Genomic DNA, 47,236 nt, shown 5'->3' on the forward strand with positions numbered 1-47,236 from the left:
CATCCAGGACGTCACCCCGACCCCGCACAACGGCTGCCGTCCGCCGAAGCGTCGTCGCGTCTGACGCGCAGGCTCACGATGGCTCGGCGGTCGGCTGGGGGTGTGGGGGTTATCCCCCACATGTCGCAGCACGGCTGCCGTCCGCCGAAGCGTCGTCGCGTCTGACCTCGCTTCATTCGGGCTTCTCGGGCGGTACGGCTCTGTAAGGGTCGTATCGCCCGTACCCTTGTAGCAGTACCTCAGGGCATCAAATAGTGGGTGCCCCTGAACTGAAGGATTCACATGCTGATCGCTCAGCGTCCCTCGTTGACCGAAGAGGTCGTCGACGAGTTCCGCTCCCGGTTCGTGATCGAGCCGCTGGAGCCGGGCTTCGGCTACACCCTCGGCAACTCGCTCCGCCGCACCCTCCTGTCGTCGATCCCCGGTGCTGCTGTCACCAGCATCCGCATCGACGGCGTCCTGCACGAGTTCACCACCGTGCCGGGCGTCAAGGAGGACGTCACCGACCTGATCCTCAACATCAAGCAGCTGGTCGTCTCCTCGGAGCACGACGAGCCGGTCGTGATGTACCTGCGCAAGCAGGGCCCGGGTCTGGTCACCGCCGCCGACATCGCGCCCCCGGCCGGTGTCGAGGTGCACAACCCCGACCTGGTCCTCGCCACGCTCAACGGCAAGGGCAAGCTGGAGATGGAGCTGACGGTCGAGCGTGGCCGCGGTTACGTCTCCGCCGTGCAGAACAAGCAGGTGGGCCAGGAGATCGGCCGTATTCCGGTCGACTCCATCTACTCGCCGGTTCTCAAGGTCACCTACAAGGTCGAGGCGACCCGTGTCGAGCAGCGCACCGACTTCGACAAGCTGATCGTCGACGTCGAGACCAAGCAGGCCATGCGTCCCCGTGACGCCATGGCGTCGGCCGGTAAGACCCTGGTCGAGCTGTTCGGTCTCGCCCGTGAGCTGAACATCGACGCCGAGGGCATCGACATGGGTCCGTCCCCGACGGACGCGGCCCTCGCCGCCGATCTGGCGCTGCCGATCGAGGAGCTGGAGCTCACCGTTCGGTCGTACAACTGCCTCAAGCGTGAGGGCATCCACTCCGTGGGTGAGCTGGTCGCGCGCTCCGAGGCGGACCTGCTCGACATTCGTAACTTCGGTGCGAAGTCGATCGACGAGGTCAAGGCGAAGCTGGCGGGCATGGGTCTTGCGCTCAAGGACTCGCCTCCCGGGTTCGACCCGACTGCTGCGGCGGACGCGTTCGGCGCGGACGACGACGCGGACGCCGGGTTCGTCGAGACCGAGCAGTACTAAGAGCTCGGGACCGACTGCCGGTTCCTGGCTGCCGGCCCGCTGTGGCTGGTCGCGCAGTTCCCCGCGCCCCTTAAAGGCGCGGGGTCTCCGACGAGCAAACCCGCTCGCTCGGATACTGACCCCGGTACCTGACACGGCCGGGGCAGACACCTAGGAGAAACACCATGCCGAAGCCCACCAAGGGTGCCCGTCTGGGCGGCAGTGCCGCGCACGAGAAGCTGCTGCTCGCGAACCTCGCGAAGAGCCTCTTCGAGCACGGCCGTATCACCACCACCGAGGCGAAGGCGCGCAAGCTGCGTCCGTACGCCGAGCGTCTGATCACCAAGGGCAAGAAGGGCGACCTTCACAACCGCCGTCAGGTGCTTCAGGTGATCACGGACAAGAGCGTCGTCCACACGCTCTTCACCGAGATCGGCCCGCGCTACGAGAACCGTCCGGGTGGCTACACCCGCATCACCAAGATCGGTAACCGCCGTGGCGACAACGCGCCCATGGCTGTCATCGAGCTGGTCGAGGCGCTGACGGTCGCGCAGCAGGCGACGGGTGAGGCCGAGGCCGCCACCAAGCGTGCCGCCAAGGACGCCGAGGCTGCTCCGGTTGCCGAGGAGACCAAGGTCGACACGACCAAGGCCGACGAGGCTGAGGCTCCCGCCGAGGAGTCGAAGGACGCGTAAGCGTTCCGCCCCTTAAAACAGGGCGTCCGACGGGCCCGTTCCTTTCGAGGAGCGGGCCTGTTCGTGTTGTGGCGGAAAGAGGGCGCAACCCCACAGCGGACTCACAGGTCATGCATACGGCGTCGCCGATCCGGTGCGCCTGATGTCACGGGGGGTTCCATGACCGCTCTCGCCGCCGTGCGGCGTACCGTCTCCGCTCTCGCGCTGGCCGCCCTGGCCGCCGGCGCGCTCGCCGTTCCCGCCCAGGCCCAGGAGGAGCCGCTGCCGGTCTCCGTGACCGGGCCCGACCATGTGAACCTCTCGCTGCACCCCGAGCCAGGGGAGCCGGGTGAGCCGCGCGAGCCGCAGATCGAGCTCGGGCTCAGAGCGCCGGGCGAGCCCGTTCCGGACGAGAACGGGGTGATCTATCCGATCCACCAGGGCGACTACACGGTCACCGTGGACGCGAGCTCCCTGGCCGGGGTCGCCGCCGTGGACTTCTCGCGGCTCGGGGGCTGGCGGGGCTGCTCCGTCGAGGGGCTGGTCGCCACCTGCCACGACTACGAGATCTACGCCGGCGCGGACTACAACGACCTGGGCGGCATCAGACTCGACGTCACCGACGAGAGCGCCGCGGGTGACGTCGGCACCATCGAGGTCACGGCCGCCGGAGAGGGCCTGGCCTTCACCGGGCACACGGTGGACGTGCTGGTCGGCGGCCCCGAGCTGCGGATGAAGCAGCTGGGCGAGCCCGAGGGCTTCCAGGCCGGTGACACCTTCCGGGCGCCGATGAGCTTCCTCAACGTCGGAGGCCTCGGCGGCAAGGGTGTGGTGCTGCGGGTCTCAGGCACCCGGGGCATCTCCCTGCCCAGTACGTTCCGCAACTGCTGGTACGACCCCCGTGACCCGGACGACCTGCGCGGGTGGTCCTCGGCGCTGTGCGTCTTCGACAGCGAGTTCGCCGGTGGGGCGACCTACGGCCTGAGCACGCCCTTCCCGGTCAGGACGGCCGACTTCGCCCTCTACGACGTGCTGTCCTACTCCTTCAGCGCGGTGCCCGCCGACCAGGTGGCGGACCTGCTGGCCCAGGGCGACTACCGGGCCGGGACCGGTCCTGAGCTGGGGCTGGTGCGGCTGCCGGACGCCGATCCGGCCGGTTACGTCCAGTACGCGGAGACGGACTTCCCGACCAAGAACACCTTCGACCTCGACCTGAGCGGGGAGCGGCTGCGGGCCCGCAAGGGCCAGACGGTGTCGGTGGACGTCGGCTTCGCCAACCACGGCCCCGCCTGGCTGGCCCTGATCCGCTCCGGCGGCGAGCCGATCTCGTTCTGGGTGGACCTTCCCCCGGGGACCACGGTCACCTCGGCTCCCGCGGCATGCCGGGCCGCCGACTGGGAGGGCGCCGAGGGCGACTACCTCTGCAACATCGACACCCCGATCCTGGAGGACGCCTCGCGCACCTTCACCTTCGGCCTGCGCGTGGACGAGGTGATCAGGAACGCCACCGGCCGGGCGTTCTTCGCGTACACGATGCCGAATGAGGGCAATCCGGCGAACGACTCCGGCCAGATCGTCCTCAACCCGAGGGGCCGGCACTGAGGGATCCTGCCGAGCGGGCCCGCCCTTGGGGCGGGCCCGTTCCGCGTTCCTGAGAGGATCGGGGGGTGAGTGACGAAGTACAGCCCGGTGACGTCCGTGTCCGCCTCGACCTGTCCTACGACGGGTCCGAGTTCTCCGGATGGGCCAAGCAGGCCGGGGGACGGCGGACCGTGCAGGGCGAGATCGAGGACGCGCTGCGGACCGTGACGCGGTCCAAGGACGTGACGTACGAGCTGACCGTGGCCGGGCGGACGGATGCCGGGGTGCACGCCCGGGGGCAGGTGGCCCATGTCGACCTGCCCGAGGCGCTGTGGGAGGAGCACCGGGAGAAGCTGCTGAAGCGGCTGGCGGGGCGGCTGCCGAAGGACGTGCGGGTGTGGTCCCTGCGGGAGGCGCCGGCCGGGTTCAACGCGCGGTTCTCCGCGATCTGGCGGCGGTACGCCTACCGCGTCACCGACAACCCCGGGGGCGTCGACCCGCTGCTGCGGGGGCACGTCCTGTGGCACGACTGGCCGCTGGACGTGGACGCCATGAACGAGGCGGCGCGGCGGCTGCTGGGGGAGCACGACTTCGCCGCGTACTGCAAGCGGCGGGAGGGTGCGACGACCATCCGCACGCTCCAGGAGCTGAGCCTGGTGCGCGGTGACGACGGGATCATCACCGCGACCGTGCGGGCCGACGCCTTCTGCCACAACATGGTGCGCTCGCTGATCGGGGCGCTGCTGTTCGTGGGGGACGGGCACCGGGGGCCGGAGTGGCCCGGGAAGGTGCTGGCCGCCGGTGTCAGGGACTCGGCCGTCCATGTCGTACGGCCGCACGGGCTGACGTTGGAGGAGGTCGGCTACCCGGCGGACGAGCTGCTGGCGGCGCGGAACAGGGAGGCGCGGAACCGGCGGACGCTGCCGGGAGCGGGCTGCTGCTGAACCCCCGCACCCGGCAGGGTGTCTCGTCAGCCGGTGCCCACGAGGGTTCCCTTGACGAACTTCGTGTTGCCGGTGCCGTTCTGCCAGGGGGACGAGACCCCCTGGAGATGGCCCGAGTTGACCACGACGTAGGCGGAGTAGTCGGCCCGCACGCCGTACTGGGGGCTCGCCACCCCGGTTCCGTCGTCGTCCTTGCCCGTGAGCACCACGAGTCCGTCGGCGATGACCTTGCACTGGGAGCTCGCGACGCCCAGTCCCGCGTAGCCGCCGCCACCGGTGCCGTTGTTCTTGCCGTCCCGGGTGAGCTGGGTGGCCGACAGCATGAGGACTCCGGTGGTGTCCGTCGCGTGGACGTACATGCCGTACCAGCCGTTGCGGTCGGTGGAGCAGGCGACCATCCGGATCACTCCCGGTACGGACTCGAGGTCGAAGCCGTGCAGCTTCGACCACTCCGCCCGGCAGCTGGTGAAGGAGGAGTTGCCCGCGCCCGACATCCACCAGCCGCAGCCGCCGACGCCCAGGACGTACACGTCGTGGAAGACGGAGTCGGTGGAGTTGTTCAGCACGATGCCGTGGGAGCCGGTCCACAGCACGGAGACGCGGTCGTAGTGCAGGCAGAACGGGGCCTGGGGGCCGCCCGTGGCGTTGAAGTTGTACCAGGTGTTGATCCCGATGCCGGTGACGGAGCGGACATGGACGTCCCGGAGCTGGAGGTGCTGGATCTGCCCGGTCGCGCGGATGCCGTCGATCTCCGCTCCGGAGCGGGGCAGGTCGGACCCGTCGATGCTCAGGGCGAAGATGCGCTGCGCGTTGGCCTTGCGGGAGTAGCCCCCCAGCTGCTGGTCCAGGATCTCGACGACCGCGTTTCCCTTGAACGACGGAAGGGGGCGGAGGCCGGACACCGGGTTCTCGGCGCCCGGCTGGGCCTCACCACCGGCGTGCGAGCCCTGGAAGGTCACGTAGGGGCCTATGCGCAGGGGAGCGCTCGTGCGGTACACCCCCGCCGGGAGGACGGTGACGTTGCCGGCCTGGCAGGCGTCGAGTGCCGCCTGGATCGCGGCCGTGTCGTCGGTGGTGCCGTCCCCCTTGGCGCCGTGGTCCTTCACGTTCACCCACCCGGCGTCCGCCGCCACGGCGGCGGCGTCGCCGGTGGAGACCGCGGTGGCGGAGACGGCGACACCGCCCACGGCGAGGGCCGATCTGAGGACGGAACGGCGCGAGTTCGGACTGGTCAAATTGTGCCCCCCTGGGCTGCTCGGTGATCGACAGCCAGTATCCACACCTCAAAAGTGTGATGAGAAGCGCACAACTAATGCTCTGTGCCCGGGACGCACAGGTGGGAAACCTGTTGGTTACACAGGCTTTCGAGAAACATAAAGGCGATAAAGGGACTTATCGGACTTAAGTCTCCGCGTATCCCTTACGGCATTCACATCTCTCGGATAACCTTTCCCATCTAGCCCCTTTGTTCGAAAGGGGCTCTTTGGGGTGGGGAACACGCGGGCCGGAGGCCCGGAGGGTAGGCATGTCATCCATTGACTCTGCCCGCATGTCCGGAGAGACCGGTGCCGGGGGGCGCCGGTCCGCACGGCACGGAGGGAAGCGTGGCGCCGATCAGGCGCCCCTGGGTCTGTTGCCCGCGCCTCCCTCGCATGCGGAGAAGTACTCGTACGTCAAGCGGCGCCTGTGGGTGCTGACGCTCGCGTCGATCGTCAGCTTCGGGTGCCTGACCGTCAGCCAAGTGGCGCTGGCCAAGGCCAGCCCGCTGATGTGGATCTTCGCGCCGCCGCTGTTCTTCACCGTCGTCTACTACCTGGTGTCGCTGCGGGTCAACGGTTTCACGCGCGACTTCGACTTCGAGTACCACCAGGAGCTCATCCGGGGCTGGCGGCCTCAGGTGTACCCCACCGTGGACGTCTTCCTGCCGGTGTGCGGCGAGCCCATCGAGGTGCTGCACAACACCTGGACCCATGTCCGGCAGCTGGCCGACAGGTACCCCGGCAGATGCGTGCCCTTCGTGCTCGACGACGGCGCGAGCCCCGAGCTGGCCGCGATGGCCCGGGACTTCGGCTTCCGCTACGGCACCCGGGAGAACCGCGGCTGGTTCAAGAAGGCGGGCAACCTGCACTTCGGGTTCGGGCAGTCGGACGGCAAGTACATCCTCATCCTCGACGCCGACTTCACGCCGCGCTCCGACCTCCTGGAGGAGCTGCTGCCGTACATGGAGGCCGACGAGCGCATCGGGATCGTGCAGTCCCCGCAGTACTTCCGGGTGCTGGACTCGCAGAACTGGATCGAACGCGGGGCCGGTGCCGTGCAGGAGCTGTTCTACCGGTCCGTGCAGGTGTCCCGGCAGAACAGTGACGGCGCCATCTGCGTCGGCTCCTGCGCCATCTACCGACGGGCCGCGCTGGAGACCAACGGCGGTACGACCCTCATCGAGCACTCCGAGGACGTGCACACCGGCTTCGACCTGCGCGGGCTCGGCTGGGACCTGAAGTACGTGCCGGTCGCGCTGTCCACGGGGGTGTGCCCGGACACCGCGGGCGCGTTCTTCAACCAGCAGTACCGCTGGTGCTCCGGCTCGATGTCGCTGCTCGGCAGCAAGAAGTTCTGGGACGCCCCGATCCGGTTCTCCAGCCGGCTCTGCTACATGTCCGGGTTCTTCTACTACATCCACACGGCGCTGTTCACCTTCTTCGCCCCCCTCGTGCCCATCATGCTGCTGGTCACCAGCCCGGAGATGCTCCAGGTCAAGCACCTGGTCTGGGTGCTGCCCAGCATCGTCTACACCACCCTCGTCTTCCCGATGTGGCACAAGTCGCCGTACCGGCTGGAGGCCTGGTCGGCGCGGATGATGTACGGCTGGGCGCATGTCTTCGCCATCTGGGACATCCTGCGCAAGCAGCGCATGGGCTGGCAGCCCACCGGTTCCAAGGGCGCGAAGAAGAACAAGACCCGCCGGTTCTGGCTGGGAATGTGGATCTGGAGCGGCGGCACCGCCGTGGTCTGGGTCGGTGCGGCCGTGTACCGGCTGTTCACCGGCTACCCCCCGGACTTCGCGCTCGTCCTGTCCTCCGGGCTGTTCTACGCGCTGGTCGTCGCACGAGCGCTCATCCAGCCCAAGGAGCACCACTCGGCGGGTGATCCCGCATGATCCGCAGGACCCTGCTCCCGGTGTGCGTCGCGCTGATGTCCCTGGCGGGGGTCTCCGGCTGCGGTCTGGTCGGCGGTGACGACCCCGCGGCCCAGGCCGCCAAGGAGCCGGACGCCGGCGCCGCCTCGAAGGAACCCGCCGCCGAGCCGCCGTACGACGTGAAACCGCTGCTCCACCCCGACAAGGACTTCTTCGGCGTGGCCCTGAACGGCGCGCCCAGCTCGCTGAAGCCGGTGGACGCCTTCGCGAAGACCGTCGGCAAGAAGCCCAACCTGGTCGGTTCGTACTCGTCGTGGGGCGACGGCTTCAACGCCAAGGGCGCCGAGAACGTCTTCGGCGACGGCGGCCTGATGTACGTGTCGTGGGAGCCGTTCAAGCCGGGTCTCGACAAGATCGCCGACGGCTCGCAGGACGCGTACATCAAGAAGTACGCGAACAGCGTGCGCAAGACGAACGTGCCCGTGGCGATCAGCTTCGGCCACGAGATGAACGGCCAGTGGTACCCGTGGGGCACCAAGGACACCACCCCGGCGACCTTCGTGAAGGCGTGGCGGCACATCCATGACGTCTTCCAGGATGTCGGCGCCACCAACGTCATCTGGGTGTGGAGCCCGAACGTCGTCAACCCCGTCCCCGACGTGAAGCTGAAGCCCTACTGGCCCGGTGACGCCTACGTCGACTGGGTGGGCATCGTCGGCTACTGGACGCAGACCGGCGCGCACACCTTCGACACCCTGTACGGCCCGACGCGCAGCCAGATCGACGCGTTCACCGACAAGCCGGTGCTGATCAGCGAGACCTCCTCGGAACCCGGAGAGCGCCGGCGCGCCGATGTGCGCGCGCTGCTCGCGGGGGTGAAGTCGGACAAGGACGTCATCGGCTTCCTCTGGTTCAACATCCCCAAGAGGGCCGACTGGCGCATCCAGAGCAGCCCCCTCGCGCTGGCCGAGTTCAAGCGCCTGATCGCGGACGACGACTTCGGATTCGAGGTGCCGCGTTCATGACGACGCAGCAACAGCAGGACGGCGGCTGGTCGGAACCCGGCCCGCAGCAGGACTGGCAACAGCAGTACCCGCCGTACACCGAACAGCAGCAGACCTACGACGGTCAGCAGTTCCACGGGCAGCAGCAGGGGTACGGACAGCAGCAGGCCTACGGCGACCCGCAGGCGTACGGCCATCAGCAGCCGCACATCCCGCAGCAGCCGACCGCGGCCGAGCAGCAGTACTACGCGCGGCCCTACACCGGCGGCTCCGACGCCGAGTACTACGTGCCGCAGTACACCGTCGTCGAACCCGAGCCGGAGCCCGAGCCCGAGTACGTGCTGCCCGAGGTGCCGGTCTCGGCCTGGTCGGTCGACAATAGCCGCTCGGCGTGGATCAGCCGCGGTGTCCTGGTCCTGATCCTGCTGGTGCAGGCCGGACTGTCCTTCCGGCTCGACGGCAGCGCCTTCCCGCAGGAGGCGAAGTTCCTGCTGTCCGACGGCGAGCTGTCGGGCCTGGTCTCCCAGCTCGGCCTCGACGGGGCGCGGGCGCTGAGCCTGGCCTGGGCGCTGGGGGCCACGGCACTGCTGTTCGGCGCCACCCGGCTGCTGTTCAACTCACGCGCCGGTCTCGCGGCCGCCGCCATGTACTCCGTGCTGGAGTCGACGGCCTTCACCGGCCGCTACGCCTCCCTGCACTCCCTGTCGCTGTTGCTGCTGGCCGCCACGCTGTGGCTGCTGGCCCGGACCCGCCAGTCCAGTCCCGCGGCCGTGCTGGTGGCGGCGCCCTTCGCGGCACTCGCCCCGTTCGCGGCCTATTCGGCGGCCCTGTACCTGCCGTCGCTGACCGTGCTCGCCGTGCTCACCGCCTACCGCTTTCGGGGCGCGGGCGCCTTCGTGCGCGGCGCGCTGTTCGCGGTGGCCACCGGAGCCCTGTGCTTCGTGGGCGTCCAGGTGGCGGGCTCGCCGAGCGGCTGGAACGTTCAAGGCACCGACAGCGCCGTGCATCTGCTCAAGGAGAGCGCCCAGTGGGGCGGGGTCGTCCTGCTCGTGGCGGTGATCGGTGCCGTCGGGTTCGTCCGACGGGCCCGGATGGGCGAGATGCCGTGGGCCGAGGGCTCCGCCCCCGGTGCGATCCGGCGCTTCCTGCTCGGTCTGACGATGTGCGCCACCGCTCTGCTCGCCCCCCTCTACCAGGCCTGGCTGGGCAACGGCAGCTCGCTGTACATCCATGTCGGCTTCGGACTGCTCTTCGCGGTGCCGATGGCCGGACTCGGCGTCTCGCGCATGATGGGCGCCCACTTCCGGTACCCGCAGATCGGCATCATGATCTACGTCGCCGCGCTGGTCATCGGGATGGCACAGACCGGGGGGCTGTACCGGCCGCCGGACTCGGCCGCCATGATCGGCGCCCTGCGCGAGGTCGTGGACACCAAGGGCTCGTACCTGACGGACGACCCGGAGATCTCCGCCTACTACCTGCGGGCGCACACCAAGCCCGCCCAGTGGCACCGGGCCGAGCGCGGCGCGGCCCTGACGGCCGAGGTGAAGAAGGGCTCCTACGACGCGATCGCGCTGCGCTCCTCCTCCGTTCCCGAGGCGCTGCGCGGCAACGCGGAATACCGGCTGCTGGCCGTGCTGCGGCCTACCGACAAGGACGGCGGTCAGGAGCCGTACCGGATCTGGGTGAAGCGATGACGGCGTACACACCACCGGTCGACGAGACGGCCGCCCGGGAACCCGAGGAGGACGCGCCCGCCGAGGGCGCTCGCTCCGCCGACGGACCCGGCCGGGGCTCGGCCTGGCTCGCCTTCGCGCTGCCCGCGCTGGTCGCCGCCGCCTGTGTGGTGCCGGGGCTCGGCGGGCGCCAGCTGTGGCGCGACGAGCACGCCACCTGGTGGGCGTCCACGCTGTCCTGGCACGACCTCGGACGGTTGATCAGCAGCATCGACGTCGTGATCGCGCCGTACTACGCGGTGATGCATCTGTGGATCGACGTCGCCGGGGACTCGGCGGCGATGCTGCGGCTGCCGGAGGCACTCGCCATGGCGGTCTCGGCCGGCCTGGTCGGGCTCCTGGGGCGCCGGATGTTCGCGCTGCGCACCGGGGTCCTGGCCGGCCTGCTGTTCGCGGTGGTGCCGATGATCACCCGGTACGGGCAGGAGGCCCGGCCCTACGCCTTCGCGACGATGTTCGCGCTGCTCGCCACCCTGTGGCTGATCCGGGCGCTGGACCGGCCGAGCCTGCGCAACTGGACGCTGTACGGGCTCGCCGTCGCGGCCACGGGGTTCAGCCACCTGGTGGCCATGGCGGTGCTCGCCGGGCACGTGTGGCTCGTCTTCCTGGCCAAGAAGCGGGGCGACCGCATCGCCCACTACGCCTTCGCGGGCGCGGCCATGCTGGGTCTGTCCATCACCTTCCCGATGGTGGCGCAGGGCACCGGGCAGAGCGGCCAGATCGCCTGGAACGTCACCACGACCAAGGATCTGACCGAGTTCCCCGAGACCCTGTTCGGGTCGTGGATCACCGGCGGAGTCGTGATGGCCGTCGGCGTGATCGGCCTGCTGCTGGCCGGGCGGTACTCGGTGCTGCTCGCCGCCTGGGCGGTCCTGCCGCCGGTGCTCACCTTCGTGACCGCCAACCAGCTGCACCTCTTCCTGCCGCGGTACCTGCTGTTCACCATCCCGGCCTGGACGCTGCTGGTGGCCGCCGCGCTCACCAGGCTCGTCGGCAGGCTCGACCCCGAGGCGCGCCGGGGGGCCGGCGCGCAGGTGCTGAGCGGGCTGCTGGTCGCGGCCGTGGCGGCCGGGTACGCCTTCGTGGCATGGCCGGCGATCGGCGACGCGAAGAAGGACCTGCCGATGGAACCGGACTTCCGGGGCGCCGCGAACGTCGTCGCGGCGGGCGAGAAGTCCGGCGACGGCATGATCTTCAACGGCGGGATGTCGGAGCGCCGGGCCATGGCGTACGAACTGCGGGACCGCACGGCCCCCAAGGACGTGCTCATGGAGTACACCCCGCAGCAGAACGGGTCGTACGGCGCCACCGAGTGCCGCAAGCCGGCGAGTTGCCTCAAGGGCACCGACCGGTTGTGGCTCGTCTCCACCGTCGCCGACGGGCGGCCGCCGCTCACCGGCATGAACAAGAAGACCGCGGCGGCGATCGAGAAGTCCTTCAAGGCCGGTCGCACGGTGAAGCTGAACCACGTCGTGGTCCAGGTTCTCGAGCGCAAGTAGCGGCCGACCCGGAGTTGTGAAGGAGGCCGCTGGATGCGGCTCACAGTCATCGGCACCGGCTATCTCGGTGCCACCCACGCCGCCTGCATGGCGGAACTCGGACACGAGGTGCTCGGGGTCGACGTGGACCCCGACAAGGTCGCCGCGCTGCAGGCGGGCCGGGTGCCCTTCCACGAGCCCGGGCTGCCCGAGCTGATCGCGAAGCACACCGCGAGCGGACGACTCCGCTTCACCACCGACTACGCCGAGGCGGGGGCCTTCGCCGACGTGCACTTCGTGTGTGTCGGAACCCCGCAGCGCAAGGGGTCGGAAGGGGCCGACCTGACCTACGTCGACGCGGCCTTCACGGCGATCGCCGAGCACGCGCGCGAGGGCTCGTTGCTGGTCGGCAAGTCGACCGTGCCCGTGGGCACGGCCGAGCGACTGGCCGGCCTCCTCGACGGGGTCGAGGTCGCCTGGAACCCGGAGTTCCTGCGCGAGGGCTTCGCCGTCGAGGACACCCTGCGTCCCGACCGGCTGGTGTTCGGCCTCCGCTCCGCACAGGCGGAAACGGTCCTGCGCACGGTGTACGCGCCCGTCCTGGACGCGGGCACCCCCGTGGTCGTAGCCGACCGTCCGACCGCCGAACTGGTCAAGACGGCCGCCAACGCGTTCCTCGCCACCAAGATCTCCTTCATCAACGCGATGGCGGAGGTCTGCGAGGCCGCGGGCGGCGACGTCGGCGTGCTCGCCGAGGCCATCGGGTACGACGACCGGATCGGCGCCAAGTTCCTGCGCGCCGGCATCGGCTTCGGCGGGGGCTGCCTGCCCAAGGACATCCGCGCCTTCGCGCACCGGGCCGACGAGCTCGGGGTCTCGCTGTCGTTCCTGCGCGAGGTCGACGCGATCAACATGCGGCGCCGCGACAAGGTTGTCGGCCTGGCGCGGGAGCTGTGCGGCGGATCGGTGCTGGGGGCCCGGGTCGCCGTACTCGGAGCGGCCTTCAAGCCCGACTCCGACGACATCCGTGACTCACCGGCGCTCAACGTGGCCGCCCGGCTGCGCCTGGACGGCGCCGACGTCACGGTCTTCGACCCCGAGGCGCTGGACAACGCCCGCAAGGCGTTCCCGCTCCTCGGCTACGCGATGTCGGCCGAGGAGGCGCTCAGGGGAGCCGACCTCGTGCTGCATCTGACCGAATGGCCGCAGTTCCGGGAGATCGACCCGGAGCGGGCGGCGCGACTGGTGAGCCGTCCGCGGATCGTGGACGGCAGGGGGGTACTCGACGCGGAGCGCTGGACCGCGGCGGGCTGGTACTTCCGGGCGCTGGGCAGACCCGCGCCCGTTGGGGAGGGAACCCCTTGGGGGCCCTCAGGGGAGGGAAAGAAATGACGTACGACCTGGGGGGTACCCGCGTCACCGTGGTGATGCCCACCTACAACGAGGCGGCCAACCTGCCCCGCATGGCGGAGCTGGTCCTGGGGCTGCCCATCGACGGGCTCCATCTGAAGATCGTGGATGACTCCAGCCCGGACGGCACCGGGCGGATCGCCGAGGAGCTCGCCGAGAAGCACAACTGGGACGGGCGGTACCGCATGAGCGTGCTGCACCGGACCGAGAAGGACGGTCTGGGGCGCGCGTACGTGGCCGGCATGAGCGCCGCGCTCGCCGAGGGGGCCGAGTACGTCGTCCAGATGGACGCCGACGGCAGCCACCCCGTGGAAGCGGTCCCACGCATGCTCGGTACGGCCATGGCGTCCGGCGTGGGCCTCGTCGTGGGCAGCCGGTACGTGGAGGGCGGGTCGCTGGACGAGGAGTGGGGCAAGCACCGCGTGCTGCTCTCGCGCTTCGCCAACCGCTACGCCCGGACCGTGCTCGGCACCAAGATCCGGGACATCACCGCCGGCTTCAACCTGTGGTCGGCGGCCACCCTGCACGACATCGACCTGGCGACCCTCGACAGCGCCGGGTACAGCTTCCAGGTCGAGCTGAAGTTCAAGGCCGTGCGGGCCGGGCACAGCGCCGTGGAGATCCCGATCCGCTTCGAGGAGCGCACCGAGGGCGTGTCCAAGATGAGCCTCTCGACGCAGATCGAGTCGGCGATCGTGCCGGTACGGCTCCGACTGCGCAACCGACGGGGCTGAGTGCCCGGTGAGCAGCGGACGGCATGCGCTTCCCTCCCGGTTCGGGAAGCTGTACCGCGAGATCGCGAAGTTCGGCATGGTGGGGGCGTCGGGCTTCGTCGTCAACCTCGCGGTGTTCAACCTCATCAGGACCCTCACCGAGTGGCAGACGGTCCGGGCCAGCGTGCTGGCGACGATCGTCGCGATCCTCAGCAACTACCTCGGCCTGCGGTACTTCGCGTACCGCAACCGGGACCAGGAGGACCGCAACAGCCGCCGCAAGGAGCTGACGCTCTTCCTCTTCTTCAGCGCGATCGGCCTGGTCATCGAGAACTCGGTGCTCTACGCGACGACCTACGGGCTCGGCTGGGACGGCACGCTCGCCACCAATGTCAGCAAGTTCCTCGGCATCGGCATCGCGACGCTCTTCCGGTTCTGGTCCTACCGCACCTGGGTCTTCAAGGCGTCCGGGAGCGGGCGGCCGGTCGTCGCGTCGGGGGATCCCGTCGAGTCGCGGGACCCCGTCGTGCCGTACCCCGAGCCGTACCCCGAGCCCGCGCTGAGCGGCTCCTGGGAGCACAGCTGAGGTGACCGGACGGGCAGGGCCCGGCGCGCTGGTGCGCGCCGGGTCACTCGCCCGCGGCGGTGGAGGCCTGAGCCTCGCCCCGTCGGTGGATCTGGCGGAAGGTGAACTCGGCCAGGTTGTCGCCGATGCTGAAGACCGCGGTGTCCTTCTCCGTGACGTCCTTGCCGCCGGCGAAGCCGGAGATCGTGAAGTAGGCGTAGCGGCCGTAGGAGTTCGAGGTCGTGCGGCAGATCGCGGAGTTGCAGAAGGCCTTGACCGCGCCGCCGGACAGCGACTTGACGATGTCCTTCTTGGTGTTGACCTGGCTCTTCGCCTTCTGCGCCTTGGCCTCGGTGTCGAACACGGCCACTCCGACCGTCACCGAGACGCCGTCCTTGGTGTAGCTGACGCGCATGAACTGGGTGCAGCCGTTGGCCTTGAGGATCTTGCCGAGGCTGGCCTGGACGGTGTCGGCGGCGGCGCAGTTCTTCGTGTCGGAGGTCTCGCCCTTCTTGTACACGGTCGAGCCCATGGTCAGCTGGGTCCCCGGGAAGAGGAGCTTCGCGCTGAGCGGGGCCGTGTCCTTGGCCTTGCTGGCGATGAACTCCTTCGGGTCCAGCGGCGGCGGGGCGCTGGTCGGCGCGAACGACGGCGCGGTCCCGGTGGCGCTCGGGATGTCGGCGGTCGCCGGAAGGGACGAGGTCGGCTTGTTCGCCCGGTCGTCGCCGCTGTTCGCCGACACGACGGCCATCGCGACGGCGGTGCCTATCCCGACCGTGGCGAGCGCGCCGCCCACGATGAAGAACAGCCGGCGGCGTCTGTTGCGGGTCTCGGAGGCCTCGGCGAGCGCGGCCCAGTCCGGGGTCTGCTCGCCCCTGCCGCTGCTCCACGGCTGCTGCGACTGCGGTTTCCAGGGGTCCCACTGGGACGGGGGTCCCCCCTGCTGCCCAAAGCTCATGGGGCGCATCTTAGACGGGGGACGGGAGGTGCTGTCGGGGCTGTGGACAGCGGCCCGGGGGACCTTTCCGGCACGTGTGCACATCTCGGCCGCGAAGGAGTCGCCGATGGCCGTGAAGGGGTCACGAGGGGCTCGTTTTGACCCGTCCGAGGGACCCCGGGTATCCTGCTTCTTCGTTGTGTATTGGCTCGCTCGTTCTCACGCGAGAGAAGCCTCTACCTAGGTTCCCTGGAGCAGTTACCAGTGGGCGGCATACGGGCAGTGGCCCGGCCATTGTCGTCCCCAGCTGCACGATCGCTTCAGTGATGCCATGTGTCAGCACCCATCCACTGAAGAAGAAGGCTGCGAAGTGCGTACGTACAGCCCCAAGCCCGGCGATGTCACTCGCCAGTGGCACGTCATCGACGCTCAGGACATCGTCCTGGGTCGTCTCGCCACCACTGCCGCGTCCCTGCTGCGCGGCAAGCACAAGCCGATCTACGCCCCTCACGTCGACACCGGTGACTTCGTCATCATCATCAACGCCGACAAGGTGCACCTCTCCGGCAACAAGCGGACCCAGAAGATGGCGTACCGCCACTCCGGCTACCCGGGTGGTCTGCGCTCCGTCCGCTACGACGAGCTCCTCGACAAGAACCCCGAGAAGGCCATCGAGAAGGCCGTCAAGGGCATGCTCCCCAAGAACACCCTGGGCCGTCAGATGCTCACCAAGCTGAAGGTCTACTCGGGCGACCAGCACCCGCACGCTGCCCAGCAGCCGGTGCCGTTCGAGATCACCCAGGTCGCGCAGTAAGTCCGGCCACCCCCTAAGACTGAAGAGAATCTGAGGAGAATCGTGGCCGAGACCACCGTCGAGACGCCCGTCGAGGGCGAAGAGATCGTCGACATCGACAGCTACACCACCGAGTCCGAGGTCCCCGTCGAGGGCGAGTACACCTCGGAGTCGCTCGCGTCCCGCTTCGGCGACCCGCAGCCGGCCGCCGGCCTGGGCCGTCGCAAGAACGCGATCGCCCGCGTCCGGATCGTCCCGGGCACCGGCAAGTGGAAGATCAACGGTCGCACCCTTGAGGACTACTTCCCCAACAAGGTGCACCAGCAGGAAGTCAACGAGCCCTTCAAGGTGCTCGAGCTCGAGGGCCGCTACGACGTCATCGCCCGCATCGCGGGTGGCGGTGTCTCCGGTCAGGCCGGTGCCCTGCGCCTCGGCGTGGCCCGCGCGCTGAACGAGGCCGACGTGGACAACAACCGCGGCGCCCTCAAGAAGGCCGGCTTCCTCCGCCGCGACGACCGTGCGGTCGAGCGCAAGAAGGCCGGTCTCAAGAAGGCCCGCAAGGCTCCGCAGTACAGCAAGCGTTAAGCTTCGCTGCCTGTCTGCTCGTACCGGCTCGTTCCCGCGAGCCAGCAGTACGTCCGTTCGCCCCGGCGGCACGCCACAGTGCCGTCGGGGCGTTCGTTTATCACGGCCTTGGGCGTATAACGGCACAAGGCGCTCAAAGGCTCATGTGATCGGATGATCTCCGTAACTGACGCTTCTCCAGGAGGACAAGTGGGACGACTCTTCGGCACGGACGGCGTGCGCGGTGTCGCCAACGCGGATCTGACGGCCGAGATGGCGCTCGGTCTGTCGGTCGCGGCGGCGCACGTGCTGGCCGAGGCGGGCACGTTCGAGGGCCACCGGCCTACGGCGGTCGTCGGACGGGATCCCCGCGCGTCCGGGGAGTTCCTGGAGGCCGCCGTGGTCGCGGGCCTCGCGAGCGCGGGGGTGGACGTGCTGAAGGTCGGCGTGCTGCCGACGCCCGCGGTGGCGTACCTCACCGGCGTCCTCGGCGCCGACCTCGGCGTCATGCTCTCCGCGAGCCACAACGCCATGCCCGACAACGGCGTCAAGTTCCTCGCGCGCGGCGGGCACAAGCTCGACGACGAGCTGGAGGACCGGATCGAGGCGGTCTACGACGCGCACCGGCACGGTGAGCCGTGGGAGCGGCCGACCGGTGCCGGGGTCGGCCGGGTGCGGTCCTACGGCGAGGGGTTCGACCAGTACGTGGCGCACCTCGTCGCCGTACTCCCGAACCGGCTGGACGGTCTGAAGATCGTCCTCGACGAGGCGCACGGCGCTGCCGCGCGGGTGTCGCCGGAGGCGTTCTCGCGGGCGGGGGCCGAGGTGATCACGATCGGGGCCTCGCCGGACGGGCTCAACATCAACGACGGCTGCGGGTCCACCCACCTCGATCTGCTGAAGGCCGCGGTCGTCGAGCACGGGGCCGCGCTCGGCATCGCGCACGACGGGGACGCGGACCGGTGCCTGGCCGTCGACCACACCGGTGAGGAGGTCGACGGCGACCAGATCATGGCCGTGCTCGCGCTCGCGATGAAGGAGCGGGGCGCGCTGCGGTCCGACACCGTCGTCGCCACGGTCATGTCCAACCTCGGGTTCAAGCTGGCGCTGGAGCGGGAGGGGCTGCGGCTCGTCCAGACCGCGGTGGGCGACCGGTATGTGCTGGAGGAGATGAAGGAGCACGGGTACGCGCTCGGCGGCGAGCAGTCCGGGCACGTGATCATCCTGGACCACGCGACGACCGGGGACGGGACGCTGACCGGGCTCATGCTTGCCGCTCGGGTCGCGGAGAGCGGGCGGTCCCTGCGTGAACTGGCCTCCGTGATGGAGCGGTTGCCGCAGGTTCTGATCAACGTGCCCGATGTGGACCGGACCCGGGTGTCGACGTCCGCGGAGCTGGCTTCCGCGGTGGCGGAGGCGGAGCGGGAACTCGGTGAGACGGGGCGGGTGTTGTTGCGGCCGTCCGGGACCGAGCCGTTGGTGCGGGTGATGGTCGAGGCGGCGGATATTGATCAGGCTCGGTCTGTTGCGGGGCGGTTGGCGGATGCGGTGAAGTCTGCGCTTGGCTGAAGGGCCGGGTAGGGGCGGGGGGCTGGTGTGCGTGGCGGGCTGCGGCGGCGTCGTGGCTGGTCGCGCAGTTCCCCGCGCCCCTAACGGGGCTTTCGCCAGAGCCATTTCTGGAGGAGCAGCGTCAGAGTGCCTGCCAGGACGATGCCCATCAGGTTGAGCAGGAGTTGGTTGGTCGAGCCGACTGTCTGGGCGGTGTCGCCGTAGGCCAGGGCCACCGCCGCGTTCGCCGCCGCCGGGACCGTGGTGACCGAGATGGCCACGCCCACCAGGGCGCCCGACTTGGCCGACGTCAGGCTCAGGGTGCCGGCGATGCCCGCCAGGACCGCCACCACGAACGAGAAGGCGTCTGGGGCGTAGACGAAGCCCGTGTTGGGGCGGTCGGCCTCCAACTGGTCCTTGGTGAAGAGGTTCAGGGCGTCCATGAGCCACGTGAAGCCGACCGTGACCACCATCGCCACCGCGAAGCCGACGAGCAGGGCGATCAGGGAGCGCAACGCCAGCCGGGGGTGGCGCTGGACGATCGCCGTGCAGATGCCCGCCAGCGGGCCGAACTCCGGGCCCACCGCCATCGCGCCCACGATCAGGATCGCGTTGTCCAGCACCACACCGCAGGCCGCGATCATCGTGGCCAGCGTGAGGAAGGCGAGATAGGTGACGGAGAGCGTGGACTCCTCGTGGGTGGCGTCCGTCAGGTGCTCCCACAGGACCGCGTCCGCGCCCTCGCCGGGTGCCTCGTCCTCGGCCTTGTCGGCGCGCTTGGAGAGCGACAGGTCGATGTTCTCCACGGCGATGGAGCCGGTCTTGTCGAGATCCAACTTCCGCAGCGCGCCGATCAGTTCGTCACCGGCCTCGCGCGCCACGTCGCACATCACGACATCGCCGGCCGGGTTGCGGGCGGCGCCCGGCATCACGACGAGGTGGGTGGTGCCGACCGTGTTCTCGATCAGGCGGACCACGGCGTCGGTCTTCTCGGCCGGTGTGATCAGGCGCAGATGCAGCATGACGCCTTTCTAACAGGCGCCCGTGATCAGAGCTTGCGGAGGCTGAGCTTGCGCACCTTGTGGTCCTGGCCCTTGCGGATGACGAGGGTGGCCCGGCCGCGGGTGGGGGCGATGTTCTCGACCAGGTTGGGCTTGTTGATGGTGCGCCAGAGGGTGCGGGCGTAGTCGAGGGCCTCCTCCTCCGACACCTGGGTGTACTTCCTGAAGTACGACTCGGGGTTCTGGAAGGCGGTCCGGCGGAGCTTCCTGAACCTGCTCAGGTACCAGTGCTCGATGTCCTCGGTGCTCGCGTCGACGTACACGCTGAAGTCGAAGTAGTCGGCGAGACCGACGCGGGTGCGGCCGTCCGTGCCGGGCAGGGCGGGCTGGAGGACGTTCAGGCCCTCGACGATCAGGATGTCGGGGCGGCGCACGGTGAGCTTCTCGCCGGGGACGATGTCGTAGATCAGGTGGGAGTAGACGGGGGCGGTGACCTCGTCCTTGCCCGCCTTGATGTCGGCGACGAAACGGGTCAGCGCCCGGCGGTCGTACGACTCGGGGAAGCCCTTGCGCGACATGAGGCCGCGGGCCTCCAGTTCCCGGGTGGGGAGCAGGAAGCCGTCGGTCGTGACCAGCTCCACGCGCGGGTGCTCGGGCCAGCGGGACAGCAGGGCCTGGAGGAGACGGGCGACGGTGGACTTGCCCACGGCGACCGATCCGGCGACCCCTATGACGAACGGGGTGCCGGACTGGGAGCCCTGTTCGCCGAGGAACGTGTTCAGCGCTCCTCGCAGCCCGTCCGTGGCACCGACGTAGAGGTTGAGCAGCCGGGACAGCGGGAGGTAGATGTCCCGCACCTCGTCGAGGTCGATGACGTCACCGAGTCCGCGCAGCTTCTCGACCTCCTCGGCGGTGAGGGGGAGCGGCGTCTTGTCGCGCAGCGCACTCCACTCGGCTCGGGTGAGGTCGACGTAGGGAGTCGCCTCCGGCTTGTGCCGGTGGGCGCTCCGGGGCATCGGGGAGACCGGAGAGATCACAGTCCATTGTTAACGGAGTTTGAACGGGGTGGGGGGTGGGGTGTGTCACGCGCGGCCTTTTCGGGGTCAGGTGAAGTCCGCGTAGGCGAGGTGGGTGGCGCAGTGGCGGCAGCGGAAGAGGTACGCGGTCGGCCGGCCGTCCTTGTCGAGGGCGGCGAGAAAGTCGTCGAACCCGTCCTCGGGCCACTGGCGGCGGAGGTGGTCGACGGCGTCCGGGTACCGGTCGAGCTCCTTCGCCCCGGCGGCGCCCAGGAAGGCGGCGCCGTCGCCGCAGTGCGTCAGCCAGGTCGGGGACTGCCAGGTGCGGAATCCCGGGGTGCGCCGGAGGATCGCCGTGACGACGTCCTCGGGCACGTCCCCCTCGATGCCGTCGGTGAAGGTGGCGTCGTAGCGCTCGGCGGCCTTGCCGAAGGCGACGCAGTACGGACAGATGCCGCTGTCCGGGGCGTCGGCGGAGTGGACGGGGCCGGTGTAGACCCAGCCGCGCTCCTGCCCGCAGCAGACACAGGGGGCGTCGGAGGGGGCGACGGAGCCGGTGGCGACGGGGCTGGGGTGATAGGGGAACGAGGGGAGGGCGGGGCGTCTGCGGGGTTCCGGCTGCGGGGAGATCAGCAGCTGGATCGCGCGACCGGTCAGGGCCTCGGGAGCCACGACGACCGCCTCCGCGCGAAGGCTCTCCGGGAGGTGTCCGCGGTCGGCCTCGCTCGTCAGGATCATCGGGCAGTCCTGCGGCAGGACACCCGCGCCGGTTCTGCGGGCGAGCTCGGCGACGAGGTCGAGGATGTCACCGGTGGCGAAGCGGTTGAAGGAGAGCCCGAGGCCGTCTCCGTAGACCTCGGCCTCGCCGCCGTCCTCGGCTTCGATGTCCCAGAACTCCGGGAAACCCGTGGGCGGCATTCCGCCCACGGTGACCGGACCGAGGACGTCGCGTATCGCGGTCTCGTCGAGCGGGGCGGGTTCCTCGCCGACGAAACGGTAGAGGCACAGGCTGTAGCTCACGGCCGGAGCTTTTCACGGGCTTATCCGAAACCGGGCACGAAGTGCCGTGTCCCGTCGCCCTTCGCCCCCTAGGCTGCCCCGCATGTGCGGAATCGTGGGATACGTGGGGTCGCAGTCGGCGCTTGAGGTGGTGATGGCCGGGCTGAAGAGGCTGGAGTATCGGGGGTACGACTCGGCGGGGGTCGCCGTGCTGGCGGACGGGGGGCTGGCCGCGGCCAAGAAGGCCGGGAAGCTGGTCAATCTGGAGAAGGAGCTGGTCGACCGGCCGTTGCCGTCGGGGGCCACCGGGATCGGGCACACCAGGTGGGCCACGCACGGCGGGCCTACGGACGCCAACGCGCATCCTCATCTGGACAACGCCGGCCGGGTGTCCGTCGTCCACAACGGGATCATCGAGAACTTCGCCGCGCTGCGGGGCGAGCTGTCGGAGCGCGGGCACACCCTCGCCTCCGAGACCGACACCGAGGTCGTGGCCCATCTGCTGGCCGAGGAGTTCTCCGCGACCGCCGACCTCGCCGAGGCCATGCGGCTGGTGTGCCGGCGTCTTGAGGGGGCGTTCACGCTGGTCGCGGTGCATGCCGACGAGCCGGATGTCGTCGTCGGTGCGCGGCGGAACTCGCCGCTCGTCGTCGGCGTCGGTGAGGGGGAGGCCTTTCTCGCCTCCGACGTCGCCGCCTTCATCGCGCACACCCGGTCGGCGATCGAGCTGGGGCAGGACCAGGTCGTGGAGCTGCGGCGGGACGGCTTCGCCGTCACCGGGTTCGACGGGCGGCCCGCCGACGTCCGCTCCTACCACGTCGACTGGGACGCCTCCGCCGCCGAGAAGGGCGGCTACGACTACTTCATGCTCAAGGAGATCGCCGAGCAGCCCAAGGCGGTCGCTGACACCCTGCTGGGCCGTATCGACGGGGCCGGCTCGCTGACCCTGGACGAGGTGCGGATCTCCGCCGCCGAGCTGCGGGAGGTGGACAAGGTCGTCATCGTCGCCTGCGGTACGGCCTTCCACGCGGGGCTCATCGCCAAGTACGCCATCGAGCACTGGACCCGGATCCCCTGCGAGGTGGAGCTGGCGAGCGAGTTCCGCTACCGGGACCCGATCCTGGACTCCCGGTCCCTCGTGATCGCCATCTCCCAGTCCGGCGAGACCATGGACACCCTCATGGCGCTACGGCACGCCCGTGAGCAGGGTTCGAAGGTCCTGGCGATCTGCAACACCAACGGGTCCACCATCCCCCGGGAGTCCGACGCCGTGCTGTACACGCACGCCGGGCCCGAGGTCGCCGTAGCGTCGACGAAGGCGTTCCTGACCCAGCTCGTGGCGTGTTACCTGGTAGCGCTCTACCTCGGCCAGGTGCGCGGGACCAAGTGGGGCGACGAGATCTCCGCCGTGATCCGGGACCTGTCGCACATCTCCGGTGAGGTGGAGCGGGTCCTGGAGACCATGGAGCCGGTGCGGGCGCTGGCGCGGTCGCTGGCCGACAAGAACACCGTGCTGTTCCTCGGGCGGCACGTCGGGTATCCGGTGGCCCTCGAAGGCGCGCTCAAGCTCAAGGAACTCGCCTACATGCACGCCGAGGGCTTCGCGGCGGGCGAGCTGAAGCACGGGCCGATCGCCCTCATCGAGGAGGACCTGCCGGTCGTGGTCGTCGTCCCCTCGCCCCGGGGGCGGTCGGTGCTGCACGACAAGATCGTGTCCAACATCCAGGAGATCCGGGCCAGGGGTGCGCGGACCATCGTCATCGCGGAGGAGGGGGACGAGACCGTGGTGCCGTACGCCGACCATCTGATCCGCATCCCGGCCACCCCGACGCTGTTGCAGCCGCTGGTGGCGACCGTGCCGTTGCAGGTGTTCGCCTGCGAGCTGGCCACCGCCCGGGGCAACGAGGTGGATCAACCGCGGAACCTGGCGAAGTCGGTCACGGTGGAGTGATCCCCCTTCAGCCCGTCGAGGAACGTGGCGAAGGCTTCGGTCGGGAGGGTGAGGGTGGCGCGGGTGGGGGTTTTGGAGTCGCGGATGGATATGTGGGTGGGGGAGGTGGCTATCTCGACGCATTCGTTGCCGTCGCCCTCGCCCGAGTAGGAAGACTTCTGCCAGTGGTCCATGGGGTCTCACAGCTCCTTCGCCAGCCGGTGGATGAAGTCGCGGGACTCGTTCGGTTCGAGTGACACGGCCTCCACCATATGGAAGCGAGTTCGGTAAATGCTGAGCTGCGCCTCGGAATCGATGAAGACCGAGCCATGAGGCGCGTCTCGCACCACGGTGTCCAGCTTGGGCAGCGGGCCACCCGCGTAGGTCATCGTGCTGGAAGCGGCGAAGTCGTCCAGGTCGAACGGAATGGCGCGCAAGGTGACGTGCTCCGCCTCGGAGAGCTCAAGGAGCCGTGCGAGCTGGGCCTTTGAGGTGGCGCGATCCTTGACCCTGATGCGCAGCGCCGCCTCATGGATCAGCGCCTGGTACGGGATGGCGATCCTCTGACGCGCCGTGCGGTGCTGGATCCGCAACTCAAGCTCTTCATCGGGGAGTTCGGGCAGCCTGGACGAGAAGACGGCACGGGCGTAGTCCTCCGTCTGCAACAGGCCCGGCACGTACAGGACGGCGACGTGGTGCAGGAACCGGGCATGGTGCTCCAGTTCCGACAGGTCGAGGAAGGGCGTCGGCAGCAGGCCCCGGTACTCCTCCCACCAGCCGCGTGTCCGGTCGGTGGCCATCGAGACCAGGGCGTCGACGAAGTCCTGGTCGGTGCAGGCGTAGTGGGAGGCCAGGCGGCGCACCCGCTGCTCGCTCACGCCGGTGATGCCGGATTCGATGTGGGTGATCTGGACCCGGTTCACCCCTAGCAGTGCCGAGGCTTCGATGGTGGTCAGCCCCGCGGCTTCACGGAGCCTTCGGAGTTCGACTCCCAGGCGCATCTGACGTGCGGTTGGTTCGCGCCTCTGGACCATCCACTGCTCCTCGTTCGGGGTCGGATCACGCGATCGCCTTGCTCTGACATACATGTTACCCCTACCGTCAGTGACGCAACGCTCACTCTGCGGAAGTGCACCGCTCCGTCCTGCCATGACGGACGCGGCACCGCCACCGCGCCCAACCCCCGCTCACCGGAACGGAGTTGACTCATGTCCTCAGCCGACCCCTGGGAGTACACGCTGTACATCCCGAACGACGTCCGAGCAGTCACCGTCGCTCGCCGCACTCTCCGTCTGATCCTGACGATGCACGGCCTGATCCGTCTGACAGACACCGCGGAGCTGCTCGCCGCGGAGTTGGTCTCCAATGCCGTACGGCATACCAAGGGGCCGGCGGCGCTGCGGGTGCGCTGGTCGGCGGGGGTGCTGCGGATCGGGGCGTGGGACGCGGATCCCGAACCGCCCTCGCCGCCCGGGGAGTTGGGGGTGCTGGGGGAGGAGGGGAGGGGGTTGGCGTTGGTGCAGGCGTGTGCGGATCTGTGGGGGTGGCAGCCGTTGGCCAGACACGGGAACCGGGGGAAGTACGTGTGGTGCGAGCTGGCCGCGGCCTGACCGGGAGGTCAGACGTGGGACTCGGGAGGGAAGCCCGTCCAGCGCAGGTCGGCCGGTAGGTGCCGCATGTCGTTGGTGACGAGGACGGCGGGGGCTCGGTCGGGCGGGTAACGGATGACCGTGAGTGCCGCGTTGGCGTGGTTGAGGCCGAGCCAGCGCCACTTCGGGGCGTGCAGGGCGTCCCGGACCAGCCAGGCGACGAGGAAGTTGTGGGTGACGACCAGCTCGTGCCGGTCCTCGTCGCCGTCCACGGGGCCGGTGAAGAGGTCGAGCGCCCGGCCTGCCAGCACGGCACCCCGCTCACGCTCCTCGTCGGTGGTGTCGGCGAGGAAGCGGAGGTAGAAGTCGGCGGATTCGGCGGGGAGTTCGGCTGCCGGGGGGACGTAGGGGACGTAGTCGTCGGCGAGGTCGGAGATGAGCAGCGGCACGTTCTCCAACTGGTCGTGGATCAGACGGGCGGTCTGCGTCGCCCGGGGCAGGGGACCGTGGTGAACAGCGGTGAGCGGAACGTCCCGGAGGCGCCGCCCGAGCAGCGTGGCCTGCCGCCGACCGACCCGGCTGAGCCCGCTCTCGTCGGGCAGCGCCTCGCCGTGCCGGGCGAGGTAGAGGTAGCGGGTGGCCTTGCCGGTCATCTCGGGCTCCTGTACGCGCACCGGTGATCTTGCGCCTTTGATGGACGCACCTTGTGGGAACGTCGGTTCCCGTCCCGATCGGAAGGAGGGCTCATGACATCTCAGCCGCACTTCGGTGTGATCCTCACCCGGCTCCTGGCCCACCGCCGGACGGATCTCGTACGGCTGTCCTCGGAGTCCGGGATTGCGGAGGGCGAGCTGCACCGGGTGCTGGCGGGTGCGCCGCCGTCGACCGCGCAACTCGGTCTTCTCGCCCCGGCTCTGGGGTTCCGCTCCGTCGATCTGCATGTGATCGCCGGAGTCCCGATGCCGCGGCCCCCGGCCGTCAGGGACTCGGCCGCGGGAACCGAGATCGTGGAGCTCGTGAAGACAGCGAGGGCTCTGTCGGCGGATCACCGGGCCCGTGTCCGGCGGCTCGTCGTAGAGCTGCCACTGGTGGCCGAGGAACGTCCGCCCGCCCCACCGTCGCTCTACGACCAGCAGGAGGCGGGATTCGGGGCAATGCTCGCCAACCTGCTGTGCGGCAACCGGAATCTGCACTCTCCGGTCGTCGCCGCCAAGACGCTGGCCGTGCTGACGGAAGGCCGCGTGTACCTGGCCGCTTCCACGATCGGCGGGATCGGAAGGGGCCGTGTTCCCCTGACCCCGCTCCGGGTGGCGGGCTTCGCGGCCGCTCTCGGCATACCGGCCGGGGACCTCGCCGCGGTCACCGGGGTCGAGCGTGTCGAGTCGTCGTGGGCCGCCGATCCGGCGACGGCCGAGACGGCGGCGCTGCTCTGGGAGTCCCGTCGTCTCACCAGGGACCAGGCCCTGCGGGTGCGGAGCGAAGCGGAGGCCCTGCTCGGGCCGTCGAGGTGAGGGCCCGCTGGACCGGCGGTGTCCCGCGGCTGATCGTAAAGTGCCCGCATGAGCATCATCGGGGTTGGTATCGACGTCGCCGAGATCGAGCGGTTCGCGGCGTCGTTGGAGCGGACGCCGGGGCTGGCGCAGCGGCTGTTCGTGGACGGTGAGTTGTTTCTGCCCAGTGGGGAGCGGCGCGGGGTCGCCTCGCTGGCCGCGCGGTTCGCCGCCAAGGAGGCGCTCGCCAAGGCGCTCGGGGCTCCGGCCGGGCTGTACTGGACCGACGCCGAGGTGTACGTCGAGGACAGCGGGCAGCCCCGGTTGCGGGTGACCGGGACCGTGGCCGCGCGGGCCGCCGAACTCGGGGTGCGGTCCTGGCACGTGTCGCTCAGTCATGACGCCGGGGTCGCCTCGGCGGTGGTGATCGCGGAGGGGTGACGGTCGGCGGCACGGACGCCGGGTTCGGACCGGGAACCGCGGGCATCCCGACGTCCGCTCCTGAACCTTCCTCAGCCCTGCCCCAGCGCCGCGAACAACTCCTCCAGCGGGGCCGGGACCCGGTCGGCGTCCAGGGCCTCGACCAGGAGGTGGCCGTAGCGGATCTTGCGGCCCTTCTTCGTGCCCAGGAAGCGGCGGAGCTGCTGGTCGCGGGGGCGGCCGTGCTGTGCGGGCTGGGAGCGGAAGGTCTGCCAGGGGCGCAGGTCGCCCTCGGTCCCGACGATCTCCTCGACCCTCGCCGTGCCCAGCGCGCGGATCAGTTCGTCCTCCAGGTCCGACACGCACACGAAGTACTCCGCGTCGGCCGCGCCCGCCCGCTCCAGGCCACGCTCGTAGTAGGGCTGTTCGCGTACGTCGCACAGGCCCGTCAGGCGCAGGTCCAGGCCGGGCGGCCCGAGGACGGCGGCGTACCGGGCGATGCTCATCGCGCCGCCCATCGACACCGCGGCCACCCCCTCCGCGGCGAGGTCCCGGCCCCGTCGCGCGGCCAGTGTCTCCACGGCCGCCAGATCGCTCGGGCCCTCCAGCAGCACGGCTGTCCGTACCTCCAGCCGCTCGGCCAGCTCCCGCGCCGACTCGCCGGAACCACCGCCCGCCCAGCCGCTCACCGCGTCCCGGAACGCCCCCATGTCTGCCATACGGCGAGTCTGCACCCCCGGCCCGGGCGACGGCACGGAATATCCGGGTACCACGAGAGGCAGCCGGGACCACGGAAGGAAGGGGAGACTCGGACCCATGCGAACTGCGTACAGCGTGGAGACGGTCAGGGCGGCCGAGCGGGAGCTGATGGCCCGGTTGCCGGAGGGCGCGCTCATGCAGCGGGCGGCGGCCGGACTGGCGGCGGCCTGCGCGGACCTGCTGGGACGGGTCTACGGCCGCCGGGTCGTGCTGCTCGTCGGCAGCGGGGACAACGGCGGGGACGCCCTGTTCGCGGGGGCACGGCTCGCGCGGCGCGGGGCCGGGGTCACCGCGGTGCTGCTGGCGCCCGAGCGGGCCCATGGCGAGGGGCTGGCCGCGTTCAGGAGGGCGGGCGGACGGGGCGTCGGCATCGACGCAGCCGAGGATGTCATCCATCAGGCCGACCTCCTGCTCGACGGCATCGTCGGCATCGGCGGCAAGGGCGGGCTGCGGCCCGACGCGGCGCGGCTGGCGGAGGTCGCCGACAGCGCGCGCTGCGCCGTCGTCGCCGTGGATCTGCCGAGCGGGGTCGACGCCGACACCGGGGAGGTGCACGGGGCCGCCGTGCGGGCCGACCTCACCGTCACCTTCGGGACGCACAAGCCGGGACTGCTGGTCGATCCGGCGCGGGAGTACGCCGGGTCGGTGCGGCTCGTCGACATCGGGCTCGGGGCCGTGCTGCCCGCCGAGGCCGAACTGGAGGCACTCCAACACACCGACGTACGGCGGCTGTTGCCGTTGCCGAGCGGGGAGAGCGACAAGTACCGGCGCGGTGTCGTCGGGATCGCCGCCGGGTCCGCGCGCTATCCGGGGGCCGCCGTGCTCGCCGTGTCCGGGGCGCTGCGGGGCGGGGCCGGGGCCGTGCGGTACGTCGGGCCCGCCGGGGACGCCGTGCTCGCCCGCTTCCCCGAGACGCTCGTCTCCGACCAGGGGCCCAAGCGGGCCGGGCGGGTGCAGGCCTGGGTGGTGGGGCCGGGGGCCGGGGACGACGCCGCCGCCGTCGCGGAGGTGCTGGCCTCGGACGTGCCCGTGCTCATCGACGCGGACGGGCTGCGGCTCGCCGACCGGGACGCCGTACGCGCGCGTACCGCGCCGACCCTCATGACCCCGCACGCCGGAGAGGCCGCCGCGCTCCTCGGGGTGCCGCGCGAGGAGGTCGAGGCGGCCCGGCTGGCCTCCGCGCGCGAACTCGCCGCCCGCTATGACGCGGCGGTGCTGCTCAAGGGCTCGACCACGCTCGTCGCCGACGCCGCCGGCGGGGCCGTACGCGTCAATCCGACCGGAACGGCCTGGCTGGCCACCGCCGGCAGCGGCGACGTCCTGTCCGGCCTCGCGGGCTCCCTGCTCGCCTCGGGCCTCACCGCCCTGGACGCCGGCAGCACGGCCGCGTACCTGCACGGGCTGGCCGGCCGATTCGCGGCCGACGGGGCGCCGGTAGGAGCCCACGACGTGGCGGAGGCGGTACCGGAGGCATGGCGGGACGTGAGGGAGGCGTGAGCGGGCGGACGTAGGCGTGAGCGGGCGTGTGAGCCGGCGGTGGTAAACGGACGGCGGGCCGCAGTGAGGAAAAGGGCGCGTGCGGCGGCGGTCGGACGACGCGCTGCGGCGGGGAACGGATACCGGCGCGCGCGGTGGGAGAGCGCGTGGTGGGGATCCGGCAACGTGTCGCAGCGGCAAACGGAGGACCCGTCACGAACTACTACCTGATGGGACCAATACCGGTCGGCCGAATATGCGGAGCCGAAAGGGCGATGTTTCGCTGGCCGCATGGATGAGCCAAATATACGCGGCACCACCCGGCGTGAACTGCTGGGCGGCGCGGCAGTCGTTCTGGGGAGTCCCGTTCTCGGTTTTCGTGAGGACTCCCCGGATCCCCGCAGCACACCCGATCCGTCGGTGGAGGAGCCCCAGGGCGCCTGCGCCGGCGACTACGACGAGGAGTTCGAGGAACTGCTGGCGGCCGTCGAGGATGTCGAGGTCAGCGACCGCGCCCTCGCCCCCGCCAAGTGGAGCAGACCCATCCGTAAAAGGGTCAGAGTGACGATGCGTTACGGAGTGCGGGGGAACTGGCTGGTGGGATACCACACCGGAGTGGATCTTGCCGTACCCAAGGGAACCCCGGTTTACGCGGTCGGCACCGGCGTCGTCGTCCTGGCCAGCTGGTCGGGGTCGTACGGGAAGGCCGTGACGATCAAACTGAGCGACTCCCGGTACGTCGTCTACGGCCATCTCTCGCGCATCTCGGTCGCCCGCGGTGCCAAGGTCAAGGCCGGCACCCGCCTCGGCAGCAGCGGGGCCACCGGCCGTGCCACCGGACCCCATCTGCACTTCGAGGTCCGCGCCAAGCGCACGTACGGCTCGGACATCGACCCGGTGAAGTACCTGGCCAGACACGGTCTGACCCTCTGACAGCGGCACGTGAGGGCGTCCCGGGGGACGTGCTCATCGGCGGTGTCGGTCCCCTCTGAGACACTGGGGGCGCCATGAACGAGACAGCAACCGCCCCGACCGCACCGCTCCGCGCCCGAGCCGAGATCGACCTGGCCGCGCTGCGGGCCAATGTGCGGGCCCTGCGCGCCCGCGCGTCCGGGGCCGCCCTCATGGCCGTGGTCAAGTCCGACGCGTACGGCCACGGCGCGGTGCCGTGCGCCCGCGCCGCGGTCGAGGCGGGTGCCGAGTGGCTGGGCACCGCCACCCCGGAGGAGGCCCTCGCACTGCGCAGGGCGGGTCTGCCGGGGCGGATCATGTGCTGGCTGTGGACCCCCGGCGGGCCCTGGCGGGAGGCGATCGAGGCCGACCTCGACGTGTCCGTCAGCGACCCGTGGGCGCTGCGCGAGGTCGCCGACGCGGCCCGCGCGGCCGGCCTGCCCGCACGCGTGCAGCTCAAGGCCGACACCGGGCTCGGGCGCGGCGGCAGCCAGCCCGGCGAGGACTGGGCCGCCCTGGTCGCCGAGGCCCTGGGCGCCGAGGCGCGGGGCCTGCTGCGCGTCACCGGGCTCTGGTCGCACTTCGCCTGCGCCGACGAGCCCGGGCACCCCTCCATCGCCGCCCAGCTCGCCCTCTTCCGGGAGATGGTGGCGTACGCCGAAGGACAGGGCGTGCGCCCCGAGGTCCGGCACATCGCCAACTCGCCCGCCACGCTCACCCTCCCGGAGAGCCACTTCGACCTCGTCCGCACCGGGATCGCGGTCTACGGCATCTCGCCCAGCCCCGAGCTCGGTGCCCCCGCCGACTTCGGACTGCGCCCGGCGATGACGCTGTCGGCGTCGCTCGCCCTGGTCAAGCAGGTCCCGGGCGGCCACGGCGTCAGCTACGGCCACCGCTATGTCACCCCCGGCGAGACCACCCTCGGCCTCGTGCCCGTCGGCTACGCGGACGGCATCCCGCGGCACGCCTCCGGGGCCGGCCCGGTCCTGGTCGACGGCAAGTGGCGTACGGTCGCCGGGCGGATCGCCATGGACCAGTTCGTCGTGGACCTCGGCGGCGACCGGCTGCCCACCGGCACCCGGGCCGTGCTCTTCGGACCCGGCGACGGCGGTGAGCCCACCGCCGAGGACTGGGCGCAGGCCGCGGGCACCATCGCCTACGAAATCGTGACCCGCATCGGAACACGCGTTCCCCGCGTCTATGTGAATGAGGGACAAGCGGGGTAACCGCACAGTACGTGCGAGAACAGCCAGTCCCGCCACACCGGTATCACCCGACCCAGCGAACAGGAGCGGTACGTGAGCGAGAGCAGTGCGGAGGCCGTCGTCGACGCCGCCGCGTCGGTGGCCCTCGCCTCCGCGGCGGGGGCGGGCGCCGGCTGGCGCCGGGCGACCGGGGTCGCCGGCGCCGCGATAGGCGTGATCGCCGCGGGCGCCGCGGCGGGCGTCGCCATCGAGCGACTCACCGTCGGGCGCGGCATGCGGCAGAAGGCACGCCTCGCGCTCGACTCGGCCGGGCCCTACGGCGCGCTGCGCGGCACCCCCGGCAAGGCGTACGCCGACGACGGCACCGAGCTGTACTACGAGGTCGACGACGTGGACCCGCAGGCGGCGCCCGCGCTGTCCCCGCGCCGGCGCCGGCTGTTCGGGCGCAAGGCACCCGCTCCGGTCACCGTCGTCTTCAGCCACGGCTACTGCCTCAGCCAGGACTCCTGGCACTTCCAGCGGGCCGCCCTCAGGGGTGTGGTGCGGACCGTGCACTGGGACCAGCGCAGCCACGGCCGGTCCGGGCGGGGCGTACGGCAGGTGCAGGACGGGGTGCCGGTCGACATCGAGCAGCTCGGACGCGACCTGAAGGCCGTCATCGACGCGACCGTGCCCGAGGGGCCGATCGTGCTCGTCGGGCACTCCATGGGCGGCATGACCGTGATGGCGCTGGCCGACGCGTTCCCCGAGCTGATCCGCGACCGGGTGGTCGCGGTGGCCCTGGTCGGCACCTCGTCCGGGCGGCTCGGCGAGGTCAACTTCGGGCTGCCGGTCGCCGGTGTCAATGCCGTACGGCGGGTGCTGCCGGGCGTCCTCAAGGTGCTGGGGCAGCGGGCCGACCTCGTGGAGAAGGGGCGCCGGGCCACCGCCGACCTGTTCGCCGGGATCATCAAGCGGTACTCCTTCGCCTCCCGGGACGTCGACCCGGCCATCGTGCGGTTCGCCGAGCGGATGATCGAGGGCACCCCGATCGACGTGGTCGCCGAGTACTACCCGGCGTTCGACAACCACGACAAGACCGCCGCCCTCGCCCACTTCGCCGACAAGCCGGTCCTCGTGCTCGCCGGGGTGGGGGACATGGTGACGCCCAGCGAGCACAGCGAGGCGATCGCCTCCCTGCTGCCGGAGGCGGAACTGGTCCTGGTCCCGGACGCCGGACACCTGGTCATGCTGGAACACCCGGAAGTGGTCACCGACCGCCTCGCCGACCTCCTCACCCGCGCGGGGGCGGTGCCCGCAGGGGCTACCGTTGGCGGTTATGGAAGCAGTACCGCGCAACCCGGTTGAGACCGAGCTGACCGTCACCTCCCCCGAGCAGATGCGCGAGCTGGGCCTGAAGCTCGCCAAGCTGCTGCGCGCCGGGGACCTCGTGATGCTCAGCGGGGAGCTCGGCGCGGGCAAGACGACCCTGACCCGCGGACTCGGTGAGGGACTCGGGGTGCGGGGGGCCGTGACCTCGCCGACCTTCGTGATCGCCCGGGTGCATCCGTCCCTGGGGGACGGGCCGCCGCTGGTCCACGTGGACGCGTACCGCCTGGGTGGCGGGCTCGACGAGATGGAGGACCTCGATCTCGACGTGTCGCTGCCGGAGTCGGTGGTCGTCGTGGAGTGGGGCGAGGGCAAGGTCGAGGAGCTGACCGACGACCGGCTGCACGTCCAGATCCACCGGGCGGTCGGTGACACCACGGACGAGGTGCGGCACGTGACGCTGACGCCGGTCGGGGAGCGGTGGGCCGCGGCCGACCTCGGCGTGCTCACGGCCTGAGCGCCGGGGCGGCTTTCAAACGGTCGTTTTCCGTGAACGTTCCGACAACGCGTCGGCAAGATATTGCATTCGGTGTCTCGCGCGTGGTCACATGGTACCCAGCCCGTAGTTAGGTGTACCTAACTACGCCCGCCCCCGAACTCCAGGAGGCGTCCATGTCGGCCACCGAGAACCGGCCCCGACCGCAGCCACGCGCGATCGCCGGCGGCGTGTCCATGCGCGACCTGCTGGCCTCCTGCGCGGCCGCGGAAGCCGTCTCGACACCCCCACGCCTGCCCGACCCGGGAACCGGCGGCACGGAAGCCACGGCCCGCACCCACCCCAAGGCCGCCTGACCGACCGAAGCCCCCGGGGCTGCCGACCTGTCCGACCCGTCGGCCGACGCGGGGCCGCCTCACCGTCCCGAAGCCTCCTGGCCGACGGTGGGCCGATCGACCGACCGGGCCCGGGGCTCGCCGACTGACGCGGGCCGCCCGACCAGCCGGAGCCACCTCGACCGACTGGCTGCCCGACCGGCCGGAGGCCTCTGGCCGACGCGCGGGTGCCGACTGTCCAGGGCCCGCCGGCGACGCGGGTTCGCCGCCTGAGCTGCCCAAGGCCTGCCGGCCGACGCGGGGCCGCCCGACCTGCCCGAGGTCCAGGCCGGCCCGAGGGCCTCCGGCAGGGCTCGGGCCCGAGGTTCCCAACCTGCCCGAGCCCCCAGCCGGTCCCAGGGCCCCCGCCCCCGGCAGGGCTCAGTGGACCACGACGACCTTCGCTCCGATCATCGCGAAAGTCCACATCGCGTTGCCGTCCTCGCGGGACTCTCGGATGCCGCCCGTCAGGACGGTGTCCGAGGTGGCGAGGGGGGCCGGGTCCTGGACGGGCGCGCTGAAGCCGATGGCCACTCCGTCGGCGCCGGAGGCGAAGCGGACCACGTGTTCGACGGGGATGCCGTCGGTGCCGGTGATCGCGTTGGATCGGGAGGTGACCGCGTAGACGCCGGGGGCCGGGTCGACGTTCCCCGGCGTGACCTTGAAGGTGCGGGTGACCACGTCGCCGGTGCTCACCAGCCAGACCCGGTCGCTGTCCAGGGAGTACACGACGCGCGCGCCGGTGCTCGATGCGGCGGGGAGGGCCGTGGGGTCCTTCTTCTGCCGGAGGACCTTCGAGGTGACGGCCGCGGGGGTGCCGTCCGCGCGGGCCTTGGCGGGGGCCGTGGCGTAGGCCTGGTAGCCGAGGACGCCGACCGTCGCGAGGGCCGCTGTGGTGAGGGCGGTTACGAAGCCTGCGCTGCTGGATGCCACCGATACCTCTTGCAGTATTTGGTCCTGATTTGTGGCGACGGTAGCAGCTCGGAGATCGTCCGCTGCGCCGAAGTCGGCCTGCGGCCGCCCCTCCCGCCCAGGAGCCGTAGGCTGTTCGCGTGCTGTTGCTCGCTCTGGATACCGCCACGCCCGCCGTGACCGTCGCTCTGCACGACGGACAGGACGTACTCGCCTCCTTCAGTCAGGTGGACGCCCGTCGGCACGGGGAACTGCTCCTTCCGGCCGTCGACCGGGTGCTCGCGGCCGCGGGGGTGACGCTGGACGCCGTCACCGCGATCGTCGTGGGGACCGGACCGGGGCCCTACACCGGGCTGCGGGTCGGACTCATGACCGCGGACACCTTCGGACTCGCGCTCGGCGTGCCCGTGCACGGCGTGTGCACCCTGGACGGCCTCGCCTACGCGGCCGACCTGGAGGCACCCTTCGTCGTGGCCACCGACGCGCGGCGCAAGGAGGTCTACTGGGCGCGGTACGAGGACTCCCGCACCCGAACCGGTGAACCCTCCGTCGACCGGCCCGCCGACATCGCCGAGCGGGTCGCGGGACTGCCCGCCGTCGGAGCCGGGGCGCTGCTCTACCCCGACACCTTCCCCGCCGCCCACGAGCCCGAGCACGTCAGTGCCGCCGCCCTCGCCGCCCTCGCGGCCGAGAGGCTCGCGGCCGGCGCGGAACTGCCCGCACCCCGCCCGCTGTACCTGCGGCGGCCCGACGCCCAGGTGCCCAAGAACTACAAGGTGGTCACCCCCAAGTGACCTCCCCCGTGATTCCTGTGCTGCGCGAGATGCGCTGGTGGGACATCGACCCCGTCCTGGAGCTGGAGAAGGACCTCTTCCCGGAGGACGCCTGGTCCCGGGGCATGTTCTGGTCCGAGCTGGCGCACTCGCGGGGGCCCGACGCGACCCGGCGGTACGTGGTGGCCGAGGAGGGCGAGCGGATCGTGGGGTACGCGGGGCTCGCCGTCGCCGGCACTGCGTCTGACAGCGACTCCGCCGCGGGGGCCGACGTACAGACGATCGCCGTCGCCCGTGACCACTGGGGCACCGGGCTCGGGGCGACCCTGCTGACCGAGCTGCTGCGGGCCGCGACCGCCTTCGAGTGCGCCGAGGTCATGCTGGAGTGCCGGATCGACAACGTCCGCGCCCAGAAGCTCTATGAGCGCTTCGGCTTCGAGGCCATCGGGTTCCGGCGCGGCTACTACCAGCCGGGCAATGTGGACGCCCTGGTCATGCGACTCACCGACCCTTCAACTTCCGTACGAGGAACCGAGATCAATGGCTGACGAACCGCTTGTCCTGGGCATCGAGACCTCCTGTGACGAGACCGGCGTCGGCATCGTCCGGGGGACCACCCTGCTGGCCGACGCCATCGCGTCCAGCGTGGACGAGCACGCCCGGTTCGGAGGTGTCGTCCCGGAGGTGGCCTCCCGGGCGCACCTCGAAGCGATGGTGCCGACCATCGAGCGCGCCCTGAAGGAGGCCGGGGTCTCGGCGAGGGACCTCGACGGCATCGCCGTCACCGCCGGTCCCGGACTCGCCGGTGCGCTCCTCGTCGGGGTCTCCGCGGCGAAGGCGTACGCCTACGCCCTCGGCAAGCCCCTCTACGGCGTCAACCACCTGGCCTCGCACATCTGCGTGGACCAGCTGGAGCACGGGGCGCTGCCGGAGCCGACGATGGCGCTGCTGGTCTCCGGCGGCCACTCCTCCCTGCTGCTGTCCTCGGACATCACCTCCGACGTGCGGCCCATGGGCGCCACCATCGACGACGCGGCCGGCGAGGCCTTCGACAAGATCGCCCGGGTGCTGAACCTCGGCTTCCCCGGCGGCCCGGTCATCGACCGGTACGCGAAGGAGGGCGACCCGAACGCGATCTCCTTCCCACGCGGACTGACCGGTCCGCGCGACCCGGCGTACGACTTCTCCTTCTCCGGGCTGAAGACGGCCGTCGCCCGCTGGATCGAGGCCAAGCGGGCCGCGGGGGAGGAGGTGCCGGTGCGGGACGTGGCGGCCTCCTTCCAGGAGGCGGTCGTGGACGTGCTCACCCGCAAGGCCGTGCGGGCCTGCAAGGACGAGGGCGTCGACCACCTGATGATCGGCGGCGGTGTCGCCGCCAACTCGCGGCTGCGGGTCCTCGCCCAGGAGCGCTGCGAGGCCGCCGGGATCCGGCTGCGGGTCCCGCGGCCCAAGCTCTGCACCGACAACGGCGCGATGGTCGCCGCCCTCGGCGCGGAGATGGTGGCCCGCGGCCGCCCGGCCTCCAGCTGGGACCTCTCCGCCGACTCCTCGCTCCCGGTGACGGACCCGCACGTCCCGGGCCACGACCACGTGCACGAGGTCGGCGAGGGGAACCTCTACTCGTGACGGTCGCGCTGATGTGGGAGGCCCGGGCGGTCGACGGCCGCGGCGAGGAACTCCTCGCCTGGGCCCGCCGCCAGGAGCTTGCCGTACGACCCCTGCGACGCGAGACCCTCCGGGCCCCGCAGGACCGCGTCCTGGTCATCACGTGGTGGGACGCGTCCTACGACGCCGACCTGCCCGAACTCCCGGAGCCGGGCGGTGAGTTGGTCGCCAGGGCGGTGCACAGGTGGCGGTTCGAGTCGGTGGACTGACCCCGGTCCCTACGCCACCTCCGTCTCGCAGCGCAGTCGGCGGTCCGGGCCCAGCTCCCGTACCGGGCCCGTCAGGTGCAGTCGTGTCGTGTGGCGGGGCTCGGCGCTCGACGCGGAGAGCCGTAGTTCCAGGTCGCCCGGTTCCACGATCCTCCTGCCCGTGCGGTCGGTGAAGGCGGACAGGTCCGCGTGGAAGCGGAAGGTCACGCGGCGGGACTCGCCCGGGGCCAACTCCAGCCGCCGGTAACCGATCAGGCGGACGTCCGGGCGGGTCACCGAGGCCACCGGGTCGTGCAGGTACAGCTGGACGACCTCGGCGCCCGCGTGGTCGCCCGTGTTGCGGACGGTGACGGCGAGGTCGTAGGAGCCGTCGGTCGTGATGGTCGGGGTCGAGCCCTCGAAGTCGTCCCAGGTGAACTCCGTGTAGGAGCGCCCGTGGCCGAAGGGGTACAGCGGGGTCGGGTCCAGGTTGCTGACCTCGCCCGCGAGGCCGAGCGGTGGCTGGAGGTAGGTCCAGGGCTGGCCGCCGGGCACCTGCGGGACGCTCACCGGGAGGCGGCCCGAGGGGTTCACCCGGCCCGAGAGGACCCCGGCGACCGCCGGGCCGCCCTCCTCGCCGGGGAAGAACGCCTGGACCACCGCACCGAGCCGGCCCTGCCAGCGACCGAGCGCGTAGGGGCGGCCGGTGAGGAGGACGAGCACGACCGGGACGCCGGTCGCGACCAGGGTGTCCAGCAACTCGCCCTGGACGCCCGGCAGTCGCAGGTCCGTCACATCGCAGCCCTCGCCCGAGGTACCGCGCCCGAACAGGCCCGCCCGGTCGCCCAGCACTGCCACGCACACGTCCGCCTCGGCCGTCCTCGCCACCGCCTCCTCGAAGCCCGCCGTGTCCGGGTCGTCGACCCCGCAGCCCTCGGTGAACGTCACCTTGGCGTCCGGGAGTTCGGTGCGCAGCGCCTGGAGGACCGTGGGGATCTCGATGCCCATCGGGACGTCCGGGTGGTGGGTGAGGACGTGGGAGGGGAAGGAGTAGCAGCCGAGCATCGCCAGCGCGTCGGCGGCCCGCGGGCCGACGACCGCGATCCGGGTGTCCGGCGCCAGCGGGAGCAGGCCGTCCGGGTTGTCGAGGAGCACCACCGACTCCTCGGCCAGGCGGCGGGCCAGCGCCCGGTTCGCCGTCGAGTCCAGGTCGATCCGCCCGGTGGGCTCCGGGTTCCAGTCCTCGTCCAGCAGGCCCAGCTCGCACTTCTGGAGCAGGACCCGGCGGGCCGCCCGGTCGATCAGGGACTCCGGGACCTCCCCGGCCCGGACCGCCTCGACGAGCGGCCGGCCGTAGCACTTCACCGTCGGCAGCTCGACGTCCAGCCCCGCCTCCAGGGCCGCGTGGGCCGCGCCCGCCTCGGTGCCCGCGATCCGGTGCTGGGTCTGGAGGAAGCCGACGCCGAAGTAGTCGGCGACCACCGTGCCGGTGAACCCCCACTGCTCGCGCAGGAGTTCGGTCAGCAGGCCGGGGTCTGCGGAGGCCGGGACACCGTCGGTGTCGGTGTACGCGGCCATCACCGAGCGCGCCCCGCCCTCGCGCAGCGCGAACTCGAAGGGCGGCAGGGTGATGTCGGCGAACTCCCGCACCCCGGCCCGCACGGGCGCGAGATTGCGGGCGCCCGCCGAGGAGGCGTACCCGGCGAAGTGCTTGAGCGTGGCGACGATCCCGGCCGACTCCAGGCCCCGGACGTACGCTGCGCCGATCGTGCCCACCAGGTACGGGTCCTCGCCGATCGTCTCCTCGACCCGCCCCCAGCGCGGGTCGCGGACGACGTCCAGAACGGGGGCCAGTCCCTGGTGGACGCCGACCGCACGCAGGTCGCGGCCGATGGCGCCGGCCATCTCCGCGACCAGTTCGGAGTCCCAGCTCGCCCCCCAGGCGAGCGGGACCGGATAGGCGGTCGCCCGCCAGGTGGTGAAGCCGGCCAGGCACTCCTCGTGGGCCAGCGCCGGAATGCCGAAGCGGCCGGCCTCCGCGATACGGCGCTGGGCGCGGGCCAGTGCCTGCGCGCCCAGCGCCGGGTCCACGGGGGCGGTGCCGAAGGGGCGGGTGAGCTGGCCGAGCCCTCGGGTGATCAGCTCGTCCCAGTCGTACTCGGCGGTCATCTCGCGTTGCAGGGGAGCGACGCCGTCCCCGTCCGTGCTGGCGCCCACCCACACGCCGTACAGCTGGGCGGTCTTCTCCTCCAGGGTCATCCGGGAGAGGAGGTCGTCGACGCGGGCGGCGGCGGTCAGGGCGGGGTCACGCCAGGGCGCGGTGGTCATGTAACTCCTGTCGGGCTCGACTGTCGGGTCGACGACGACCTTCGCGAATGTTTCGATGTTAAATCCGAATGTTTTGGGAACCTAGGGCCGGCACGAGGGTTCGTCAAGAGGTCGTGCAGGGATACGATCGCCGCCATGACACCCCCGGAGCCCGCTGAAACCCGGACGACATCCCCTGCGGTGGGGCGGTCGCAGCAGACCGCGACCCTCGCCGAGATCGCCCGGGAGGCCGGCGTCTCGGCGCCGACAGTTTCGAAGGTCCTCAACGGCCGGGCCGACGTCGCGCCCGCGACCCGCGCCCGCGTCGAGGACCTGCTGCGCGCGCACGGCTACCGGCGCCGCCGTGCCGAGGCGAGCCGCTCGCCCCTGATCGACCTGGTCTTCCACGAGCTGGAGAGCGCGTGGGCGATGGAGGTCATCCGGGGCGTGGAGAACGTCGCCCGGGACGCCGGGCTCAGCGTGGTGCTGAGCGAGAGCGCCGGGCGGCTCACCCCCGGGCGCACCTGGGCCGACCAGGTCGCCGCCCGCCGCCCCTACGGCGTGGTCCTCGTGCTGTCCGGGCTCGACGAGTCCCAGCGCGCGCTGCTGAGCAGCAGGTCGATCCCGTTCGTGGTGATGGACCCGGCCGGCGATCCGGGCGCCGACGTGCCCTCGATCGGCGCCACCAACTGGCAGGGCGGGCTCGCCGCCACCCGGCACCTCGTCGAGCTCGGGCACCGGCGGATCGGCACGATCACCGGACCCTCCCGGATGATGTGCAGCCGCGCTCGCGTCGACGGCTACCGGGCCGCGCTGGAGACCGCCGGGCTGCCCGTCGACCCCGGGCTGATCATGCCCGGCGATTTCCACCACGAGACCGGCTACCGCCAGGGCCTGGAACTGCTGCGCCGCCCGGACCGGCCCACCGCGGTCTTCGCCGGCAACGACCTCCAGGCGCTCGGCCTGTACGAGGCCGCGCGCGAGCTGGGGCTGCGGATTCCGGAGGACCTGAGCGTGGTCGGGTTCGACGATCTGCCGGTGGCGCGGTGGGTGGGGCCGCCGCTGACGACCGTACGGCAGCCGCTGACGGAGATGGCCGAGGCTGCGGCGAAGCTGGTGCTCGACCTTGGCCGGGAGGACCAGGTGCCTGCGGCGACGCGGGTGGAGTTGGCTACGAGCCTGGTTGTCCGTAGTAGTTGCGCCGGGGTGGAGCGGGGCGCCTAGGGGGGCGCCTCGTCGGTTGTCTCGCGGGTGCGGCTGCGTTGTGGCTGGTCGCGCCCACGCGGCGGAGCCGCATGTCGACACAGCCCCGCGCCCCTGGGCAAGTGACCTTGACCGGTGAGGGCCGGCACCCATCCGCCTCCGAAGTCAGTCGGCTATGTCGCCGAAAGTTTCGAAGGGGTGCCCAGTCTGAGAATTTCCGAAGAACAAGGCCTCAAAGCTCCTGGCCGTAATAATTCGGACTTACGTTCTTCCCCGTGACGGGAGAAGACGAGAACGGGGACACGGGCAGAAGACCGGGCCGGCGACCGAAGGTGCTGAAGGTCGTCGGCCTTGGTCTGGCGGGTCTGCTGGTGCTGGGGGTCGGGACGGCCGGCTGGGCCTACTGGCATCTCAACAACAACATCAAGAGCGTCGACATCAACAGCGCGCTCGGCGACGACCGACCGCCCAGGCCGACCCCGTCCCCCTCGGCCTCGGCCTCCGCCAGCGCGGCCCCGCTGCCCACCGGAGCCGTGAACATCCTGGTCCTCGGCTCGGACTCGCGCAGCGGCAAGGAGAACAAGGCGCTCGGCGGCGGCAGCAGTACCGGGGCCCGTTCCGACACCGCGATGGTCGTGCACATCGACGCGGGGCGCACCGGGGCCACGATCGTCAGCATCCCCCGCGACACCCTCGTCACCCGCCCCTCCTGCCCGCTGAAGAGCGGCGGCTCCACGGCGGTGGCATACGGGGCGATGTTCAACAGCGCCTACTCGGTGGGCGGTCCGGTGTGCGCGGTCAAGACGGTCGAGTCGATCACGAACGTCCGCATGGACCACTACATCGAGATCGACTTCTCGGGTTTCGCGAAGCTGGTGAACGCCCTCGGCGGGGTCACGGTCACCACGGACGAGGACATCGACGACGACGACAGCCATCTGCACCTGAAGGCGGGCACCCACCACCTGGACGGCACCACGGCCCTCGCGCTCGCCCGCACCCGGCACGGCATAGGCGACGGCAGCGACCTGGGCCGCATAGGCCTCCAGCAGACCCTGGTGAAGGCCCTGCTGGAGCAGATCTCCTCGACGAACCTCCTGACCAGCCCCACCAAGCTGTACTCCGTCGCCGACGCGATCACCGGCAGTCTCACCACCGACACCGGCCTCGACTCCCTGACCGAGCTGATGAGCCTCGGCGAGAGCCTGAAGGGCCTGACGAGCGACCGGACGAAGACCGTGACCATGCCGGTGGTGACCGCGCCCTCCAACCCCAACCGGGTGGTGGCCAAGGAGCCCGCGGCGAGCGAGCTGTGGGAGTCGCTGCGCTGACTTCTCCCTGACGTGTGCACCGAAAAACTGGACGCCTGCTGCAACCAGCGGGCGTCCAGGGATGTCTGTTGCGGTGACCACACAGCAGTAAACAGGGGGAACACTGATGTCCAACGCGCGTTCGTACAAAGCCTGGTCCGTGCCGCTGATCGCCGGAGTGCTCGCGCTCGGCGGGATACCCGCCCTCGCGGGCAGCGCCGTGGCGGACGAATCGAAGGCCGTCCAGGACGACTTCAACGGGGACGGCTACAAGGACCTCGCCGTCGGTGCCCCGATCGCCACGATCGGCGGCAAGAAGGGGGCGGGCTACGTCACCGTCATGTACGGCGGCCCGCACGGCCTGACCAAGGACAGCCGCACCATCATCAGCCGCTCGACCAGCGGCATCCCGGGCGACCCCGCCGCGGGCGAGAACTTCGGCTACCAGCTGTCCACGGGGGACCTGGACGGCGACGGGCGCACCGACCTGATCATCGGGCAGGCCGACGCGAACCGGGACGCGGTCGTCGTCTGGGGATCCAAGGAGGGCCTGTCCGGCGGGGTGTCCGTGCCCGCGGCGACCACCCAGGCGGGCGACTTCGACGGTGACAGCTGGCCGGACCTGGTCCTGTTCCGCGGCGGCCGGGCCCCGGGCGACGACCCGCTCGGCACCGAGGCCACCGTCTGGCGGGGCCCGATCTCCCGGGCCGGGAAGCCGACCGCCACGCAGGAGTTCGGCTCGACCAAGGTGGAGCCCTACGACGTGATGTACGCGGCCGCCGGGGACGTCAACGGCGACGGCCGCGACGACCTCGCGCTGACCGTCTACCTCGGCGACGGCGGCGTCGGCTCCCAGCTCTACCTGGCCAACGCCTCCGGAAGCGGCTTCACCTACGCCGCCTCCCCCGAGGGCAGCGGCCAGGTGGCCTTCGGCGACGTCAACGGCGACGGCTTCGACGACGTCGTCCGGGGCGTCCCGAACGACTCCTCGGTCACCGTGGCCCTCGGCTCGGGCTCCGGTCTGAAGCCGGCGTCGACCTGGAAGTCGTACAGCCAGGACACCGAAGGAGTCCCCGGCGCCAAGGAGGAGGGGGACGCCTTCGGCTACGCGGTGTCCGCCGGTGACGTCAACGGCGACGGCTACGCCGACGTGGCCGTGGGCTCGCCCGGCGAGAAGCTCGGCGACAAGGACGGGGCGGGCATGGTCAACGTCCTCCACGGCGGCCGCGGCGGCCTGACCGGCACGGGCGCCCAGGGCTTCACCCAGGACACCGACGGCGTCCCCGGTGCCGCGGAGTCGAGCGACAACTTCGGCGACGCGGTCAGCGTCCTCGACATCAACGGCAACGGCTACGCGGACCTCGCGGCGGCCGCGTCCCGCGAGAACATGGTCGAGGGCGCCAACGCCGGCGAGGGCGCGGTCTGGTCGCTGCGCGGGCGTCCGACGGGCATCGTGACGGACGCGGCGTTCACCTTCGAACCCCGCACGGTCGGGGCTCCGGTCGAGCGGGCGACCTTCGGCGGCTCGCTGTCGTAGCAGGTCAGACCCATGATGGAGGGCCCGGGAAAAAGTCTCCGAAGAAATCCGCGGAGTCTGTCGATCCCGGGCCCTTCCGATCGACGCACTGGTGAGAGGCCGGGAAGGACCGGCCCCGCAGCGACCGAGGAGTCACCATGCCGCGCTACCTGTCGATGGTCCAGATCGACGAGAAGACCGCCCCCGCCGAGGGTCCCTCCGAAGCCCTGATGCAGCGCATGGGGGAGCTGATCGAGGAGATGACCAAGGCCGGGGTGCTGCTGGACACCGCCGGGCTGACGCCGACCGCGCAGGGGGCCCGGGTGCGCTGGGAGAAGGGTGAGCTGTCGGTGACCGACGGTCCCTTCACCGAGGCCAAGGAGGTCGTCGGCGGGTACGCGATCATCCAGGCCAAGGACATGGCCGAGGCGATCGAGTGGACCAAGCGCTTCCTGAAGGTCCACGAGGAGCACTGGACGGTCACCTGCGAGGTCCGGGAGATCGCGGAGGGCTGAGCCGGCTTCCTTGGCTCGGGGACCGCACGGGTGTCGAATGGGGGGCTGTGACCACCTCACAGCCCTCCCGCACCGACGCCCGCGGCTCCGTCGAGACCGTCTTCCGTCTGGAGTCGCCCCGGATCATCGCCGGCGTCACCCGGGTCGTCCGGGACGTCGGCATCGCCGAGGAGCTCGCCCAGGACGCGCTGGTCGCGGCGCTGGAGCAGTGGCCCCGCGACGGCGTCCCCGACAACCCGGGCGCCTGGCTCATGGCCATCGCGCGCCGCAAGGCCGTGGACCTGGTCCGCCGCCGGGAGAACTACGCCCGCAAGCTGGCCGAGATCGGCCGGGACCTCACCGAGACCGCCCCGCCCGAGGAGCCGTCCGACCCCGAGGACATCGACGACGACCTGCTCAGGCTCGTCTTCACCACCTGCCACCCGGTGCTGTCCGCCGAGGCCCGCACCGCGCTCACCCTGCGTCTGCTCGGCGGCCTCACCACCCCCGAGATCGCCCGCGCCTTCCTCGTCCCGGAGGCCACGGTCGCCCAGCGCATCGTGCGCGCCAAGCGGACCCTCGCCACGAAGAACATCGCCTTCGAGGTGCCCTACGGCCCCGACCGCGAGGCCCGCCTCGGCTCGGTCCTGGACGTCATCTACCTGATCTTCAACGAGGGGTACGCGGCCACCGCCGGCGACGACTGGCTGCGCCCCTCCCTGTGCGAGGACGCCCTGCGGCTGGCCCGGCTGCTGTCCGCCCTGATGCCCAAGGAACCCGAAGTGCACGGCCTCGCGGCCCTGTTGGAGTTCCAGGCCTCCCGCACCGCGGCCCGCACCGGCCCGCGCGGCGAACCCGTCCTGCTCAAGGACCAGAACCGCAGCCGCTGGAACCGCATGCTCATCGCCCGCGGCATCAAGGCCCTGTCCCGCGCGGAGGCCACGACCACCGGTGCCCCCGGCCCCTACGCGCTCCAGGCCACCATCGCCGCCTGCCACGCGCACGCGTACTCCTACGAGGAGACCGACTGGCGGGCCATCGCCACCCTCTACGCCCTGCTCGCCGCCCGCGCCCCCTCCCCGGTCGTCGAACTCAACCGCGCGGTCGCCGTCTCCATGGCCGAGGGTCCGGCCCCGGCCCTGGAGATCGTCGACTCCCTCACCGGTGAACCCGCCCTGCACGACTACCACTTGCTGCCGAGCGTCCGCGGCGACCTCCTGGCCCGCCTCGGCCGTACGACGGAGGCCCGGGCGGAGTTCGAGCGGGCGGCCGCGCTGACGCGCAACGAACGGGAGCGGGAGCTGCTCCTGGAGCGGGCCAGGGCGTGTGGATCTTGACCTGAATTCGCACAGGCGTTTACCAGTAACTCGGTTCCCTCGTGTTTCCTTGCGAATTAAAGTGACACGGCCCCCGGTACGGGGGCTGTGACATCCCATGGGGGGACGACAACTTGAGACAGACCATGCGCCGCCGTGCCGCGGCGCTCACGACCGCGGCGGCTCTCGCCGCGGTGGGCACCCTGGCCGCCGCGCCCGGTGCCTCCGCCGACGACGCGGGCCCCTGGCCCGGCACCGAGGGCCGGATCCTGACCGACGGGCCGGTGCTCGTCGACACCGTCACCGGCAAGCAGACCGCGGTTCCCAACACCGCCGGCTGGTATGCAGCCTGGGCCCCGGACGGCAGCCGGCTGGTCACCTCCTGGAGCCAGATCACCAGCATCCGCCCCAGCGGCGGCTCGAAGTTCGACCTGCCCTGGGCCGAGGGAATGCGCTCCAGCGCCCAGTACCAGGACCTGACCTTCTGGTGGGGTGGCCGTTACGTCGTCTTCTCCACCGGCGGCCAGCTCGCCTACGGCCCCTCCGACGCCTCCTGGGCGCCCCGCCCGCTGCTGTCGTCGGCCCTGGAGCCGTCCACCGTCTGCGACACCGACCCGACGGCGAGCCCGTCCGGCACGGTCGCCTTCGAACGCCGTATCAACTACGGCTGCTACGACAACGCCGGCGTGTACGTCTACGACCCGTCCGCCAAGACGGTCAAGCGGGTCCTCACCAACGCCGGGCAGCCCGCCTACTCGCCCGACGGCACCAAGCTGGCCTTCGTCCGCAAGGACACCGACGGCAAGCAGCAGATCTTCACGGCCAAGGCCGACGGCACCGACGTCAAGCAGCTCACCACCGGTCCGGGCTACGTCGCCAACCCGTCCTGGTCGCCGACCGGCAAGCGCATCGTCTTCGACGCGCACACCACGGGCGACAGCTCCGACGTGCAGACCACCGAGTACGCCGACGTGGCCACGGGTGAGCGCACAGCCGTTCCGGGCACCCCGCAGGGCAGCAACCCGAGCTGGCAGCCGCTGCGCAAGAACAACACCGCCCGGATCTGGGGCTCCGGCAGCACCCCGACCCCTGTCGCGGCCTCCCGCTGGACCTGGAACAAGGTCGGACAGCACGCGCCGGGCCTGATGGACGCCAAGGCGGCCGTGCTGACCAACCAGGACAGCACCGCGTACTCGCTGACCGCGCCCGCGCTGGCCGGGAAGAAGCAGGGGCCGGTCCTGGCCACCACGAAGGGCGGGCTGTCGGCGGCGGTGAAGGCCGAGCTGAAGCGGGTGCTGAAGCCGGGCGCCAACGTCTATCTCCTCGGCAACACGTCCGTCCTGAGCTCCACGGTCACCTCCCAGGTGAAGGCCCTCGGCTTCACACCCAAGCGGCTGACCGGCGCGGACCGCTTCGCCACCTCGGTGGCCGTGGCCAAGACGATCACCACCAGCCCGAAGTACGTCTTCCTGGCCTCCGGCACCGACGCCTACGCGTCCCTCCCGGCGGCAGCCGCGGCCGGTGCCGACGGCACGGGCAGCGCGGGCGGTCTGGTCCTCACCAACGGCAAGTCGCTGACGTCGTCGGTGAAGTCGTACCTGAACGGCCTCAACCCCAACAAGACCATGGTCATCCCGGTGGGTGCGGACGCCAGGTACGCGCTGACCCACACGAACTTCTCCCGCTGGCCCTCCACGTACTCGTACTACCCGATCTCGGGGAAGACCAGGGCGGCCCTCTCGGTGGCCGTCGCCAAGTTCTGGTGGAGCACGCCGAGCAACGTGGCCCTCGCCTACTCCGGTTCCTGGCGCGACGGACTGTCGGCGGCCGGGGCGATGAACGTCTTCGGGCCGGTGCTGTGGACCTCCCGCGCCTCTCTCTCGTCCGAGCTGACGAGCTATCTGCTGCGTGAGTCCGCAAGCACCAACACCGTGGTCGCCTTCGGCGGTACGGGCAACCTCTCGGCGGGCACCCTCGGTTCGGCGGGCGCCTCGGTCGCCGCGAACTCCGCCCAGGTCGTCTACACGCCGTTCCGCAACGGCGACGAGCCGGCGAGCAGCCGGACCGCCGCCCTGCGCACCGGCGGCGACGCGACCCTGAACGCCACCGCGGCGCGGACCGGCCCGGTCGGCGCCGATCCGCACCTGGAGCCGCTCAGGACGGTCCAGCAC

General features: G+C 71.0%; 46 protein-coding genes (1 of these 46 running past the window's edge). 35 read left to right on the forward strand and 11 right to left on the reverse strand.

Features of this window, described 5'->3' with window-relative positions:
- The 5 genes from rpsK to truA all read left to right on the forward strand — a co-directional run.
- Positions 1-64: the 3' portion of a 30S ribosomal protein S11 gene (gene rpsK, locus ACFULQ_RS16980; protein ID WP_003956432.1), read on the forward strand. Its footprint begins 341 nt before the window's first position; only the last 64 of its 405 coding nucleotides appear in the window; its start codon lies beyond the left edge, outside the window; the stop codon is at positions 62-64.
- 218 nt (positions 65-282) lie between these two features.
- Positions 283-1,305 carry a DNA-directed RNA polymerase subunit alpha gene (locus ACFULQ_RS16985; protein WP_003966937.1) on the forward strand — a complete coding sequence of 341 codons (1,023 nt, stop codon included), beginning with the start codon at positions 283-285 and terminating at the stop codon, positions 1,303-1,305.
- Positions 1,306-1,469: 164 nt separating this feature from the next.
- Positions 1,470-1,979, forward strand: coding sequence for a 50S ribosomal protein L17 (rplQ, locus tag ACFULQ_RS16990; protein ID WP_383544137.1), 510 nt, complete (start codon positions 1,470-1,472; stop codon positions 1,977-1,979).
- A 159-nt stretch (positions 1,980-2,138) separates the two neighbouring features.
- Positions 2,139-3,560 carry a hypothetical protein gene (locus ACFULQ_RS16995; RefSeq protein ID WP_383544140.1) on the forward strand — a complete coding sequence of 474 codons (1,422 nt, stop codon included), beginning with the start codon at positions 2,139-2,141 and terminating at the stop codon, positions 3,558-3,560.
- Positions 3,561-3,625: 65 nt separating this feature from the next.
- Positions 3,626-4,483, forward strand: coding sequence for a tRNA pseudouridine(38-40) synthase TruA (truA, locus tag ACFULQ_RS17000; protein WP_383544142.1), 858 nt, complete (start codon positions 3,626-3,628; stop codon positions 4,481-4,483).
- Positions 4,484-4,509: 26 nt separating this feature from the next.
- On the opposite strand, the gene ACFULQ_RS17005 is transcribed toward truA, so the two are convergent.
- Complete coding sequence (locus tag ACFULQ_RS17005) at positions 4,510-5,718, reverse strand: glycosyl hydrolase family 28-related protein (RefSeq protein ID WP_383544145.1); 1,209 nt, start codon at positions 5,716-5,718, stop codon at positions 4,510-4,512.
- Positions 5,719-6,251: 533 nt separating this feature from the next.
- Between ACFULQ_RS17005 and ACFULQ_RS17010 the strand changes: the two genes are divergently transcribed.
- Genes ACFULQ_RS17010 through ACFULQ_RS17040 form a run of 7 tightly spaced genes read left to right on the forward strand, consistent with a single transcriptional unit; the run spans position 6,252 to position 14,546 of the window.
- Positions 6,252-7,640, forward strand: a complete 1,389-nt coding sequence (locus tag ACFULQ_RS17010) for a glycosyltransferase family 2 protein (RefSeq protein ID WP_383544251.1) — start codon at positions 6,252-6,254, stop codon at positions 7,638-7,640.
- Entirely contained in the window at positions 7,637-8,644 is a 1,008-nt protein-coding gene (locus ACFULQ_RS17015; RefSeq protein WP_383544147.1) for a glycoside hydrolase family 26 protein, read from the forward strand. The genes ACFULQ_RS17010 and ACFULQ_RS17015 overlap by 4 nt, the downstream gene beginning before the upstream one ends.
- Entirely contained in the window at positions 8,641-10,320 is a 1,680-nt protein-coding gene (locus tag ACFULQ_RS17020) for a hypothetical protein (RefSeq protein ID WP_383544149.1), read from the forward strand. The genes ACFULQ_RS17015 and ACFULQ_RS17020 overlap by 4 nt, the downstream gene beginning before the upstream one ends.
- A complete protein-coding gene (locus tag ACFULQ_RS17025; RefSeq protein WP_383544152.1) occupies positions 10,317-11,858 on the forward strand; it encodes a glycosyltransferase family 39 protein in 1,542 nt (513 codons plus the stop codon). The genes ACFULQ_RS17020 and ACFULQ_RS17025 overlap by 4 nt, the downstream gene beginning before the upstream one ends.
- Before the next feature lie 33 nt (positions 11,859-11,891).
- Entirely contained in the window at positions 11,892-13,229 is a 1,338-nt protein-coding gene (locus ACFULQ_RS17030) for a UDP-glucose dehydrogenase family protein (RefSeq protein WP_383544155.1), read from the forward strand.
- A complete protein-coding gene (locus tag ACFULQ_RS17035; RefSeq protein ID WP_383544158.1) occupies positions 13,226-13,981 on the forward strand; it encodes a polyprenol monophosphomannose synthase in 756 nt (251 codons plus the stop codon). Before ACFULQ_RS17030 ends, ACFULQ_RS17035 begins: the two co-directional genes overlap by 4 nt.
- Before the next feature lie 7 nt (positions 13,982-13,988).
- Positions 13,989-14,546, forward strand: coding sequence for a GtrA family protein (locus tag ACFULQ_RS17040; RefSeq protein WP_383544161.1), 558 nt, complete (start codon positions 13,989-13,991; stop codon positions 14,544-14,546).
- A gap of 43 nt (positions 14,547-14,589) precedes the next feature.
- Here the strand turns inward: ACFULQ_RS17040 and ACFULQ_RS17045 are convergent, their stop codons facing one another.
- The gene (locus tag ACFULQ_RS17045) at positions 14,590-15,483 is read right to left on the reverse strand and encodes a hypothetical protein (protein ID WP_383544164.1); all 894 of its coding nucleotides are present in this window, start codon (positions 15,481-15,483) and stop codon (positions 14,590-14,592) included.
- A 349-nt stretch (positions 15,484-15,832) separates the two neighbouring features.
- On the opposite strand from ACFULQ_RS17045, the gene rplM reads away from it, so the two are divergent.
- The 3 genes from rplM to glmM all read left to right on the forward strand — a co-directional run bounded on the left by rplM (position 15,833) and on the right by glmM (position 18,388).
- Positions 15,833-16,276 (forward strand): 50S ribosomal protein L13, encoded by a 444-nt coding sequence (rplM, locus tag ACFULQ_RS17050; RefSeq protein WP_360830097.1) that lies wholly within the window; start codon positions 15,833-15,835, stop codon positions 16,274-16,276.
- Positions 16,277-16,318: 42 nt separating this feature from the next.
- Positions 16,319-16,840: a 30S ribosomal protein S9 gene (rpsI, locus tag ACFULQ_RS17055; RefSeq protein ID WP_123762524.1), complete on the forward strand. Its 522-nt coding sequence runs from the start codon at positions 16,319-16,321 to the stop codon at positions 16,838-16,840.
- Positions 16,841-17,029: 189 nt separating this feature from the next.
- The gene (gene glmM, locus ACFULQ_RS17060; RefSeq protein WP_383544169.1) at positions 17,030-18,388 is read left to right on the forward strand and encodes a phosphoglucosamine mutase; all 1,359 of its coding nucleotides are present in this window, start codon (positions 17,030-17,032) and stop codon (positions 18,386-18,388) included.
- Between the two features lie 80 nt (positions 18,389-18,468).
- Here glmM and ACFULQ_RS17065 read toward each other — a convergent pair whose 3' ends face one another.
- The 3 genes from ACFULQ_RS17065 to ACFULQ_RS17075 all read right to left on the reverse strand — a co-directional run bounded on the left by ACFULQ_RS17065 (position 18,469) and on the right by ACFULQ_RS17075 (position 21,404).
- Positions 18,469-19,389, reverse strand: a complete 921-nt coding sequence (locus tag ACFULQ_RS17065) for a DUF389 domain-containing protein (protein WP_383544171.1) — start codon at positions 19,387-19,389, stop codon at positions 18,469-18,471.
- A gap of 26 nt (positions 19,390-19,415) precedes the next feature.
- Complete coding sequence (gene coaA / locus ACFULQ_RS17070; RefSeq protein WP_383544173.1) at positions 19,416-20,384, reverse strand: type I pantothenate kinase; 969 nt, start codon at positions 20,382-20,384, stop codon at positions 19,416-19,418.
- A gap of 87 nt (positions 20,385-20,471) precedes the next feature.
- On the reverse strand, positions 20,472-21,404 hold the full coding sequence (locus ACFULQ_RS17075) for a CbrC family protein (RefSeq protein ID WP_383544176.1): 933 nt from the start codon (positions 21,402-21,404) through the stop codon (positions 20,472-20,474).
- Positions 21,405-21,486: 82 nt separating this feature from the next.
- Between ACFULQ_RS17075 and glmS the strand changes: the two genes are divergently transcribed.
- Positions 21,487-23,334: a glutamine--fructose-6-phosphate transaminase (isomerizing) gene (gene glmS, locus ACFULQ_RS17080; RefSeq protein ID WP_383544179.1), complete on the forward strand. Its 1,848-nt coding sequence runs from the start codon at positions 21,487-21,489 to the stop codon at positions 23,332-23,334.
- Here the strand turns inward: glmS and ACFULQ_RS17085 are convergent.
- Together ACFULQ_RS17085 and ACFULQ_RS17090 are read right to left on the reverse strand one after the other, a co-directional pair.
- The gene (locus tag ACFULQ_RS17085) at positions 23,295-23,507 is read right to left on the reverse strand and encodes a DUF397 domain-containing protein (RefSeq protein WP_383544182.1); all 213 of its coding nucleotides are present in this window, start codon (positions 23,505-23,507) and stop codon (positions 23,295-23,297) included. The genes glmS and ACFULQ_RS17085 overlap by 40 nt on opposite strands.
- A gap of 6 nt (positions 23,508-23,513) precedes the next feature.
- A complete protein-coding gene (locus ACFULQ_RS17090) occupies positions 23,514-24,347 on the reverse strand; it encodes a helix-turn-helix domain-containing protein (protein ID WP_383544185.1) in 834 nt (277 codons plus the stop codon).
- A gap of 174 nt (positions 24,348-24,521) precedes the next feature.
- On the opposite strand from ACFULQ_RS17090, the gene ACFULQ_RS17095 reads away from it, so the two are divergent.
- Positions 24,522-24,923: an ATP-binding protein gene (locus tag ACFULQ_RS17095; protein WP_383544188.1), complete on the forward strand. Its 402-nt coding sequence runs from the start codon at positions 24,522-24,524 to the stop codon at positions 24,921-24,923.
- A gap of 8 nt (positions 24,924-24,931) precedes the next feature.
- Here the strand turns inward: ACFULQ_RS17095 and ACFULQ_RS17100 are convergent, their stop codons facing one another.
- On the reverse strand, positions 24,932-25,555 hold the full coding sequence (locus ACFULQ_RS17100; RefSeq protein ID WP_383544191.1) for a histidine phosphatase family protein: 624 nt from the start codon (positions 25,553-25,555) through the stop codon (positions 24,932-24,934).
- A gap of 93 nt (positions 25,556-25,648) precedes the next feature.
- On the opposite strand from ACFULQ_RS17100, the gene ACFULQ_RS17105 reads away from it, so the two are divergent.
- Both ACFULQ_RS17105 and ACFULQ_RS17110 read left to right on the forward strand, forming a co-directional pair.
- Positions 25,649-26,413 (forward strand): hypothetical protein, encoded by a 765-nt coding sequence (locus ACFULQ_RS17105; protein ID WP_383544194.1) that lies wholly within the window; start codon positions 25,649-25,651, stop codon positions 26,411-26,413.
- 48 nt (positions 26,414-26,461) lie between these two features.
- Entirely contained in the window at positions 26,462-26,833 is a 372-nt protein-coding gene (locus ACFULQ_RS17110; RefSeq protein ID WP_383544197.1) for a holo-ACP synthase, read from the forward strand.
- A gap of 71 nt (positions 26,834-26,904) precedes the next feature.
- Here the strand turns inward: ACFULQ_RS17110 and ACFULQ_RS17115 are convergent, their stop codons facing one another.
- The gene (locus tag ACFULQ_RS17115) at positions 26,905-27,531 is read right to left on the reverse strand and encodes a TOPRIM nucleotidyl transferase/hydrolase domain-containing protein (RefSeq protein ID WP_383544200.1); all 627 of its coding nucleotides are present in this window, start codon (positions 27,529-27,531) and stop codon (positions 26,905-26,907) included.
- A gap of 97 nt (positions 27,532-27,628) precedes the next feature.
- On the opposite strand from ACFULQ_RS17115, the gene ACFULQ_RS17120 reads away from it, so the two are divergent.
- The 6 genes from ACFULQ_RS17120 to ACFULQ_RS17145 all read left to right on the forward strand — a co-directional run bounded on the left by ACFULQ_RS17120 (position 27,629) and on the right by ACFULQ_RS17145 (position 33,363).
- Positions 27,629-29,068, forward strand: coding sequence for an NAD(P)H-hydrate dehydratase (locus ACFULQ_RS17120; protein ID WP_383544203.1), 1,440 nt, complete (start codon positions 27,629-27,631; stop codon positions 29,066-29,068).
- Positions 29,069-29,338: 270 nt separating this feature from the next.
- Entirely contained in the window at positions 29,339-29,980 is a 642-nt protein-coding gene (locus ACFULQ_RS17125) for a M23 family metallopeptidase (RefSeq protein WP_383544205.1), read from the forward strand.
- 74 nt (positions 29,981-30,054) lie between these two features.
- Positions 30,055-31,224, forward strand: coding sequence for an alanine racemase (alr, locus tag ACFULQ_RS17130; RefSeq protein WP_383544208.1), 1,170 nt, complete (start codon positions 30,055-30,057; stop codon positions 31,222-31,224).
- Positions 31,225-31,296: 72 nt separating this feature from the next.
- Positions 31,297-32,550 carry an alpha/beta fold hydrolase gene (locus ACFULQ_RS17135; RefSeq protein WP_383544211.1) on the forward strand — a complete coding sequence of 418 codons (1,254 nt, stop codon included), beginning with the start codon at positions 31,297-31,299 and terminating at the stop codon, positions 32,548-32,550.
- Complete coding sequence (gene tsaE, locus ACFULQ_RS17140; protein WP_330264980.1) at positions 32,522-33,028, forward strand: tRNA (adenosine(37)-N6)-threonylcarbamoyltransferase complex ATPase subunit type 1 TsaE; 507 nt, start codon at positions 32,522-32,524, stop codon at positions 33,026-33,028. Before ACFULQ_RS17135 ends, tsaE begins: the two co-directional genes overlap by 29 nt.
- A 155-nt stretch (positions 33,029-33,183) precedes the next feature.
- On the forward strand, positions 33,184-33,363 hold the full coding sequence (locus ACFULQ_RS17145; RefSeq protein ID WP_383544215.1) for a hypothetical protein: 180 nt from the start codon (positions 33,184-33,186) through the stop codon (positions 33,361-33,363).
- Positions 33,364-33,762: 399 nt separating this feature from the next.
- Here ACFULQ_RS17145 and ACFULQ_RS17150 read toward each other — a convergent pair whose 3' ends face one another.
- Complete coding sequence (locus ACFULQ_RS17150; protein ID WP_383544217.1) at positions 33,763-34,314, reverse strand: hypothetical protein; 552 nt, start codon at positions 34,312-34,314, stop codon at positions 33,763-33,765.
- A 119-nt stretch (positions 34,315-34,433) separates the two neighbouring features.
- Here ACFULQ_RS17150 and tsaB point away from each other — a divergent pair, with 119 nt between their 5' ends.
- The 4 genes from tsaB to ACFULQ_RS17170 are packed head-to-tail and all read left to right on the forward strand — an operon-like array spanning position 34,434 to position 36,940.
- On the forward strand, positions 34,434-35,087 hold the full coding sequence (gene tsaB / locus ACFULQ_RS17155) for a tRNA (adenosine(37)-N6)-threonylcarbamoyltransferase complex dimerization subunit type 1 TsaB (protein ID WP_383544220.1): 654 nt from the start codon (positions 34,434-34,436) through the stop codon (positions 35,085-35,087).
- Complete coding sequence (gene rimI / locus ACFULQ_RS17160) at positions 35,084-35,614, forward strand: ribosomal protein S18-alanine N-acetyltransferase (protein ID WP_383544223.1); 531 nt, start codon at positions 35,084-35,086, stop codon at positions 35,612-35,614. The genes tsaB and rimI overlap by 4 nt, the downstream gene beginning before the upstream one ends.
- A complete protein-coding gene (gene tsaD / locus ACFULQ_RS17165; protein WP_383544226.1) occupies positions 35,607-36,692 on the forward strand; it encodes a tRNA (adenosine(37)-N6)-threonylcarbamoyltransferase complex transferase subunit TsaD in 1,086 nt (361 codons plus the stop codon). Before rimI ends, tsaD begins: the two co-directional genes overlap by 8 nt.
- Positions 36,689-36,940 carry a hypothetical protein gene (locus ACFULQ_RS17170; protein ID WP_383544229.1) on the forward strand — a complete coding sequence of 84 codons (252 nt, stop codon included), beginning with the start codon at positions 36,689-36,691 and terminating at the stop codon, positions 36,938-36,940. The genes tsaD and ACFULQ_RS17170 overlap by 4 nt, the downstream gene beginning before the upstream one ends.
- Before the next feature lie 9 nt (positions 36,941-36,949).
- Here ACFULQ_RS17170 and ACFULQ_RS17175 read toward each other — a convergent pair whose 3' ends face one another.
- Complete coding sequence (locus ACFULQ_RS17175; RefSeq protein ID WP_383544231.1) at positions 36,950-39,247, reverse strand: glycoside hydrolase family 3 N-terminal domain-containing protein; 2,298 nt, start codon at positions 39,245-39,247, stop codon at positions 36,950-36,952.
- Between the two features lie 135 nt (positions 39,248-39,382).
- On the opposite strand from ACFULQ_RS17175, the gene ACFULQ_RS17180 reads away from it, so the two are divergent.
- The 6 genes from ACFULQ_RS17180 to ACFULQ_RS17205 form a co-directional block, all read left to right on the forward strand.
- Positions 39,383-40,450 carry a LacI family DNA-binding transcriptional regulator gene (locus ACFULQ_RS17180; protein ID WP_383544233.1) on the forward strand — a complete coding sequence of 356 codons (1,068 nt, stop codon included), beginning with the start codon at positions 39,383-39,385 and terminating at the stop codon, positions 40,448-40,450.
- A gap of 254 nt (positions 40,451-40,704) precedes the next feature.
- The gene (locus ACFULQ_RS17185; RefSeq protein WP_383544236.1) at positions 40,705-41,760 is read left to right on the forward strand and encodes an LCP family protein; all 1,056 of its coding nucleotides are present in this window, start codon (positions 40,705-40,707) and stop codon (positions 41,758-41,760) included.
- 106 nt (positions 41,761-41,866) lie between these two features.
- The gene (locus ACFULQ_RS17190; protein ID WP_383544239.1) at positions 41,867-43,276 is read left to right on the forward strand and encodes an FG-GAP and VCBS repeat-containing protein; all 1,410 of its coding nucleotides are present in this window, start codon (positions 41,867-41,869) and stop codon (positions 43,274-43,276) included.
- A 137-nt stretch (positions 43,277-43,413) separates the two neighbouring features.
- Positions 43,414-43,770, forward strand: a complete 357-nt coding sequence (locus ACFULQ_RS17195) for a YciI family protein (protein ID WP_383544242.1) — start codon at positions 43,414-43,416, stop codon at positions 43,768-43,770.
- Positions 43,771-43,817: 47 nt separating this feature from the next.
- Complete coding sequence (locus tag ACFULQ_RS17200) at positions 43,818-45,086, forward strand: RNA polymerase sigma factor (protein ID WP_383544245.1); 1,269 nt, start codon at positions 43,818-43,820, stop codon at positions 45,084-45,086.
- Positions 45,087-45,199: 113 nt separating this feature from the next.
- Positions 45,200-47,236 (forward strand): cell wall-binding repeat-containing protein (locus tag ACFULQ_RS17205; protein ID WP_383544247.1); only part of this gene is annotated, 2,037 nt, incomplete at its 3' end.

Origin of the sequence: Streptomyces sp. NPDC057253 (assembly GCF_042669125.1) — a bacterium.
Classification (GTDB): Bacteria; Actinomycetota; Actinomycetes; order Streptomycetales; family Streptomycetaceae; genus Streptomyces.

Excerpts from the sequence above, each read along its gene's own strand:
- ACFULQ_RS16985 (WP_003966937.1), top strand. The coding sequence starts at position 283 with ATGCTGATCGCTCAGCGTCCCTCGTTGACCGAAGAGGTCGTCGACGAG.
- rplQ (WP_383544137.1), top strand. The coding sequence starts at position 1,470 with ATGCCGAAGCCCACCAAGGGTGCCCGTCTGGGCGGCAGTGCCGCGCAC.
- ACFULQ_RS16995 (WP_383544140.1), top strand. The coding sequence starts at position 2,139 with ATGACCGCTCTCGCCGCCGTGCGGCGTACCGTCTCCGCTCTCGCGCTG.
- ACFULQ_RS17010 (WP_383544251.1), top strand. The coding sequence starts at position 6,252 with ATGTGGATCTTCGCGCCGCCGCTGTTCTTCACCGTCGTCTACTACCTG.
- ACFULQ_RS17015 (WP_383544147.1), top strand. The coding sequence starts at position 7,637 with ATGATCCGCAGGACCCTGCTCCCGGTGTGCGTCGCGCTGATGTCCCTG.
- ACFULQ_RS17020 (WP_383544149.1), top strand. The coding sequence starts at position 8,641 with ATGACGACGCAGCAACAGCAGGACGGCGGCTGGTCGGAACCCGGCCCG.
- ACFULQ_RS17025 (WP_383544152.1), top strand. The coding sequence starts at position 10,317 with ATGACGGCGTACACACCACCGGTCGACGAGACGGCCGCCCGGGAACCC.
- ACFULQ_RS17030 (WP_383544155.1), top strand. The coding sequence starts at position 11,892 with ATGCGGCTCACAGTCATCGGCACCGGCTATCTCGGTGCCACCCACGCC.
- ACFULQ_RS17035 (WP_383544158.1), top strand. The coding sequence starts at position 13,226 with ATGACGTACGACCTGGGGGGTACCCGCGTCACCGTGGTGATGCCCACC.
- ACFULQ_RS17045 (WP_383544164.1), bottom strand. The coding sequence starts at position 15,483 with ATGAGCTTTGGGCAGCAGGGGGGACCCCCGTCCCAGTGGGACCCCTGG.
- ACFULQ_RS17065 (WP_383544171.1), bottom strand. The coding sequence starts at position 19,389 with ATGCTGCATCTGCGCCTGATCACACCGGCCGAGAAGACCGACGCCGTG.
- coaA (WP_383544173.1), bottom strand. The coding sequence starts at position 20,384 with ATGCCCCGGAGCGCCCACCGGCACAAGCCGGAGGCGACTCCCTACGTC.
- glmS (WP_383544179.1), top strand. The coding sequence starts at position 21,487 with ATGTGCGGAATCGTGGGATACGTGGGGTCGCAGTCGGCGCTTGAGGTG.
- ACFULQ_RS17085 (WP_383544182.1), bottom strand. The coding sequence starts at position 23,507 with ATGGACCACTGGCAGAAGTCTTCCTACTCGGGCGAGGGCGACGGCAAC.
- ACFULQ_RS17090 (WP_383544185.1), bottom strand. The coding sequence starts at position 24,347 with ATGGTCCAGAGGCGCGAACCAACCGCACGTCAGATGCGCCTGGGAGTC.
- ACFULQ_RS17095 (WP_383544188.1), top strand. The coding sequence starts at position 24,522 with ATGTCCTCAGCCGACCCCTGGGAGTACACGCTGTACATCCCGAACGAC.
- ACFULQ_RS17100 (WP_383544191.1), bottom strand. The coding sequence starts at position 25,555 with ATGACCGGCAAGGCCACCCGCTACCTCTACCTCGCCCGGCACGGCGAG.
- ACFULQ_RS17105 (WP_383544194.1), top strand. The coding sequence starts at position 25,649 with ATGACATCTCAGCCGCACTTCGGTGTGATCCTCACCCGGCTCCTGGCC.
- ACFULQ_RS17110 (WP_383544197.1), top strand. The coding sequence starts at position 26,462 with ATGAGCATCATCGGGGTTGGTATCGACGTCGCCGAGATCGAGCGGTTC.
- ACFULQ_RS17115 (WP_383544200.1), bottom strand. The coding sequence starts at position 27,531 with ATGGCAGACATGGGGGCGTTCCGGGACGCGGTGAGCGGCTGGGCGGGC.
- ACFULQ_RS17120 (WP_383544203.1), top strand. The coding sequence starts at position 27,629 with ATGCGAACTGCGTACAGCGTGGAGACGGTCAGGGCGGCCGAGCGGGAG.
- ACFULQ_RS17125 (WP_383544205.1), top strand. The coding sequence starts at position 29,339 with ATGGATGAGCCAAATATACGCGGCACCACCCGGCGTGAACTGCTGGGC.
- alr (WP_383544208.1), top strand. The coding sequence starts at position 30,055 with ATGAACGAGACAGCAACCGCCCCGACCGCACCGCTCCGCGCCCGAGCC.
- tsaE (WP_330264980.1), top strand. The coding sequence starts at position 32,522 with ATGGAAGCAGTACCGCGCAACCCGGTTGAGACCGAGCTGACCGTCACC.
- ACFULQ_RS17145 (WP_383544215.1), top strand. The coding sequence starts at position 33,184 with ATGTCGGCCACCGAGAACCGGCCCCGACCGCAGCCACGCGCGATCGCC.
- tsaD (WP_383544226.1), top strand. The coding sequence starts at position 35,607 with ATGGCTGACGAACCGCTTGTCCTGGGCATCGAGACCTCCTGTGACGAG.
- ACFULQ_RS17175 (WP_383544231.1), bottom strand. The coding sequence starts at position 39,247 with ATGACCACCGCGCCCTGGCGTGACCCCGCCCTGACCGCCGCCGCCCGC.
- ACFULQ_RS17180 (WP_383544233.1), top strand. The coding sequence starts at position 39,383 with ATGACACCCCCGGAGCCCGCTGAAACCCGGACGACATCCCCTGCGGTG.
- ACFULQ_RS17190 (WP_383544239.1), top strand. The coding sequence starts at position 41,867 with ATGTCCAACGCGCGTTCGTACAAAGCCTGGTCCGTGCCGCTGATCGCC.
- ACFULQ_RS17195 (WP_383544242.1), top strand. The coding sequence starts at position 43,414 with ATGCCGCGCTACCTGTCGATGGTCCAGATCGACGAGAAGACCGCCCCC.